We start from the raw sequence: 55429 nt of genomic DNA, 5'->3' as shown, positions 1-55429 counted from the left end.
GATCTTGCCGAGTTCGTCCATGAGGTGGGCCTTGTTTTGCAGGCGCCCCGCGGTATCGACGAGCACGACGTCGGCGCCGTCGGCCGCGCCCTGACGCACAGCCTCGAACGCGACCGAGGCCGGATCGGCGCCCTCCTTATCGCTTTTCACGACGGGCACGCCCACGCGCTCGCCCCACGTGGAGAGCTGCTGGACGGCGGCGGCGCGGAAGGTATCGGCGGCGCCGAGCACGACGTCGTGGCCCTCGGCGACGAGGACGCGCGCGATCTTGCCGACCGTCGTCGTCTTGCCGGCGCCGTTGACGCCGACGACGAGGATGCTTGCGGGGTGCTTTTCGCCGTCGTCGCCGACGACGTGTTCGATCTTCAGGGCGCGATCCATGCTGGGATCGACCAGGCGCAACAGCTCATCGCGCAGCACGCCCTGGATCGCCGCGGGATCGCTCGTGCCGAGCACCTTGGCCTGGGTGCGCAGGTGGTCCATGAGCTCCGTCGTCGGGCCAAGGCCGAGGTCCGCCATGAGGAGCGTCTCCTCGATCTCCTCCCAGTCCTCCTCGCGCAGATCGCCGCGCGACAGGATCGCGAGCAGGCGGTTGCCGAGCGCTCCGGAGCGCGACAGCCGCGCCTTCAGGCGCTGGAAACGCGTGCCGGCAGCCTCGGGACGCTCCAGCGTCGGCGCCGAGACGCCCGCGCCCGAGCCCGCGCCGGAGCCAGCACCCCCGCCACTGGCCGGATCGGTCAGCGGCGGCTGATCGCGCTCGCCGGTTTCGGCGCCGGCCCCGCCCGGGAACGGGCTGCGCTGCTCGGGCGGCAGCTGGGCGCGGCGCGATTTTCGCACCCCGGCAACGAGCGCGACAATACCGAGCAGGAGGATGACGACGAGTCCGGCAATGAGGGCGTATTCTTGGCCAGTCATGCCCCCATTGTCGCCGAGAATTGCCGCGCACCCAAACGAGATCTAGCCTTGCCGCATGGCTAACCTCGCACCCATCGCGTTTCCGCTCGTGCTCGTTGCGCTGCTGTGGGCCGGGCTCGGCGGCATGGTCGCCTACCAGCAGCATCGGCCACATTCCGCGCTGCGGGGCCTGATCGCCGTCGCGGCGCTCGTGGTGTTCGTGCTGAGCGTCGTTGCTGGGCGCTCGCTGGACCTCACCGCGGCAGCGCGCGTGTGGGGCATCGTGATCGTGCTCGCCGCCGGAGTCGCGGGTTACGTCGTGGGGTCGAGCCTTGCGCGGCGCGGCGGGCAGCGCCAGCCCTAGAGCCGCTGCGAAATAACGGCAGAAACCCCGTCGCGCATCGAGACGCCATACAGGGCGTCGGCAATTTCCATCGTGCGCTTTTGATGCGTGATGACGATGAGCTGGGAGTCGCGCTGCAGCTCGGCGAAGATGCCGAGCAGGCGGTCCAGGTTGCGGTCATCGAGCGCCGCCTCGACCTCGTCCATGACGTAAAACGGTGAGGGCCGCGCCTTAAAGATCGCGACGAGCAGCGCGATGGCCGTGAGCGAGCGCTCCCCGCCGGACAGCAGCGAGAGCCGCTTGACCTTCTTGCCCGCGGGCCGCGCCTCCACCTCGATGCCGGTGGTGAGCATGTCCTCGGGGTCCGTCAGCACGAGGCGCCCCTCACCGCCGGGAAACAGGCGGTCGAAGACGCCCGTGAACTCGCGCGCCGTATCGGCATAGGCCTCGGTGAAGACGCGCTCGACGCGCTCATCGATCTCGCGCACGATCGTCAGCAGATCGGCGCGCGACTTCTTGATATCCGCGACCTGCGTGGCAAGGAAGTTGTGGCGCTCGTTCAGCGCGGCATGCTCCTCCAGCGCGAGCGGGTTGATCTTGCCGAGGCGCGCGACGTCACGCTCCGCGCGCTTGAGGCGCTTTTCCTGCTGCTCGCGCACATACGGCTGCTCGACGCGCACCTCCTCGCCGTCGGCGTCCGTTGTGACTTCGACGAGCGGCATGTGCGGCCCGAATTCCTCGACGAGCGTGTCCGCATCGAGCGCGAGCTCCTCGCTGATGCGCGCCGCGAGCGCCTCCAGGCGCAGGGTTAGCTCCGCGCGCGCGAGTTCCTCGCGGTGGGCGGCGTCGGTGAGCTCGGTCAGGCGCGTGCTCGCCTCGTCAATGGCCGCGCGCGCGGCGGCGAGCTCCCGCTGGTGTTCGGTCTGGGCGGCTTCGGCGGCCTCGCGCTCATCCTGGGCGCGCGCCACGGACTCGGCGATGGCGGCAAGGGCGGCGTCGGCATCGGCGCGCACACCATCGGCGACGCGCGCGGCGGCCTCGCGGCGCCGGTGACGTTCCTCGGCGCGGCGCCGCGCGGTGCGCTCCGCCTCGGCTGCTTCGGCGAGCTGTTGCGCCCGGCCCGATAGCGCGCTCACGCGCTCCTGGATCGTGCGCAATTGCAAGCGCGCGTCCGTCTCCGCGCGGCGCGCGAGCGTGGCGGCTTCGGCGGCCGTATCGCGCTCGCGCTGCGCCTCGGTGAGATCCGCCTCGGCATCCTGCGGCGCTTTTTCGGCGACGACGAGCCGCTCGCGTAGCTCGGCAAGTTCCTCGGCGTGCGCCGCGAGCTCGGTATCGAGGCGGGCGATCGCGGGCCCGGTGCGCTCGACCTCCGCCTGCGCCGAACGCAGCGTCGCCGATAGGCGTGCCAACTTCTGGTTCGATTGCGCGGCGCTGGCGTCCGCGTCGCGTACGGCGCTCAGGCTGGCCGCGACGGCACGTCGGGCCTCCTCGGCGGCGACGTCCGCGGCCTCGCGCTCGCGCTGCAGCTCGCCGGCGCGCGCTTCGGCGGCGGCGCGGGCTTCGGCGGCCTCATCGTAGCGGGCTTGAAGTTCGATCAGTGAGCCGGCGGCGCTCCCTCCGCCGCTGACGCGCGCCCCATCGATGACGTCACCGGCCGCGGTGACGATCCGCAGATGCGGGTGGGCCGCGGCGATGTCGCGCGCCTCGGCGATGTCTGCTGCGAGGGCGGTGCGACTCAGCAGCGCGGTGATCGCCGCGGCGTATTCGGGCTCCTTCACCTCGACGACGTCCAGCGCCGCCGCCAGTCCCGCGGGCACCTCGCGCTCACCGGCCCGTCGTCCCTGCTCATGCGTCTCCGGTTCAGCGGCGCTTGCTGCCTGCGCCTCTTCGCCCGCGTGCGCGAGGCGCACACTGCCCGCGTCTGTCGCTCGGGCGTGATCTAGCGCCGCCAGCGCGGCCGCGAGGTCCGCGGTGAGCGCCGCCTCCGCAAAGTCGCCCAGCGCCGCCGCGATCGCGGCACGCCACGGCTCGGCGACGCTGATCGCCTGCGGTACCAGCACGGCCGCGTGCCCGTCGGCGACGAGCTGGGCGGTCCCATCGCGCCGATCGAGTGAGAGCGCGAGCGTGTCCATCTGCGCCGTCGCCACCTGGACGCGCGAGCGCTCGGCACGTTCGGCCTCCGCGAGCTGCTTGGCGCTGCGGTCGGCGGTATCGGCGGCCGCGAGCGCGCGGGCATGCGCGGCCTCCAGATCCTCGCCGACGCCGACACTCGCGGCGATGGCACGTTCCAGCTCGGTGTAGTCCGCCTCGGCGGCCCGGGCGCGTTCTTCGGCCTCGACGAGGGAGTCCGCCAGCCGGCCCCGCTCCGCGCGCGCCGCCTCGATGCGTGACTCGCGCGCCGCGACCTGGCCGGCGAGCCGCGCCAGCCCCTCGCGTCGATCCGCCACCCCGCGGTGCACAGCAGCGAGCCGATGCTCGGCAGTGCGTTCGGCCTCCTCGGCCGCGCCGCGCCGCTCGCTCGCCCCCGCAAGCGCCTGCTCGGCCGCCTCCTGCTCGCCGTGCAGTTCGGCCTCGGCGGCCCGCGCCGAGCGTGCCTGGCCCTCGAGCTCTTCGGGGTCCGGGCCGGAAAACGTCGGCGCGGGGGCGTCAAGGAAGCGGGCCCGTTCGCGCGCGAGGCTCTGGATCGATCCGAGCCGTTCGCGCAGCGTCGTCAGCGCCACGACGGTATCGGCCGCCGCGCGCACCCGCGGCCCGGCCGTCTGCGCCGCCGCCTCTAGCTCGGCGAGGACCCCGCGCAACCGCCCTAGCTCGGCCTGCGCCGCCGCCCGCTGCTCGCCCAGCTCCCGCTCGCCCTGGGACTCGCTGGCCAGTTGCGCGCTCAGCTGCGCGTAATCGTCGGCATACAGCCGCGATTTCGCATCGCGCAGGTCCGCCTGGATCACCTGGGCGCGCCGCGCCACGTCGGCCTGCCGCGCGAGCGGCCCGAGCTGCCGCCGAATCTCCGCGGTGAGGTCCTCCAGCCGGTTGAGGTTCGCGGCCATCGTCTCCAGCTTGCGCAGCGCGCGGTCCTTGCGCCGGCGATGCTTGAGGACGCCCGCGGCCTCCTCGATGAAGCCCCGCCGCTCCTCGGGCGTGGCGTGCAGCACGGCGTCGAGCTGCCCCTGCCCCACGATGACGTGCATCTGGCGCCCCATGCCGGTATCGGAGAGCAGCTCTTGGATGTCCAGCAGCCGGCAAGCCGTGCCGTTGATCGCATACTCCGAGCCGCCGGAGCGAAACAGCGTGCGCGAGATCGTCACCTCGGAGTAGTCGATCGGCAGCGCCCCGTCGGTGTTATCAATCGTGAGCGAAACTTCGGCGCGCCCGAGCGCCGGCCGCGAGCTCGTTCCCGCGAAGACGACGTCGGCCATATTCCCGCCGCGCAGCGCCTTGGCGCCCTGCTCGCCCATGACCCAGGCGAGGGCGTCGACGACGTTAGATTTGCCGGACCCGTTCGGCCCGACGACGCACGTGATGCCCGGCTCGAATTTCAGGGTCGTCGCAGACGCGAACGACTTAAAGCCGCGCAGCGTCAGCGTTTTGAGATGCACGCCTTGAGCTTACCGGCTCGGGCGGTGCGTTGCGGAAAATCGCGCCGCGCCTACACTGGCGAGGATGGCCGAGCTCGCGAACCTTTCCCCGCTTGGTCAGTTGCGCGCCGGCAAGCTCGGGCGGCCACTGACCAATCTCGTCATCGGCCAGATCCTGTTCGGCGTCTCGATGGCGATGATGATCCGCGCCGGGCTCGGCACGATGCCTTGGGACGTGCTGCACGTCGGCCTGCCGCTTCCCGCCGCGATCGCGCTGATGCTGGGCGGCGTGCTGGGCCTCGGCACGGTCGTCTACGCCCTCGCGATCGGGCCGCTGACGCAGCTGTTCTTGCCGCGCCTGACGATCGAGCTCGAATCCAATCCGCGCCGCCCCAAAGCGACAAGCCCCGTGACCCGCGCAACAATAAGGGGCATGACAACGCCATCTAGCGCCCCCTTCGAGTTTGCTGGCACCTGGCCCGCGCGCCTGATCGCCACCGCTATCCACGCCGGCCACGGCCTGCGGCCCGAGCTCACCGAGCTCATGGCCCTACCCGAGGCCGATCGCCTGCGCGAGGAGGATCCGTTCACCGATCGCCTCATCGACGGCTTCGATACGCGCGTCTACGTTGACCGTTCGCGCTTCGAGGTGGATCTCAACCGCGACGCCGACGGCGCCGTGTATCGCAGCCCCGCCGAGGCCTGGGACCTGAAGGTCTGGCACGATACGGAGCTCGACGCGGCAAACGTCGCTGCCTCCCGCGAGATCCACACCGCGTTTTACGACGAGCTGCGCGCCCGTCTGGATGAGTGCGCGAAGCATGGCCCGTTCGTGATCTACGACGTGCACTCCTATAACCATCGCCGCGACGGCGCCGATAGGCCCGCTGCCCCCGAGGCCGATAACCCCGAGGTCAACGTCGGCACCGGCTCGCTCAACTCCGAGCGCTTCGGCGGCGTCGTCACCGCATTTATGGGCGCCCTGCAGGCCCAGCGCGTGCCCTGGGGCACGCTCGATGTGCGCGAGAACGTACGCTTTTTCGGTGGCAACCTCGCGCGGTGGGTGCACGAGAACTACCCCGAGACGGGCATCGTCCTTGCGCTCGAGTTCAAAAAGACGTTCATGGACGAGTGGAGCGGCATTCCCGACGAGGAACACCTGCGGGCGCTGAACGCGGCCCTGCGCGAGACGGTGCCGGCCACGCTCGCGGCACTCGACAAGCTGGAGGCGCCGTGAGCGAGGAGTACGCGCAGATCTCCACCGATCGCCCGGGCGGCGCCGCGACAGGGCTTGCCGCCGGCGACCTCGCCGTCGATCACGCCCTCGCGCTGCTGTCCTCCTCGATGCGTTTTCTGCTCGATGTCACGCCCGATAACGCCGACGAGATCCGCGAGCCCTTCCTCGCCGGCGAGGTCGATGAGCCGGAGTTTTCCTACCGCGAGCTCGACGCCGATCCGGACGTGCTCGACGCGATGCTCGATTTCATCGCCTTTGACGCCGTCGCCGATCCATCGCTCGGTTCACTGCTGCGCGCCAAGGCCCGCGACGTGCGCCTGCAGATCGAGATGCTGCGCGCCCGCGGCACCGCGGACTTCAAGAACCTCTCACTCGAGCTCTACGGCTCGGTGACGCCCGCCCTGCGCGAGGTCGCCGAGCACCTCCTTTCCGACGTGCCGCCAGAGGCGCCGCGCGCCGATAGCGTCGACGCCGAGGAATTTCTGGAGCTCGCGCTCGCCGAGTTCGACTACTACCGCGAGCAGGACGGCGACATCGCGATGAACGCCGAAGTGCGTGACGACGTCGTCGGCGTCCTCGTCGCCGGCGATACGCTCATGATCAGCCAGTCGGCGCACATTGCTCGCGAGCGCGCGAACGCGCTGCTGCAGCATGAGGTCGGCACGCACCTCGTCACGCAGGTCAACGGCGCCCACCAGCCGATCAAGCTGCTCGGCGCGGGCCTGGCCCGCTACGACGAAACCCAGGAGGGCCTGGCCGTGCTCGCGGAGATCGCCTGCGGCGGCCTCACGCGCTCGCGGCTGCGGCAGCTCGCGGCGCGCGTGCTCACCGTCGACGCGATGCTCGCCGGCGCCAGTTTCCGCGAGGCCTTCAACGCACTGACCGCAGCCGAGTTCACGCCCGCGAGCGCCTACACCACCGTCATGCGCGTCTACCGCGGCGGCGGCTTTACCAAGGACGCCATCTACCTGCGCGGCCTCGTGGACCTGCTAGCCCATGTGCGCGAGGACGGTAACCTCGGGCACCTGTGGCTCGGCAAGTTTGCGCTGCAGGATCTGCCGCTCGTGCGTGACCTCGCCGAGCGCGGCATCCTCGCGCCCGCGCGCCTGACCCCGCGCTACGTCACCGAGCCCTTCATGGCCGAGCGCCTCACCGCGGCCGCCGACGCCGACCTCGCGAGCCTCGTCGTGACGCTCGAGAGCTAACGCCCGACCATTCTTGCCGCACCACCCCCAACCTGGAAAAGGACCCCCGCATGAAAATCGGATTTGTTGTCAACGACGTCGCGACCGAGGAGCCGTTTTATACGACGACGCGCCTGGCGATGGCGGCCACCCAGGCCGGGCACGAGACCTGGCTCATGGGCATGGGCGATTTCGGCTATGAGCCGGACTCGACGCTGTCCGCGCGGGCCTCGGCCGGCCAGCCCGGTAAGTCCTACCGCTCGCTGGAGCGCTACTTGGAGGACGTGCAAAAGCCGGATCAGGAAAAGCTCGTCTCGGTGTCCGACTTCGACGTCATCATGCTGCGGGCCGATCCGGCCGATGACGCGAGCGAAAACCCGTGGGCGAACACCGCGGGCGTCGCCTTCGGTCAGCTCATTGCATCCTCAGGCGTCCTCGTCGTCAACGACCCGACCTCGCTCGCCGGGGCGCTATCCAAGGCCTATTTCCAGCATTTCCCGGAGGCGGTGCGCCCGCGCACGCTGATCTCACGCAATGAGGAGCGCATCCGCGATTTCGTCGACGAGCTCGGCGGCCGCGCGGTGCTCAAGCCGCTGCAGGGCTCGGGAGGCTCGGGCGTCTTCCTCGTCAACACGAAGGAATCGCCCAACCTCGCCCAGATCGTGGAGGCCATTTCGCGCGACGGCTACGTCGTCGCCCAGGAATACCTTCCCGAGGCGATGGACGGCGACGTGCGCATGTTCGTTATGAACGGGGAGCCGCTGAAGGTGGGCGACGCCTACGCGGCCTTCCGACGGGTGCCCTCCAGCTCGGATGTGCGCTCGAACATGTCGAGCGGTGGTAAGGCCCAGGCCGTGAAGGTCACCGAGGAGATGCTGCACCTCGTCGAGCTCGTGCGCCCCAAACTCCAAGCCGACGGGATGTTCCTCGTCGGGCTCGACATCGTCGGCGACAAGCTCATGGAGGTCAACGTCTTCTCGCCCGGCGGGCTCGGCTCCTGCCAGCAGCTCTACGACGTCGACTTCGCCCCCGCCGTGATCGCGGACCTGGAGCGCAAGATCGCGATCCGCGACCACTACGGCAACGAGCTCACTAACGCCCGCCTCGCGAGCGTCTAGTTGTTGAGGTAAATGACCGCCGAGTAGGGCGCGATGTCCAGCTGGTTCGCGCCGCCCTCGCCAAGGCCCGGCGTTTCGTGATTGCCAAAGAGCTGGCTGTAGCGGCTCGCGTCGGAGTTAAAGACGACGCGCCAGTTGCCCGGCAGATCGATCGGCACTTGCTTGGCGTCGGCGGAGAAGTTCGCCGCGATGAGCGCCGCCGCGCCGTCGATCGTGCCGCGCGTGAAGGCCAGCACCTTCGCCTCGTTATCGGCGATGATGATGTTCGTCTGCGAGCCCTGCAGCGCCGCAGATTCGCCGTAGAGGTTGCGCCGCAGTGAGATGACGTCGCGGAACATTTGCGTCAGGTCGCGCAGCTCCCAGGCCTGCTCCCAGTCCAGCGGCACGGTGTCGCGGAACCATTCGCCCTCGAGGAACTCCTGGCCCTGGAAGAGCATCGGGATGCCGGGGGCGGTCAGCGTGAGGATCGCCCCGAGGGTCGCGCGCTTTTGCGCGGCCCAGCCCGTCGGATCGGCCTCATCGACCTCGCTTGGCACGCGCGCCGAACCGTTGGCGACCTCGTCGTGCGATTCGGTGTAGATGACGCGATCGAAGGGGTGGTGGTATTCGTGCGTGATGGCTGCCGCGAGCGCATCGATGGAGCGCGCTGCGTCGTCGGGCGTGGTGAGGGCCGCCCGCACGGGGTGGACGAACTCGCTATCCCACTGGGCGTGCATCGCGCCGCCGCCTTCGGCCGGATCGGTGACGGCGGCGTCGTTGTGCAGGTCCTCGGCGATCGCGAGCCGGCCGGGGAACTCCGAGCGCACGAGCCGCGCCACGTCGCCCATCATCGTCCAACCCTCTTCGATATCGTCGCCGAAGCCGTTGCCGGCGCGCATGTAGGGCGTCATATCGAGCCGTAGCCCGTCCATGTGGTAGTCGCGCAGCCACATGCGGGCGTTATCGAGGATGAAGTCGCGCACCTCGCGCCGGCCGTAGTCGGGCCGGGTATCGCCCCAGGGCGTGGCCGAGCGCCAGTCCTGGTAGAAGTAGATGCCGCCCTTGTCGTTTTCGCTCCAGCCGTCGAACTGCCAGATGGACAGATCCGAGGGGCCGAAGTGGTTGTAGACGACGTCGACGATGACAGCGATGCCGTTTTTGTGCGCCTCGCGCACGAAGGTCTTCAGCGCATCGGGCCCGCCGTAGCTGGATTCGACGGCGAACATGTGGGCCGGGTTGTAGCCCCAAGAGATATCGCCCGCGAACTCCATGAGCGGCATGAGCTCGATCGCGTTGACGCCGAGCTCGCGCAGGTAGCCGAGCTTGCCGGTGAGGTCGTTCAGGTCCGCGCCGGAATCGTCGGCGGGAACGAAGGAGCCGATGTGCGTTTCGTAGATGACGAGCTGGTGCGCGCGCGGGGTGTCGAACGCGTCGTCGTCCTGCCAGTCGAAGTCGGCGTGGTTATAGAGCACGCCGTTGCCGACGGAGTTCGTCACGCGCGCGGCGCGCGGGTCGATGCGGTAGAACGAGTTCTCGCCGTTGGTGATGATGAACTGGTATTCCTGACCGGTCTGCGCGCCCGGCACCTCGCCGTAGAAGTGGCCGTTGCCTTCATCGGCTAGCGCGTTCGCGGACTCATTCCAGTCGTTAAAATCGCCGACGACGTGTACGGCGTCGGCATTGGGCGCCCAGACGCGAAAGGCATAGCCACCCTCGATCGGAAAGGCGCCCATCCCCGGTTGTGCTTCACTCATCGATTATCGTCCTCACGGTTAATAGCGGGGCAGCCCGCAACGAAAAACTGCCGCGCCACCGCTCATCGGTGTCGCCACAGTGTGATCGTAGCGCGCTCGCGGCGCGCTCGCGCGGTGAGGCTTAACGCTTGGGAATATCGGGCGGGCCCGCCTCCATCCCCTCCCGAATCCACCCGCACGAAACTGCGTTGCGGTAATAGCCGTTGAGCACATCACGACGCGCTTGCTCATCCAACAGGCGATTGGGGACGACCGCGAGTTCGAGCCAATCGCTATCTTCGACGTAGGCGTCCGAAGAGCACGCCGCGATAATCGTCCAGTCCGGCGAGGCGTCGTCGGAGAGATCGCTTTCGGCTTCCGCACCCTCAGTAAGTGGCACAAACTGATAGACCCGGGACGCGTCGTTGGGAATCACCGCCGCGGCGTCCCTGAGCGTCATCCCGGTAAGGTAATGGTCTCGAACCTTGGGGTTGGTCTCGGCGCATCCGGAAAGCAGCACTGCGGAAAGACCTAAGGAAAGTCCAATAGCATGCAGACCCTTAGCCACATTGAACCCCCATTTTGTCCGGCCGGTACGACGTTAGCCAGCCCGAGAGATTGTTAGACACTGTGAAACCATCAATGCGCTTCTGGTGGCGAATCTTGTACCTGAAACGAGTGCCAGATGAGTACGCGTTGTAGTGCGCTCCCTTTGGCAAGGCAGGTGACTCGCATTGGACACTAACTGAAATCGTCCGACTAGCCTCGATCCCCAGCTGACCAGCGAGCCACCCTTTGGAAGCCCCTACCCCAACCTGGATGCTATTCGAAACGCTTCTTGACTTAACGATCGCACACTTGGAGTTTGGCACGTTGACAACACAGTAACCCAGCAAGGGGCCTCTTGCACGTCGTTGGATGCTCTTGTTCTCCACTGAATACACGTTGCGAACCGACGGCCTACGCATGACATTGCTCGACCCGTCGATTGAGTCGTCCATTCCTATTTCGTCGTTGGTTCGATTCTCACTCGCTTAGGTGGGAACGATTCCGGCAAAACCGGCCAAAAAAAACGCACCGCAGGCAATGAATTTCATCGTTGACATGATTCTTAAATTCGCTGACCAACTTCTTCGTTGGACTGTCTACATTCTAGCGCGCTCCCGTGGTCGATGTCACGCAATCGAGCTGACTCATCAGAAACCTCCGCTTGTGCGGGGTTGTTGCCTCAGGGAAGGGAAGAACCTCCGGTTGGGGGTGTCGTTGCCTCAGGTAAGGATCTCCGTGTGGGCACATCGTGGATGGAGCTGACGATGAGTCAACGTAAGGCTGTAACGAAGAAGAAGGCGCTGGCCTACCGGGCCTTTGACCGTGCCGGAAAGACCCGGATTCTAGATGAACCGGTGGAGTTGACCGGCTGGCATCGTGACTACGCCCGGGCGGCGGTGCGCGGGGCGCTGGTGGTCAAAGCGGTGCGCCCATGCTAGCCACGGCCGCGGGTCTATGGCGATGACCTGCTGGCGGCGCTGGTTCGCTGCTGGGTGCTGTTGTGGGCCCCTCCCGGGAAGATCTTTCCCCGTTCATACCGGTCCCGGTGCCGTTGCTGCGTGCCGAGAAAGAGATCATCCTCACCGATGGGCAGGCCGAGCTACTCAGCGGTATCTCAGCAGCCACGATCGACCAGATGCTGGCCGGGAAGCGGAACCGGATGCGACTGCGGGGACGCTCACGCACCAAACCGGGCTCGCTACTCAAGCACCAGATCCGGATCCGTACCTTCGCTGACTGGGACGACGCCCAGCCAGGGTTCGTTAACATCGACCTGGTCGCCCACGACGGCGGTGTCGCCGCCGGTGAGTACTGCTACACCCTGATCGTGACCGATATCGCCACCGGCTGGACGGTCAACCGGTCGGCTTCCGACAAGGCCTGCAAGTGGGTGATCGAGGCCCTCGACCACGCCGCGCGAATGTTCCCCTTCCCGATCCGCGGCATCGACAGCGACAACGGATCGGAGTTCAGCAACCATCACCTGCTGGCCTACTGCGAGCAGCGCGAGATCACCTTCACCCGTGGCAGGGCCGGGAAGAAGAACGACGGCTGCTACGTCGAGCAGAAGAACTGGGCCAGAGTGCGCAAGCTGGTCGGCTACTACCGCTACGACACCCCCCGCCGAGCTCGAGCTCCTCACCCACACCTGGGACGCCGACGATGCGTTCGCCAACTCTTCCTGCCAAGCCTGAAACTCGCTTCCAAGCACCGCGATGGAGCCAAGGTCGTCAAGAAGTACCACCAGGCCGCCACACCCCACCAGGCCAAGATCGGCTGAACCGGAGAAAACATGTGAGGCAACGACCCACCCCACCCCGAGACCCTCACTTCAGGCAACGACCAATCCATCCGGAGGTATTGACGTGAGGCATCACGGCACTTCTGACACGAACGTGGTGTCAGCGTGGTAAGGCTTAGAGCTCGGGGAACCAGATCGCGATCTCGCGCGCGGCCGATTCCGGCGCGTCGGAGCCGTGCACGACGTTTTCGATGTTGCCCGTGCCCCAGTCGCGTGCGAGGTCGCCGCGGATGGTGCCGGGCGCGGCGCTCGTGGGATCCGTCGTGCCGGCGAGCGAGCGGAAGCCCTCGACGACGCGCTCGCCCTCGGCGACGATCGCCACGACGGGCCCGTCGGACATGTAGGCGACGAGGTCAGCGTAAAACGGCTTTTCGGTGTGCTCGGCGTAGTGCTCGGCGAGCAGGTCCGCGCTGGCTTCGCGCATGTGCAGCGCGACGATGCGGTAGCCCTTGGCTTCGATGCGTCGCAGGACTTCGCCGATCTGCCCGCGCTTGACGCCGTCGGGCTTGACGAGGATGAGGGTGCGTTCAACAGTGCTCATGGGGCCTATGCTATCGAGCCGGGCGCCCCGGCGGCGGTCCCTTCGTCCCGCTCCATGTGGGCGATTTCGGCGGCATAGCGCTCGGCGCGTTCGCGATCGATTTTCGTGCCGAGGTAGACGGAGACGCCCCACAGGACGGCGAAGATCACCCCGAGGGCGAACATGTCGCCGAGCCAGAAACCGGAGGCGAGCAGCGCGACCTGCACGCCGGTGCCGACGATGAGGCCCGCGCGCGTGCGCAGCAGGCCCGCGGCGAGCAAGGCGAGGGCGGCGACGACGCCCCCGATGAGAGCGGCGCTCTGCCCGTCGACGATGCGCAGCCCGTAGAGCACGAGCGCCAAAAACAGCGCGACGAATGCCTCGAGCACGAGCAGGACGACGCAAAACAGGTAGCGCGCCGAGCGCGGCGGCGCCGGGGCGTTTCGTGGTTGGGGCGCGCCGGTGGCGGGAGGTTGATGAGCTGTCACGTCTTAAGCTTCCCATAGATAGCGCGCACCCCCGCCGCTGGTTCCAGTCGAGGCTGGATGCCAGCGGCGGGGGCGTGCGCTCCGTGGCGCCGTACGCTGCGGCGCTAGGCGCGGTGGGCCGTGGTTAGCCGGCGGCCTGCCAGATGCCGGTAAGCACGCGGCCGAAGTCCTCGCGTCCGGGGCGCTCGTCGTCGATCGTGACGCCGACCGTCGAGCCGTTGAGGAAGGCGCCCGCGCCGGACTCGGCGGCCTTGACCGTGTAGAGCTTGTTCTCGCCGCGGTCGAAGACGAAGTCCTTGTCGAGGCCCGAGCCGCCGGTGAAGACGAGCAGCTCGTCGCTCAGCCACACGTCATGCGGCTGGGCCTTGTCCCCCACGTCGATGACTTGGGCGGTGTTGTCATCCGGGTTGAACAGGATGATCTTGGAGTTTTCGCCCTCGGGCGTGATGAGGATGGCCGTCGCCATGCCGGGTGCGGCGCTGACGATCGGCGCCTGCGTCAGCTGCCCGAAGTTGCCTTGGAGGATCGGCGATAGCGCGGTGCCCTCGGCGTCGTAGGTCTGCAGCGCGAAGCCGGGCTCGGTGCTGCCTTCCTCGATGACGCTCGGCCACTGCACGAAGCCAATGCGCTCGCCATAGTTGAAGGGGTTGGCGCCCTCGGCGGCGCGGATCAGGTCCTCGCCGGCAAGGTCGGTGGAGGCGATATCGAAGACGCCTTCCTTGCCCTCGCCCTCGGCGGGCGTTTCGAAGTAGACGCGCTCGCCGATGACGCTCATGCGCGGGCCGGAGCCCCAGGTGTCGCTGCCGCCGCCGGGCACGCCGGTTTCCTCGTGGACGGCGGTGACCTTCTGCGTCTCGCGGTCGTAGACGAAGTACGTCCAGTCAACGTTCTCCCCGACCTTCGTCTCGACCCAGGCGATGTGGGATTCGGAAGCGCTCACGGGGCCGCAGGTGCGGGCCTGGCGGCCCTGGCCGCCGGGGGCCTCGATGACCTCATCCTTGCCGCCGGTGCGGATGATGAGCTGGCAGTCGTTGGGCTCCTTGGCGCCCTTCAGCGAGGGCATCGACCGCAGCAGGGCCGAGTCCTCGCCGAGCAGCGCGACGAGGTCTTCCTCGCGCTCGCCGACCTTCTCGATCGGCTCGGCGTCCTCGTTGAGCTTCAGGCGGCCTTCGGCGACGGCGTCGGGCTCGTCGCCGGTGACCTTAATGGTCTCGGTGATCTCGACGGCCTTGCCGTCGGCGGTCCACAGGTCGCCCTTTTCCTTCTTGCTATCGGGCCGCTCAGCGGCCTCGGTGGTTTCGGCGGCCTCGGTCTCATCCGTGGTGGATGCCTCGGCGACGGTGGTTCCGGTTGCCGGGCTCGCGCCGTCCGCAGGTGGGGTGGCACCGGAGCATGCGGCGAGGGTGATGGCGAGCGCGCTCGCGCCGGCCACGGTCAGGTAACGCAGGTGAGATTTCACGGTGCATCTGCCCCTTGGGTTGGTGACATCTTCTTGCGTGTACCCTCGACGCTAGCAATCTCGCTGGGAGGCGTCATCCCGAAATGTCACATTCTGGCGGGCTGCCAGGACACAGAAAATCGAAACCTCGCGCGAGCATGCGGAAAGGTCGGGCGAAATAATTTCCGAAATTGCCCCCGGTGGGCTCGCGACGGTTAAGGCAGCGCGCTTGGGGCGGCTGTGGCGGGCTGGCTAGGCGGGCGTGGGGGCGTCCCCAAAGTCGCGCTCGACGAGCGCCGTAATGGCCTCAAGCGCCGCCGGTGCGTCAGGGCCGGCAGCACTGACGTGCATCGTCGCGCCCTGGCCGAGGCCCAGCGCCATGAGGGTGAGGACGGAAGTGGCGGGCTTGTCGTTCACGGTGATCGTGGCGTTAAAGCTCGCGGCCAGGCGGGACAGGGCGGCGGCGGGGCGCGCATGCAGGCCCACGTCATTGCGCAAGACGAGGTCGGTCGTCAGGCGCTTCGCGGCGGTCTCCTCGGCTTCGGATCCAGCTGGGGTGCTAGCTGAGGCGCCGGTGCTCGCTGCGGTGGCACTAGAGCTAGTTGCGGCGCCGGCGCTGGTGGCGTTTGTGGCGGCGCTGGCGACGTCGGTGGTGCTGGCTGCGGGGGCGCTCGAGCCGGCCGGGCTGGCGCTCACCCCGGATGGCTCCGCGGACTGCAGCGAGGTCACGGCGTCCGCGACCGCGGCGATCACCTCCCGCAGGCTCCCGCCGCCGTGAGCAACGACCGCGCCCGAGACGGCACCCTCCACGAGAGGCCCTTCGGCAAGCGCCACGTGGTTCGCGCCGGAAACGAAGTCGAGCACGGCCTCGGCGGTCATCGTCGCGGAGCCGAGGTCGGTCAGCAAGGCGGCGTCATCCCCCGCGGCGATGACCTCCTCGACGGCGCTTAACACCTTGGAAAACGACGTGCCGATGCCGCCGTCGTCGGTGCCGCCGACGGCGTGAAAAGTTACGCCGGGCGCCATTTGGCTGGCGAGCTCAACGACGCCGGCGGCCAGTTGCTGGGAGTGGGAGACGATGACGAGCTGGACGGCCATTACGCGTCCTTGGCAGCGTCGACCGTAGCGTCATCGGCCGCAGTAGTGCCGGCGGCTTCGGCCGCAGTGGCGCCGGCGGCTTCGGCCGCAATAGCGCCGGCGGCTTCGGCTGCGGCTGCGGCAGCCGCGAGGATGAGGCGGGAGGATTCGGCGCCCGGGTCCAGGTGGCCGATAGAGCGCTCCCCCAGGTAGGAGGCGCGACCCTTAGTCGCCTTCATCTGCACGGTTGCCTGCGCGCCCGCTGCCGCGCCCTCAGCGGCGGCCTGCCAGACATCGGCGGCACTCGCCCCCGCCTCGGCGGCCTCACGCGCTGCGTCGGCGGCTTGGCCCCAGGCGTCCACCATCGTCTTCTCACCGCGATCGGCCTTGCCGCGCTTCTGGATGCCGGCAAGGGCCGCCGCCACGAGCTCGGCCGTCCCTGCGGCATCGAGCTCATCGCCGTCGGCCGCGCGCGAGGCATTAAGCAGGGCGGTGCCATACAGCGGGCCCGCGGCGCCACCCACCGTCGACATGAGCGTCATCGCCGCCGACTTCAGCAACTCGCTCATGGACTTCGTCGCGGCATCACCGTCGCGCAACTGCTCGCGCACGGCGGAAAAGCCGCGGTCCATATTCTCGCCGTGGTCGCCATCGCCGATGGCGCGGTCGAGCTCGATCAGATCTACGCGCGCATCACGCATCGCGTCGCACGCGCGCAGCAGCCAGTCGGTGACGAAGGGGGAAGCAAGTGTCTCGCTCATGGTCGTATTGTCTCAGGTTGTTGCTAGCAGCGGACGAGTGCCGGCGTGTGGCATGGTGCATCCCAGGCCGCGAGCAGGTCCGCGTCCAGGCGCGCGAGCGTGATGGAGACGCCCGCCATGTCCAGGCTCGTGACGTAGCTGCCGACGAGGCTGCGCGTGACGGCAATGCCGCGCGCGGTGCAGGCGTCGTAGGCGTGCGCGAAACACAGGTGCAGCTCGCTATCGGGGGTGGCGCCCATGCCGTTGACGAACAGCAGGACGTCGCCATCGGCGGCCGTCGCCTCGCCCGCCTCGAAATCGGCGAGGATCGCGTCCATGAGCGAGCCGACGATCTCCTTGGCCGGCCGCATCGCGACGCGCTCACGCCCGGGCTCACCGTGGATGCCGATGCCGAGCTCGATCTCGTCCTCGGCGAGATCGAACGTCGCCTGGCCAAGGTTCGGGTTCACGCCCGCGCGCAGCGCCACGCCCATGGAGCGCACGCTCGCGGCGGCACGCTCGGCGAGGGCAGTCACGGCCGCGAGGTCATCGCCGCGCGCGGCCGCAGCGCCCGCGATCTTTTCCACGACGAGGGTGCCCGCCACGCCGCGCCGCCCGGCGGTGAACGTCGAATCTTCGACGGCCACGTCGTCGGCGACGAGAACGCTTGCGACCTCAACGTCGTCGAATTCGCAAAGCTCGGCGGCCGTCTCAAAGTTCATGACGTCGCCCGTATAGTTCTTCACGATCATGAGCACGCCGCGGCCCTCGTCGGCGGCCATCGTCGCCGCCTGGATCTGCGGCGCGGGCGGGGAGGTAAAGACCGGGCCGGGCACTGCCGCGTGGAGCATGCCGGGGCCGACGAGCCCGCAGTGCAGCGGTTCGTGGCCGGAGCCGCCGCCGGAGATGACGGCAACCTGCGGCTCGCGCCCGCTGAGAGGCGGACGGTCGGCTCGCAGGACGAAGTTCGGATTGGTGTGGACATCGAGGAGGTCGCCATGGGCGAGGGCGAGTCCCCGCAGATAGTCTTCGACGACGGTTTCGGGGGCGGTTACAAGCTTTTTCATCGCTACCTTCCTTGGTTGCGCGCTGTCCCCTTAAACGTACGCCAAACTCCGACGCCGATAAACCATATTCCGGAAATCCAAAACGCGAGCCAGATCGCGGCGGGCCGGGCCGGGAAGCCCACCATGAGCCAGATGAGGCAGATAAACCAGATGCTGACCGCGATGAGGTTGGGCACCATGAGCGCGCGCACCCGCAGCGGGTGCAGGAACGTCAGGTTGGAAACCGTCAACGCCGCGAACAGCACCGTCACGAGGACGTTGATGACCGGCCCGGTTTGCAGCAGCCAGAAATAGGCGGCGACGATGTTCCACGCGGCCGGGAAGCCGACGAAGTACTGGTCGTGCGCCTTGACCTGGGTGTTGCAGTAGCAGAACGTGGAGGAGACGCACACGAGGATCATCATGATCATCGCGATCCACTTGGCGCCGAAGTCCACGTGCAGGTACATGAAGATGGCGGGCAGGAACGTCCAGGTGATGAAGTCGACGATGTTGTCGAGGATCGAACCGTCAAACCAGGGGACGCGGTTTTTCACGTCGGCGCGGCGCGCGAAGGTGCCGTCGAGGGCGTCGACGAGCAGCGCGATCGCGAGCCAGCCCCACATCTGCAGGATGCGGCCGTGGGCGAGCGAGATCGTCGCGAGGCACGCCCAGATGACGCCCGTCATGGTGAAACCGTGCACCGACCAGACGGCGAGGCGTTGTTTCAGGCTCAGCTGCGGATAATTGGCCGAGCGCGCGTTGCGCCACACACTGCCGTCCGCTCCCCCCGGGCTGGCTGCCGTCATCTGCTTAGACCTTTCGTTTGCCGAGAATCTCGCGCGCGGCGGCGGCGAGATAGACGGAACCGAGCACGATGACGCCCGTCGTCGCGGCCGGTCCGGATTCCGATTCTGCCAGAGTCACCGCCTGCTCCAGCGCATCGCCAAGCGAGGGCGCGAGGCGCACGCGGTCCTCGCCGAAGACCTCGATCGCGAGTTCGGTGAGCTCGGTCGCCGGCAGGGCGCGCTCGCTCATGACCTCGGTGATGACGATCGCATCGAGGCTCGGTTCGAGCTCGACGAGCATCGCCTCGACGTTTTTATCGGCAAGGACGCCAAGGACCCCGACGAGGCGCGTGAAGCCGAAGGTTTCCTCCAGCGTCGCGACGGTGGCGGCGACGCCGTGGGGGTTGTGGGCGGCGTCGACGACGACCGTCGGCGAGGAGCGCACGACCTCGAGGCGGCCCGGGCTCGCCACGGCCATCATCGCGCGCTCGACGACCTCGGCCGGCAGCGATTCGCCGTCGAACAGCGCCTCGACGGCGGCCAGCGCGAGCAGCGCATTGTGGGCCTGGTGAGCGCCGTGCAGCGAGAGCAGGATGTCGGCGTAGGTGGCGGCGGGCGTGGCGAGGGTGAGGAACTGGCCGCCGACGGCGACCTGGCGGTCAACAACGAACAGCTCGCTTCCCTCACGCAGCAGGCGCGCCCCGGCAGCGGCGGCCGCGGCGAGGATCACGCCGTCGACCTCCTCGCGCTGCGTCGCGGAGATGGCGCTCGCGCCCGGCTTGATGATGCCGGCCTTCTCGCCGGCGATCTGCGTCAGCTCGGTGCCGAGGTAACGTTCGTGATCGCGGTCGATGGGCGTGAGCACGGCGACGGCGGCGTCGATAATATTCGTCGCGTCGAAGGTGCCGCCCATGCCCACCTCGATGACCGCGACGTCGACGGGCGCGTTGGAAAACGCCACCATCGCCATGAGGGTGAAGACCTCGAAGAACGACAGGCGCGGCTCGCCGCGTTCGGTGGACTCGGCGTCGACGACGTCAAGGATCGGCTCGATTTCGCGGTAGACGTCGACAAAGTCCGCCGCCGAGATCGGCTCGCCGTCGATCGTGATGCGCTCGCGCACGTCGTGCAGGTGCGGGGAGGTGAAGCGCCCGACGCGCAGTCCGCGCTCGGCGATGAGAGCCTCGCAGATGCGGGCCGTCGAGGTTTTGCCGTTCGTGCCGGTGATGTGCACGGCGGAAAAATCGTGCTGCGGGGAGCCCAGCAGCTCGGCGGCGCGGCGCACGCGCGAAATCGTCGGCTCGAAATCGTGCTCGGGGTTGCGCGTGAGGATGTCGCGGTAGATGCGCGCCACCTCCGCTTCGGCGAGCGCGTCGACCTCGGCCTGCTCGGCGTCGTCGCTGGCCTTGACCTCCGCCACGACGGAGGGGTCCGGGCCGGCGACGAGCGCCGAGGTGAGCAGGTCGCTCAGCGCCGCGTCGTGGGCGGCCTCCGCGGCGGCGGCCTGTTCGACCTCGCGCTCCTCATCGAGATAGGCCTCGTGATCCTCAGGTGTCATGGACCTATCTTCGCTCATAGCTCGACTTTGCTGACCTCGACCCGCTGCTCGCCCTCCGCCAGGGTGAGCGAATTGGCGAGGGTCTCCGCGCACACGAGCTCGCGGTTCGCCTCGATCGCGGCGAGCTGATCGGCGGGCAGCGTCAGCGACAGCTCGATGCGATCGGAGACGTGCAAGCCGGCGTCCTTGCGCGCGGACTGCACGGCGCGAATGAGGTCACGCGCCACGCCCTCGGCGGCGAGCTCGTCGCTGATCTCGGTATCGAGCACGACGACGGTGCCGCCGGAAAGGACGGCCGCGGCCTCGCCAGCTTCCGTGTTCACGCTCTGGGTGAGCGTGAACTGGCCGGGGCTAAGGCGCACGGGCGCTTCCTCCCCGTCGACGGTCAGCAGCAGGTCCTCGCCCTCCAGGCGGAACGCGCCGGACTTCGCGGCCGCGAACAGCTTGGAGGTCAGGCGCCGCAGCTGCGGATCGAGCTCGCGCGGCTGGATGGCAACCCTCGTCGTGACATCGAGCCCGCACGTGACGACGTCTTGCAGATCGACGTGCTTGACGTTGAGCTCGCTCGCGATGAGCTCCGTAAACGGCGCAAGCCGCGAGGGATTCGTCGTGAAAACGCGCAGGGTCGCAAGCGGCTGACGCACGCGGATCTTTTCCGCCTTACGTAGGCCGTGCGCGCCCGAGATGACCTCGCGGGCCTCGTTGGTGGCGGCGACGAGATCGTCGTCGACGGGGAAGGTCTGCGCGTTGGGGAAGTCCGTCAGGTGCACGGACTCGCCGCCGGTGAGCCCCCGCCAGATCTCCTCGGTCACGGACGGCAACAGCGAGGCGGCCACCTCGCAGAGCGTCACGAGGGCCGTGTACAGCGTGTCGAATGCGGCCTCGTCATCGCCCCAGAAGCGGTCGCGCGATTCGCGGATGTAGAAGTTCGTCAGCGTATCGATGTAGCTGCGGACGGACTCCGTTGCGGCCGGGATGTCGTAGGCGTCGAGGTTTTCTCGCACTTCGCGCACGAGGTCACCGGTCTTGGCCATGAGGTAGCGGTCGAGCACCGCGCTCGAATCGGTGGAAAAGCGCGCCTCGTAGCCCTGCTGGCCGCGATAGGCCCCGGCGTAGAGCGCGAAGAAGTACCACGCGCTCCAGATCGGCAGGAGCACCTCGCGCACCGCGGCGCGGATCGCCTCTTCGGTCACGATGAGGTTGCCGCCGCGCACGACGGGCGAGGACATGAGGAACCAGCGCATCGCATCGGAGCCGTCGCGGTCGAAGACCTCATTGACGTCCGGGTAATTGCGCAGCGACTTGCTCATCTTGCGGCCATCGGAGCCGAGGACGATGCCGTGCGAGATCGCCGAGGTGAAGGCCGGGCGGTCAAACAGCGCGGTGGCAAGCACGTGCAGCGTGTAGAACCAGCCGCGAGTTTGCCCCACGTATTCGACGATGAAGTCGCCCGGATAGTGCGATTCGAACCATTCGGTGTTCTCAAACGGGTAGTGCACCTGGGCGTAGGGCATCGAGCCGGATTCGAACCAGCAGTCCAGCACGTCGGGGATGCGACGCATCATCGACTTGCCGGTCGGATCGTCCGGGTTGGGACGCACGAGCGTATCGATGAAGGGGCGGTGCAGATCGGTGACCTCGACGCCGAAGTCGGCCTCGAGGTCCGCGATCGAGCCGTAGACGTCGGTGCGCGGGTAGGCGGGATCGTCGGAGACCCACACCGGGATGGGGCTGCCCCAGTACCGGTTGCGGGAGATCGACCAGTCGCGCGCGCCTTCGAGCCACTTGCCGAACTGGCCGTCCTTAATGTGCTCGGGCACCCAGGTAATCTCCTGGTTGAGCTCGACCATGCGGTCGCGGAACTTCGTGACGGCGACGAACCAGGAGGAAACGGCGCGGTAGATCAGGGGTTCGCGGCAGCGCCAGCAGTGCGGGTAGGGGTGGACGTAGGAGGCGTCGCGCACGAGGACGGGACGCACGTCCTCGCTCCGGCGCCCGATCGGTCCGGACGCATCGCGCAGGTCGGTCATGATCGCGCGGTTGGCGTCAAAGACCTGCTGGCCTTCGTAGTCGGGCACCTCGGAGGTGAATTTGCCCGCGTCGTCGACGGGCACGACGGGCAGGATGCCGGCGTCGTGGCACGCGAGCATATCGTCTTCACCGAAGGCAGGCGCCATATGGACCAGGCCGGTGCCGTCTTCGGTTGTGACGAAGTCGCCGGCAAGGATCGTAAACGCGTTCGGGCCCGGGGCCTCATCATCGCTGCGGCCGGCGAAGTAGTCGAAGATCGGGTGGTAGCGGCGTCCAACGAGCTCGCTGCCCTTGAAACGCTCAGCGACGCGCGGCTCTTCGCCCAGTTCCTTTGCGTAGGCGGCAAGCAGCGCCTCGGCGATGATGACCCGCTCCCCTTCGAGCACTCCCTCGGCCGGTTCGACGACGACGTAGTCGACCTCGGGGCCGACGGCGATCGCCAAGTTAGAAGGCAGCGTCCATGGGGTCGTGGTCCAGATCAGCGCAAACTCGCCGGTCTCCAGTCTCACACCGACGGTCGCGGTGCGGTCCTGGCGGTCCTGGTAAACGTCGTCGTCCATCTTCAGTTCGTGATTGGACAGCGGCGTCTGATCGTTCCAGCAGTACGGCAGAACGCGGTAACCCTCGTAGGCTAGCCCCTTGTCGTACAGGGTCTTGAACGCCCAGATGACGGACTCCATGAACGTCAGGTCGAGCGTCTTATAGTCGTTGTCGAAATCGACCCAGCGAGCCTGGCGGGTGACGTAGTCCTCCCACTCCTTGGTGTAGCGCAGCACCGAGGAGCGGCACGCCTCGTTGAAGGCGCCGATGCCCATGCCGCCCTCACCCTCGATCTCGGACTTGTCCTCGATCCCTAGGATGCGCTCGGCCTCGAGCTCGGCGGGCAGGCCATGGGTGTCCCATCCGAAGCGTCGCTCGACGCGGTGGCCGAGCTGAGTTTGGTAGCGGCCGATGACGTCCTTGACGTAACCGGTCAGCAGGTGTCCGTAGTGCGGCAGGCCGTTAGCAAAGGGTGGGCCGTCATAGAAGATGAACTCGTTTTCGCCGCGCGCACCGGCATCGCGCTGTTCGACCGACTTGGTGAAGGTGTCGTCGGCCTCCCAGTAGCGCAGGATCTCTTCTTCGATCGCAGGGAAGTTCGGCGAGGGGTTAACCGCTTCGGCCCGGTGCTTCGGGTAGACGCCGTGCTTGTTTTCGCTCATCGTTTCTGCCTCATCAACGCCAATTGTTCATGAGGACGACGGCTGCTGAGCCACCGCGGTACCACCTCGGTTGCCGCAATACGATGATCGCGGCCGCTTCATCTGTCGGCTGTGTCGGGCCTACCCGTTCGGTTCTACTAAGCGCGACGCTGGCCGCATCGGCGGTTCTTCCGAAGGCTCCCCGGTGATAGCCGGATCGACGCCACTGATGATCATAACTCATGACACACCCCTAATATTCCCGCGCCTGCGCATGCGAGCATGTGACGTCGATGTCAGGGTAGATATATGAAACGCACGCACATGACCAGAATCAGCGCTGTCGCCGCGGCCGGTCTTCTCGCCGCGAGCCTGGCAGCGTGCTCCGATAACGATGGCACGACGGCGACCACCACGGCCCCTGCTCCAGCCGAGACCACCGAGCAGGCAACTCCGGATACCACCGATGAGGCAACGACCGAGGCGAGCGACGACGAAACGAGCAGCAGCGGTGATGCGAGCGTGACGGAGTCCGACGCATTGCCCGAGGCGGGGGCGAAGGCCATGGACACCGTCCTTGCGGCCCACCCGGGTGACGTCATTGAACTGGACTGGGACAACCAGCGTTCGCGCTGGAAGGTCGAGGTGCTGAGCGAAGACAAGGCGCAAAAAGTCGAGGTCTACACCAATGCGGAGGGCACCGAGATCACGGAGACGGATGACGTCGAAAAGCCCGATCAGAAGGACCTCGACCGCGTCGCAGCTATTCAGGTTTCCATCACCGAAGCCATCAACCAGGTGATGAAGGAACACCCCGGCATCTTCGATGAAGCCGAGCTGACCGACGACAACGGACGCATCGTGTGGTCCGTTGAGGTGGATAAAGAAGGCGCAAACCAGGAAGACATCGAGATGTATGTCGATGTGAAGACCGCAGAGATGTACCCCGACGACTAAACGTCCGTCTCCCCCACAAACTCGCGCCCGGGTGCCTGATCACCCGGGCGCGGCTCTATGTTCGGGACGCCTGTGAGCTCGTTATCCAGCCGGCAATCGTGCCGCTAGGTCGCCCTCGATCGAACCATCGTTCGACCGTTGGATTGTCGGAGGTCTTTCCTAAGTTCTGGTTATCACCGGTTCACCAATTCACCTAGGAGTTCACCATGAAACCCCGGCTTCCCCTCGCCTGCGCTGCGGCGCTGCTAAGCGTATCGTCATTGACCGCCTGCGGGCCGTCAAACCCAGATCCGTCGAGTGTCACCGAGGCCGCTCAGCCCGTACCCGCAAAAGAGACAACCGCTTCCATGAACGCCACCGAGGATGCGACGACCGAGCCGAGCGCGAGCCCGACGTCAATCTACGGCGAGCGCATCGTCTCGGACCGCGGAAACCTCGTGAAGAAGATCGGACAGCTGGCAGGACTTAGCGGCGAAAACCCTAACGATGTCATCGCAGAGTTCAAGATCACCTCGATCGAAACCGACGTCAAGTGCACGGAAGAGTTTGCGCAACCGTCCGAAAACGGCCACTTCATCGCGATCACCATGGAGGTGCAGACGACGCCGAAGCTCGCCGAGCAGTCATTTTCCAATGCCGTCTATTTCACCCCCGTTGACTTCAAAGTCATCGGGCCGGACGGTTCGCGTGAAAACGACTCGCTCGGCAACTCCTTCAGTTGTTTGCCAGACGCCGAGCTGCTGCCCGGCGAAATCGGCCCAAGCGAGACGGCAACCGGGAAAATAGTCCTCGACAGCGCTTATACGGAGGGCGTGTTGGTCTTTAACCCGATGTTCGATACCGGCTGGGAATGGGAATTCTAATCTGGCTATAGGAGAATCAGCGACAGCACCCACACGGTAAGCATCGCTGCCACGCCCTGGATGAGGGTCGCCGTCGTCTGGATGCGGTAGGCGGTTGCCACGCTGAAGCGCGACATGCGTGAGACGACCCAGAAGAAGGAGTCGTTCGCGTGGCTGACGACCATGCCGCCGGACCCGATCGCGAGGACGGTTAGGACGAGACCCATCGGCGAATCGAGGCCGAGCGAGGGCAGCAGCGGCGCCATCATCGCGGAGGTCGTGACGAGCGCGACCGTCGAGGACCCCTGGGCGGTCTTCAATGCGGCGGCGACGATGAACGGCACCCAGACGCCCCAGCCGAGACCGCCGAGGGCATTGGTCAGCACGTCCGTGAGCGGGGAGGCGCCAAGGACGCCGCCGAAGGCTGCGCCGGCTCCCGTGATGAGGATGATGGGGGCCGCGACCCGGATGCCCTCTTCGACCGAGCCGTTGAACTGCGCCGTGCGACCGGACGTCGAGCGGCGCAGCAGCGGGAATGCCGCCGCCAGTCCGAGTAGCAGGGCGACGGCGGGGGCGCCGAGGAAGGCGAGGATATCGAGGATCGCCCCTTCGCCAAAGGGCGCGCCCGGGAGCTTCGCGATCGAGGCGAGGCAGATGAGGACGATCGGGATGAGGATGGGCGCGAAGGAGGCGAAGGCGCCGGGAAGGTCGCGCTCATCGATGTCCTCGGCGGCGGTCTCGGCGGCTTCGTCGACCTCGTCGGGCAGCAGTGGGACGTCGCGCTTTAAAAACCGGTTCGCCCACAGTAGGCCAGCGAGCGCCGAGACCGCGGCAACGAGCAGGCCGAAGCCGATGATCTGGCCGAGCTGATCGGTCGCGCCGAGGTTACCGGCGGCGGCGATCGGGCCGGGCGTCGGAGGCACGAGCCCATGGGTGGCGAACAGGCCCGTCATGAGCGCGATCGCCATCGCGGCCGAGGAGACCTTGAGTTGGCGCGATAGGGATCGGCGCAGCGAGTTCAAGATGACGTAGCCGGAGTCGCAAAACACCGGGATCGAGACGATGTAGCCGATGAGGCTCATAGTAAGCGTCGGGAAGCGCGTGCCGAGCACCTTGATGATCGCGTGCGCCATGGAGATCGCGGCGCCGGAACGCTCCAGGATGACGCCGATGATCGTGCCGAGGACGATGACGATTCCGATGGAGCCGATGACCTTGCCGAAAGATTCGGTGGCCGTGCCGACGACGTCGGCGAGCGGAATCCGGTAGGCGATCGCGCCGATGAGGGCTGCGATGAGCAGGACGAGGAAGGGGCTGAATTTGAAGCGCGCCGTCGCGACGACGATGAAGGCGACGAGCGCGATGAGGATAAGGATCTCGACCATGGTCCACTCCGATCTATGCGAGATAACGTCAGCATAGCCGTGAGCTGCGCCACTGAAGCAGTGGCGCAGCTCCGGAGTGTCGGGGCGCGGCGGGCGCGGCGCGGCTGGTTAGGCCCCGATCCCTAGCTGGTCGAGGATGAAGGCCAGCTGCTCGGCGCGCTCATGCCAGGCGTCGTAGCGCCCCGACTTGCCGCCGTGACCGGCCACCATCTGGCAGCGCAGCAGGATGGGGCGCTCATCCTGATCGCTCGTGACCGTTTCGCGCAGGCGCTGGACCCACTTCAGCGGCTCGACGAAAAAGACGCGGGTGTCGTTCAGGCTCGTCGTCGCGAGGATCGCCGGGTAGTCGGCCTCGGCGATGTTCTCGTACGGCGAGTACGAGCGCATGAGGCGGTAGATCGTCTCATCCTCGATCGGGTTGCCCCACTCCTCCCACTCGCCGACGGTCAGCGGCAGCTCGGGGTTGAGGATCGTGGTGAGGGCGTCGACGAACGGCACGGCCGCGTGCACGACGCGCCACAGCTCCGGGGCCATGTTGGTGATCGCGCCCATGAGCAGGCCGCCGGCGCTGCCGCCCTCGGCGCCGAGCCGCGCGGGATCCACCCATCCGGATTCGACGAGATAGCGGCCGACGTCGATGAAATCGGTGAACGTATTGAGCTTGCGGTCGAGCTTGCCGTCGTCGTACCACTGCCGGCCCATCTCGCCGCCGCCGCGGATGTGGGCGATCGCAAAGACGACGCCGCGATCCAGTAGCGAGAGGCGAGAGATGACAAAGGACGGGTCGATCGAGATTTCGTAGGAGCCGTAGCCGTAGAGCAGGCCCGGGTTGCTGCCGTCGGGCGTGACGTCGGCGCGGGCGACCAGGGAGACGGGGATGCGCGTGCCGTCGCGCGCCTCGACCCAGATGCGGCGCTCGGTGTAATCGGCCGGATCGTAGCCACCGAGCACCTCGGTCTGCTTCAGCACGACGGACTCGCGGGTTTCGAGGCTGACCTCGCATACCGAGGGCGGGATGATGAGCGAGGCCAGGCTGTAGCGGATCTCGCGCGCATCTGGGCGCGGATTCGTGCCGATTTCGATCGTGCGGACCTCGCCCTCGGTGGGCACGTCCCAGGCTTCGCCGTAGCTGCCGTCCTCGGCCCGCTCAAGGATCCGCAAGGTGGTGACGCCCGCGGAGCGCATCGAGATCACCGCGACGGACTCGAAGGCGTCGGCCCCCAAAATGCGCTCGCCGGCGGCCGGCGCGAGCACGGTTTGCCACGTGTCTTCGGGCGCGACGCCGAGCGGGGCGCGCGCCACCTCGAAGCCGACGTGCTGGGCGTTGTGCGTGATGAGGAGGTGATCGGCTGCTACTTCGACGCTGTAATCGAGGCCGGCGCGCCGCGGCGCGATGCACACGGGCCGGGCGGCGGGATCGCTCGCGTCGATCAGGTGCGCTTCGCCCGTCGTGGAGGAACCGAGCTGAATGACGATGTGGCGGTTATCGCGCGAGGCGCCCATGCCCATCCAGAACCGCTCGTCGTCTTCTTGGAAGACGAGCTCATCGGTGTTCGGGTCGGCACCGATCTCGTGGCGCCAGACCTGGTGGGGGCGCCATGCCTCGTTGACGCGCACATAGTAGACGTGCGTCGGCTCCAGCGTGAAGGCGACGCCGTAGCCGATACCGCGGATTGCGTCGTCGATAATCTCGTCGGTCTGCAGGTCCTTGATGACGAGATCGAAGCGCTCATCGCCGCTCGTGTCCACGGCGTAGGCGAGCAGGTTGCCGCCGGGCGCGGTTTCGAAGGCACCAAGGCGGAAGAACTCCTCGCCCTCGGCGAGCGTCGGGCCATCGACGAGGATCTGCTCGCCGTCGATCGCTTCGCCCGCGACGAGCTCGGGGCGGGCACCGGTATCGCGCACGCGCGCATAGATGGGGTACTGCTGGCCCTCGATGGTGCGCGAGTAGTACCACCAGCCGGTATCCAGGACCGGCACGGCGAGGTCGGTTTCTTTGGTGCGGGACTTGATCTCGCCGAAGATCGTGTCCTGCAGCGGCTTCAGGTGCGCGGTGCGGGCATCGGTGTAGGCGTTCTCCTCGTCGAGTAGCGCGATGACCTCGGCGTCATCTTTGTCGCGAAGCCACTCGTAGTTATCGGTGACGTCTTCGTCGTGAAACGTGCGGGTGATGGGGCGGTGGCCGGCGCGCGGCGGCGTAGGGATGCTAGTCACGTCGCTTAGTGTAAGCGCGGCCGCCGGCGGGGTCCATCGAGTAAAATCTGAGGCATTACTAATGGCGAGATTCACTAACGCGAGGAAGCATGAGCCAGTCCAAGGCCGACCGGGTCTACGCCTATCTGCGCGGCGCCATCATCTCGGGAACGTATGCCACCGGCGACCGCCTCGTCCTGGACCGGATTGCGCGCGAGTGCGGAGTCTCCGCGGTACCCGTGCGCGAGGCCATCCGGCGCCTGGAAGCCGAAGGGCTCGTCACGTTCACCCGCAACGTCGGCGCGCACGTCGCCGCGATCGACCTGGCGCATTTCATCGAAACCGCCGAGGCACTCGCGATAATCGAAGGAATCGTCACGGCGCTCTCGGCCGAGCATCTCAGCGAGGCACAGCTCGCCGAAGCTCGCGCGATCAATGAGGAACTGCGCGCCTGCGTTCGGGGCGCGATCGACCGCGAGCGCTACTTCAGGCTCAATCGGCAGTTCCACTACAGCGTGGCGCAGGCCTGCCCGAACGCCTACCTGTTTGGGGAGTTTGAGGACCTGTGGGCGCGCGCCGAGATGATCCGCGGCTCCACGCCCGCGCTCACGGACTTTCGGATGCGCTCTTCGGCGCGCGAACACGACCGGATCTTAGAGGCCATTGAGCTCGGTAACCGTGATCGGATCGAGCGCCTCGCGCGCGTCCATAAGCTCGCGGCCGTCGGCGAGTTTCGCGAGATCTACGGTGATGGGATCGTGCCGCGACGCTAGCTGGCGCTCGCCGCGCTAGGGGGTGCGGTGAACGAGCGTGTTCGTGGCTTGGGCGACGGGACGAATGATCATCGAATCGATGTTGACATGCTCGGGCACGGTCAGGGCGAACTCGATGGTGTGCGCAATGTCGTCGGCCGTCAGTGGCGCCGCGACCCCCGCATAGACGGCATCGGCTTTGGCCTGATCGCCGAGCCGGTTAAGCGAAAACTCCTCGGTCTTCACCATGCCCGGGGCGATCTCGATAATGCGGATGTTCTCGCCGTTCAGTTCCTGACGCAGCGTGTTGGGAATGATGCGCTCGGCGTGCTTCGCCGCGACGTATCCTCCGCCGCCGGGGTAGGTGTCGTGCGCCGCCGTCGAGGTCAAGAAGACGAGATCGCCGTGGCCGCGCTCGCGCATGGCGGGCAGCACGGCCTGGGTGAGGGCGAGCGTGGCGAGGACGTTGCGGTCATACATCGTCTGCCAGCGGCCCAGGTCCGCGTCGGCGATGGTATCAACGCCCAGGGCTCCGCCCGCCACGTTGATGAGAGCATCGATCGGGCCGGCTTGCTCGGCTGCGGTCACGAGCGCGCCCACCGCGTCGGGGTCGGTGAGATCGGCGGGGTGGATATCGCAGCCGCAGTCCTCGCGCAGCGCCTGCAGGCGTTCCCGCCGGCGGGCCGTCGCGGTCACCTTCCAGCCGGCGCGGGAAAGCCGGGCCGCGGTGGCATATCCGATCCCGGTGGAGGCACCAGTGACAAGGGCGTGGCGGGTTGTTTCGCTCATGTCGCCAGTGTGTCACCATGGGGGTGCGGTCTCAACAGTGGCCCAGGACACGCACGTGCAAGGAGCAAAGACGATGACCACCTACGGTTTTATTGGCGCCGGCAATATGGCGTCGGCGATTATCTCGGGCATGCTCGACGGCGGGACGAAGAAGTCCGACGTCGTCGTCACGGATGCCGCCAAGGATGCGCGCGCGGCGATTGAGAAGAAGACGGGCGTGCGCACCGTCGATTCGAACATGTCCGTCGTGGAGTGTTCCGATGTCGTCATTTTGGCCGTCAAACCGCACATCATCCCGATCGTGCTCGACGAGATCTCCGAGGCGATCGCCGAACATGAGCCGCTCGTCGTCTCCATTGCTGCCGGACTTGGGCTGGCCGCGCTCGAAGAGCTCACGCCCAAGGGCACGAAGATCGTGCGCGTGATGCCGAACGTGAATGCGATGGTCGGCGCCGGGATGGCAGCGGTCACGGGTAATGACGCCGCGCGTAAGAAGGACGTTGCGGAGGTCGTGAAGATCTTTTCGCAGGTCGGCGAGGCAATCGAGCTGGAGGAACGCGACTTTTCCGCCTATACGGCCCTTGCCGGCTCCTCCCCCGCGTTCGTGTTTTCCTTCATCGACGCCCTGGCACGCGGCGGCGTGAAGAACGGCATCGCGAAACCGCTCGCCGTTAAGATCGCCGCGCAGGCGGTATTGGGCTCGGCAACGATGGTGCTCGACAAGGCCGACGAGGGGCTTACCCCCGCCGACCTTGTCGATATGGTGTCCTCCCCCGGTGGCACGACGGTCGCGGGGACCGTCGCCATGGAGAAGGCCGGCTTCACGCCTGCTGTCGTCGATGGCGTGGATGCCGTGGTCACGCGGGATAAGGAGCTAGGAGCCTAACTCCCGCCGCGTGGCTAACTGAGTGAGTCGCGCACCCGGCCAAAGACTCGCAACATGGTGTGGGCTTCCTCGGGTGTGAGGTCGGCGAGCATCACCTGCTCGACATCGACGCGGTGCGCTCGCGCGGCCGTGGTGAAGGCGGCGCGCCCGGCCTCGGTGATCTGCGCGCTGGCGCCGCGGCCATCCTTCTCGTCGGCGATCCGTTCGACGAGGCCGCGACGCTTGAGCTCACCGATCCGGTAGGTCAGGCGCGAAGGCGAGAACACGACGCGATGCGCCAGTTCCTTCAGCCGCAGCGCGCCCTCGTCGGACTCGACGAGCGCCAACAAGATGTTGTAGTCCGCGAGCGTCAGCCCGGCAGCGCTTTTCAGCTGAGCTTCGATTCGCGCCTGGATTAGCGCCGTCGTCTCGAAGTAGACGCGCCAGGCATCCCAGCGCAGGTCAGATACGGGCAAGGAGCGTGGCAAAATCCGTCACCTCAAGCTCGTTGTCGTACAGCGTGCCGCGCAGGCCATCGCCGCCTTCGTGTCCGGCAGGACCCATCCCCGAATCGGATTCTGCGGCGGGCTTGGTCGCAGACCCGAACTTTTTGGTGTCCAGCGGCTTGTTGGCCAGTACTCGGGCGAGCGCGCGACCGGCCGCCGAGATGCGCGTCGACAGTGCGGGAGTGCCATCGGCCTCCTCGCCCGCGATGCTGCCCCAGTCATCCGTCGCGGCGAAGACTGCCGTGGGGATCGTCGCCGCCTTGGCGTAGGCGAACAGCGGGCGCATGGCGGTGTCGATGACGAGCGAGTGACGGGCGGTGCCACCCGTCGCGCCGAGTAGCACGGGCGTATCGATCAGGTCCTCGTCGTCCAGCAGATCGAAGAAGGACTTGAAGAGGCCGGAGTAGGACGCCTTGAAGGTGGGGGTCACCGCGATCAGGGCGTGCGCGCCGGCAACAGAGTCGATCGCCTGCTGGAGTTCGTCGGAGAACGTGAAGGTCACGAGCGCCGAGGAGATCGCGCCCGCGAGGGGGCGCAGGTCGATCATGTCGACGTCGGGTTCGATGTCGAAGTGCGCAAGCTCCTTCGTCGTGGCGCGAGCGAGCCGCTCGGCGAGGCGGCGGGTCGAGGATGAGTCCGACAAGCCTGCCGAGACGACCGCGATGCGAGGTCGCGTAGGTGTCGTCGTATCAATCATGTCTGTCCTCTCAGCGGTTGGCGGGGGCGTCGGGGCCGCCGCCGGGGATCGGCTCTTCGCCGCGAGCCTTGCGCTCCACGAGGAAGGCGTGGGTGGGGGCGTCCGGCACGTCGGCCGGGCGGCCAATAGCGAATTCCTTGCGCAAGACGGGAAGGACGTATTCGCCGAACGTGTCCATCTGCTCAAGCACGACGTCCGTCGGAAGACCGGCGTGGTCGATGAGGAACATCTGGCGCTGGTAGTCGCCAACCCACTCGCGGAACTCCAGAGTGCGGTCGATGACCTGCTGCGGGCTACCGACGGTCAGCGGCGTCATCTTCATGAAGTCCTCCAGCGACGGGCCGTGGCCGTAGACCGGAGCGTTGTCGAAGTACGGGCGGAATTCGCGGATGGCGTCCTGCGAGTTCTTGCGCATGAAGGCATGGCCACCGAGGGCGACGTAGGCCTGGTGGGCCTTGCCGTGTCCGTAGTGCTCGTAGCGCTGGCGGTAGAGGTGAACCATCTGCTGGGTGTGTTCCTTGTTCCAGAAGATGTTGTTGTGGAAGAAGCCGTCACCGTAGTAGGCGGCCTGTTCGGCGATCTGCGGGGAGCGGATCGAGCCGTGCCAGACAAAGGACGCCACGCCATCGAGCGGGCGGGGCGTCGCCGTGAAGCCCTGCAGCGGAGTTCGATACTTGCCGGACCAGTCGACGTCTTCCTCGCGCCACAGGCGGTGCAGCAGCGCGTAGTTTTCGATCGCGAGCTCGATGCCCTTACGGATGTCCTTGCCGAACCACGGGTAGACCGGGCCGGTGTTGCCGCGGCCCATGGTCAAATCGACGCGACCGTCTGCCAGGTGCTGCAGGTAGGAGTAGTCCTCGGCGAGACGGACGGGGTCCATCGTCGTGATGAGCGTGGTGGCGGTCGAGAGAGTGATCTTCTCGGTTTGGGCCGCCAGGTAGGCCAGCAGGACCGGCGGGTTGCCGGGAGCTACGAACGGCGGGTTGTGGTGCTGGCCGGTGGCGAAGACATCGAAGCCCACCTCTTCGGCGTGCTTGGCGATGCGCACCGTGTCTTTGAGTCGCTGCGCGTCGGTGGGCGTCTTGCCGGTGGTCGGGTCGGTCGTGACGTCACCGATGGTGAAAATTCCGAATTCCATGTCCACCCTCTCTATTGTGCTTCAAATTTGAACTATCTACGTCAACTGGAAGCATGCCAGATCTATTCCCGGACGTCTAGCGGCGCGGTCAGCTACACACCTATCAGGCCCGCACCAGCCTCAGTAGTCAACATTGGGGGCGTAGATGGCGACGCTCCAGCCCGCCCCCGAAGGGATGCGAGTAGGGGCAAGATCCAGGTCGCCAGCGGGAAAATCTAGCCCCTGGGCCAGGACTTGCGCCTCCCCCTTTTTCTCGCAGCGCACATCGAAACTGTTGCCGCCGATATCCACGGTCGCGACACCGCCCACCCCGTGACAGGTCGCTACAACACTGACGCCCGTGAACTCAGCGGCGTCATCGAAGCGCACCGTAATGCCGTCAGCGCCCGCCCCCACAGCGAGCATTTCGCCACCGACCGTTTCCACAAACCCCTCGGTGATGGCGGCGGCCTCGCTCACACGCTCACCCGCCTCCCCCTCGCTCGAGCACGCCGCCACCAATAGAGCAACAACAGCCAGCGCACTCGCACACCATCGGCGATTTCTCGACTTTACCCCCCCCCGACCCTTCAGTTGAGCGTTTCTCACATCCCACTCTCGGAGTTTCTGTCCGGCGAGACACGAAAGAACGACGCTATATCTATTGACAATCGATAGATATCTATCGATACTCGATGCATGAATACCTCGTTTACACCGCCGAGCGCTCTGGCGGCACGGCTGCTCTTTGCCGGTCTCGCCTTGTTGTTCCTTGGCTGCCTCATCCTCCAGGCGTTGTTTCTTCCGCTGCTCGCTGCCGAGGCTGCTCGCGAAGCTCCGGAGGTGGCATACCTGCGCTACCCGATCCTCGTCGTCGCGATTCTGACTGTTTGCTGCATCGAGGTCGTTATCGCGGCTACCGCGGTCCTGCTGGTCAAAACTCGTCGGCGCGTGATCTTTCGAAGCGATGCGCTGCGGTGGGTCACCGTCATGAGCGCTGCGTCGTTCATCGCCTCCGGACTGTGCGTCGCCACCCTCGCCTACCTCGCGCTCGGCCCTCAAGTGTTGCCACCCCCGGTGATGCTCGTGCTTGTCGGGACGGCCGTCGCGGCGGCGTGCGTGGGCCTGATCCTCGTCGTGTTGAAATCACTGCTGTCTGCGGCCGTGTTCTTGACCGACGAGCTTGCGGGGGTGGTTTAGATGGCGATCACCGTTCGTCTTGATATCTTGCTCGCAGAGCGCGGGCTGAGCGTCGGAGAGGCCGCCGATCTTATTGGTATTACTCCGGCAAACCTGGCCGTGTTGAAAAATGGTCGAGCTAAGGCCATCCGGTTCTCTACGCTTGAGGCCATTTGCCGCGTGCTGCAATGCCAGCCAGGGGACGTGCTGGAATATCACGATTCGTGAGCTGCATGGAACAATGGGGGCCATGACGACACGCGACAACGATCAACCCACGACCCCTGCAACGTATCCAGCGCCCAGCGCCCCGGATCGCGTCAGTGCAGACGGGCTGGAGGCCCGGTGGGGCGAGAGCTGGGAGACGGACGGCACCTATCAATTTGACCGCAGCGCGAGCCGCAACGAGGTCTTCTCGATCGATACCCCGCCCCCGACGGTCTCCGGGTCACTGCACGTCGGCCACGTCTTTTCCTACACTCACACCGACGTCGTTGCGCGCTACCAGCGTATGCGCGGCAAGTCCGTGTTTTACCCCATGGGATGGGACGACAATGGACTGCCGACCGAACGTCGCGTCCAGAACTATTACGGGGTGCGCTGTGAACCGGCGCTACCCTACGAGCCCGATTTCACTCCCCCGCACGACGGCGGCGAGGGCAAGTCGATCAAGGCCGCAGACCAGCAACCGATTTCGCGCCGAAACTTCATCGAGCTATGCGAGCGCCTGACGGAAGAAGACGAGCGCCAGTTCGAACACCTGTGGCGTTACCTGGGGCTATCGGTTGATTGGCGCCACACGTATCAAACCATCGGGCACGATGCCCAGCAGGTCGCCCAAACGGCATTTTTGCGCAACCTTGCGCGTGGCGAGGCCTACCAGGCCGCGGCGCCCGGGCTGTGGGATGTCACGTTCCAGACGGCCGTGGCGCAAGCTGAGCTGGAGGCGCGCGAGTACCCCGGCCACTATCACCTCATCTCCTTTCACACTCCCGGCGGTGAGCGCGTCACGATCGATACGACTCGCCCCGAGCTCCTGCCGGCCTGTGTCGCACTGATTGCCCACCCCGATGACGAGCGTTACCAGCACCTCTTTGGGACAACGGTGACCTCCCCCGTCTTCGGCGTCGAACTCCCCGTCCTGGCGCACGCGGCCGCCGAAATGGACAAGGGCGAGGGCATCGCCATGTGCTGTACCTTCGGCGACCTCACCGACGTGCAGTGGTGGCGCGAGCTCGACCTGCCGATGCGCGCGATCCTCGGCCACAATGGCCGGATCCTTCCCGATACCCCCGAGTGGATCACCACCGATGCCGGCCGCGCACTGTATGAGGAGATGGCTGGAAAGACGACGTTCAGTGCACGCAAGGCCGTCGTCGAGGCACTGACCGAATCCGGCGATCTCATCGGCGAGCCGCGCCCCACCAAGCGCATGACGAACTTCTTCGAAAAGGGCGACAAGCCCCTGGAGATTGTTCCCTCTCGCCAGTGGTACATCCGCAACGGGGGGCGCGACGCCACCACCCACGGCGGCGCGGACCTGCGCGAGGCGCTCCTGAAGCGCGGCGTCGACCTCGACTTCCATCCCGCGTTCATGCGGGTGCGGTATGAGAACTGGGTCAACGGCCTGAACACCGACTGGCTCATTTCCCGCCAGCGCTTCTTCGGGGTGCCGATCCCCGTGTGGTACGCCGTCGGAGATGATGGCGAAGTCAACTACGACGAGGTCATCGCCCCGCCGGAAGGCTCGCTCCCGATCGACCCGTCGATCGATGTCCCGCCGGGCTTCCGCGAGGATCAGCGCGGCGAGCCGGGTGGCTTCGTCGGCGAGGTTGACATTATGGACACCTGGGCGACGTCCTCCCTCACCCCTCAGATCGCCGGCGGCTGGCTGCGCGATGAAGATCTGTTTGAGCGCGTCTACCCGATGGATATTCGCCCCCAGGGCCAGGACATCATTCGCACGTGGCTGTTTTCCACGATCGTGCGCGCGCATCATGAATTCGACGCGCTGCCGTGGCGTGCCGCGACGATCTCGGGCTGGATCCTGGATCCCGACCGCAAGAAGATGAGCAAGTCGAAGGGCAATGTCGTCACGCCCATGGGCCTGCTTGAACAATACGGCTCGGACGCGGTGCGCTACTGGGCGGCCTCGGCCCGCCTCGGGGCGGATGCGGCTTTCGAAGAAAAGCAGATGAAGATCGGCCGCCGCCTCGCGATCAAGATCCTGAATGCCTCGAAGTTCGCCCTCACGATGTCGGGCGGCGACATCACTGTCGACCCGGCAGCCGTGACGCAGCCGATCGATCGTGCGATGCTCGCCGAGCTGGCACGGGTCGTCGACGTTGCCTCGGAGTCCTTCGACAAGCTCGATCACACGCGCGCCCTGGAAACCACCGAGACGTTCTTCTGGACGTTCTGCGATGACTATCTCGAGCTCGTCAAGGACCGCGCCTACGACTCCGAAGGCACCGGCGATCCGGCCGCTGTCGCCTCGGCGCGCACCGCCCTCGTCATCGCCGTCGATACGTTGCTCCGCCTGTTCGCGCCCTTCGTGCCATTTGCCACCGAAGAGGTGTGGAGCTGGTGGCGCGAAGGCAGCGTGCACCTGGCCGCCTGGCCAAACGCCGAAGAGATCCGTACCGCCGCTGGTACCTCCGCCGATCCGGCGATCTTGCCGATCACGGGCGAAGTCCTCGCCCAGCTGCGAAAGACGAAGTCAGAGGCGAAGGTCTCACAGCGCACGACAATTGCACACGCGACCGTCGAGGTTCCGCGCGGTAGCGCCGACCTCGTCACGGCGGCACTCAGCGACGTGCGAGCAGCAGGCCGGATGCGCGGCGACCTCACCGTGCTCGAGGCCGATGTCGAAACCGCTCGCGTGAGCGAACACGAACTGGACGAACCCCCGGTAAAGGAGAAGAAGGCATGACCGCCACCACCCCGCGGGAGTTCACCAACCCGCTGCTCGTTGAGCTCAACGACAAAATGACGATCCCGCACCTGCTCGCCGAGCGAGTGCGCCGCTACCCGAACCACACGCTCGTCGAGCGCAAGGTGGCACTGGGGTCCAGCTGGCAGAAGGTGACATCGCGAGCATTTTCCGATCACGTCCACGAAGTCGCCAAGGGCCTGATCGGCCTCGGAGTCGAGCCCGGTGACCGGTTCGGAATCATGGCGCATACGAGTTACGACTGGATGCTGCTCGATTTCGCGATCGCCCACGCCGGTGCAGTCTCGGTGCCGATCTACGAAACGAGCTCCGGTGAGCAGATCGAGTGGATCGTGACCGACTCGGGAACGACGAACGTCGTGACCGAAACGCACGCCATGGCAGACCTGGTGCGTTCGGCCGCGCCGGACCTGCAGCACGTGTTCTCCCTGGATCGCAACGGGATCTCGGACATCATCAATGCCGGGAAGAACGTGCCCGACAGCGCGGTCGAGGAGCGGGCGCGGGGCGTCGCTGCCGATGACCTCATGACCATTATCTACACCTCGGGCACGACGGGACGTCCCAAGGGCGTGGAGCTCACTCACCAGAACATGGTGGGCCTGGCCCAAAACGGCTGCGAGTGGATGCCCGAGCTTTTGCATGGCAAGAACTCGCGTGTCCTGCTCTTCCTCCCGCTCGCCCACGTTTTTGCCCGCTTCATCCAGCTTCTTCCGGTATCCGCCGAGGGCGTCGTCGGCCACTCCCCCGACACCAAGAACCTGTTGGAGGACATCGCCTCTTTCAAACCCTGGTACGTCCTTGCAGTGCCGCGCGTCTTTGAAAAGATCTACAACGCGGCCGATGCCAAGGCGGGATCGGGCGCGAAGCTCAAGATGTTCCGGTGGGCCGCGAAGGTCGCGATCGAGTATTCCCGCGCACTGGAAACTGATGAAGGCCCGTCGGCAGCCCTAAAGGCGCAGCACAAGATTGCTGACCGGCTCGTGCACCGCAAGATTATGGATCTGTTTGGTGGCGCGAAATACGCCGTCTCTGGCGGCGGTCCGCTCGGCGAGCGCCTGGGCCATTTCTTCCGCGGCATCGGGTTGCAGATCTTGGAAGGCTACGGCCTGACGGAGACGGCAGCGCCGCTATCGGTCAACACTCCTGCCGTCAACAAGATCGGGACTGTCGGCCCGCCGATTTCCGGCGTGACGGTCCGCGTCGATGAGGAGGGTGAGATCCAGGTCAAGGGGCCGTGGGTCTTCAAGAACTACCACAACAACCCCGAGGCGACCGCAGATGCGTTTGTCGACGGCTGGTTCCACACCGGCGACGTGGGCTCGATCGATGAAGACGGTTACGTCAAGATCACGGGTCGCCGCAAGGAACTGATCGTGACTGCGGGCGGCAAGAATGTTGCCCCGACGGTGCTAGAAGACCGGTTGCGCGGACACCCCCTCGTCAGCCAGGTCGTGGTGGTTGGCGAAGGCAAACCGTTCATTGGCGCTCTTGTCACCCTCGATGCGGAGATGCTGCCCGGTTGGCTGAAGAACCACGGGATGCCGCAAATGAGCGTTGAGCAGGCTGCTCACGACCCCCAGGTCATCGCGGCCATTGACCGCGCGGTCGAACGCGCGAATAAGGCCGTTTCGCGGGCTGAATCGATCCGAAAATTCACGGTGCTCGACACGGACTTCACCGAGGCCAACGGTCTTTTGACTCCGTCGCTCAAGATCAAGCGCGGCCCCATCGCTGAAGCATTCTCCAGGGAGATCGAAGCACTCTACGGCTAAGACTCAGTGCAGCTGGGACATCAGCTCCAAACGCAAAACCTCACCTCTCGCGCCCGTGTGCGCGACGAGCGTGAGGTTTTTGCGATGTCGGGACTCTGCTGGGTGGATACTCAGCCGAGCCTGGTCACTCTCTGGCTCATCGCAGTGTAACGGTCATGTCGATGCCCGACCATATGCCCCGATCGTTCTCAAGAGGTGCTATTCACCACGGGCGATGGCGCTGTGGTGGCGGATAACCTCGCGGATAACGAAGTTCAAGAACTTCTCGGAGAAATCGGGGTCGAGACCGGACTCATCGGCAAGTGCCCGCAGCCGAGCAATCTGACGGGCTTCGCGGTCCGGATCAGCCGGCGGAAGATTCGTGCGGGCTTTGAGCTCGCCAACTTTCTTTGTGCACCGAAAACGTTCGGCGAGCATGTGAATGAGCGCCGCATCGATGTTGTCAATGGTGTGGCGGTATGCGAGCAGTTCGGCGGGAATGTCATCCGGCTCGGGGCTCGCGTGCGGCGAGAGCGAGGTGTCCTTCGTGCTCATGACTCGAGCCTAGCGGCCCGCAATGCCCTCACGGGAGCTCCTGTCCACTGACTAGGACAGGGCAGGTGCCCTTATGCGGACTTACTGCGGTCCTTCGCGCTCGTCACGAGCGTAACGGGAGCGCCATCCTCGACGGCTTCCTTCGTCACGACGACCTTGACAACGTCATCGCGGCTTGGCACATCGAACATGACATCGCGCAGCGTTTCTTCCATGATGGCGCGCAGGCCCCGCGCTCCCGTACCCTGCGCGATGGCTTTGTTCGCAACGGCGCGAATGGCGTCGTCGGTGTACTCGAGTTCAACTCCGTCGAGGTCGAGAATCTTCTTGTACTGCTTGAGCATCGCGTTCTTCGGCTCGGTGAGGATCCGCACGAGGGATTCCTCATCGAGCTCCTCCACGGCCGTGATGACGGGCAGGCGGCCGATGAACTCGGGGATCATGCCGTACTTGTGGAAGTCCTCGGGGCGGGCCTCGCGGAAGATATCGAGGCTGCGGTTGGTGTCCTGCAGCTGGGCGCCGAACCCGATTCCCCGCTTGCCGACACGCTGGCGGATGAGGTCATCCAAGCCCGCAAAGGCGCCCGCGACGATGAACAAGATATTGGAGGTATCAATGTGCAAGAACTGCTGATGGGGGTGCTTACGGCCACCCTGCGGCGGGACCGCGGCCTCGGTACCTTCGATGATCTTCAGCAGCGCCTGCTGCACGCCTTCGCCCGAGACATCGCGGGTGATCGAGGAGTTTTCTGCCTTGCGGGCAATCTTGTCGATCTCGTCGATGTAGATGATGCCGCGTTGGGCGCGTTCGATATCGTCGCCCGCGGCCTGAATGAGTTTGAGGAGGATGTTCTCAACGTCCTCGCCGACGTAGCCCGCTTCGGTCAGGGCCGTCGCATCAGCGATAGCGAAGGGGACATCGAGCATCCGGGCGAGGGTCTGCGCTAGGTAGGTCTTACCCGTTCCCGTCGGACCGATGAGAAGGATATTGGATTTGGCGATCTCGACGTCGTCGTCGGATTCGGCGGGGCTGCGCATCCGCTTGTAGTGGTTGTAGACCGCGACTGCGAGCGCGCGCTTGGCTTCGTCTTGGCCAATCACGTATTCGGATAGGAACGAGAAGATTTCGCGGGGCGTGGGAAGCTCACCGGTTGCGCTGGTTTCGGTCTCATCGACGAGTTGTTCTTCGATGATCTCGACACATAGCTCGACGCACTCATCGCAGATGTAGACACCTGGACCACCGATAAGTTTGCGAACCTGCTTTTGGCTCTTGGCACAAAACGAGCACTTCAGCATGTCTGCCCCGTCAGCCATGGGCTTCACGTCCTTTCGGCGGTCAATCTCGTCTCTCCACCTTGTCACACCCTACCGACAGAGCCGGTGTGGCGCGCCGTCATTTTCTGGCTATGACGGCGCGCCACCCGGATCTGTGGAGTTAGGAGGCCGGGAGTTCGGGCGCTTTACGGGACTCCAGGACCTGGTCCACGAGGCCGTAAGCGAGGGCCTGCTGGGCGGTGAGGATCTTGTCGCGCTCGATGTCGTGACGGATGTCCTCGGCGCTGTGTCCAGAGTGCTTGGCGAGGGTCTCCTCCAGCCAGGACCGCATCCGCTCAACTTCGTCGGCGATGATCTCGATGTCCGAGGCCTGGCCGTGCGCGCCTTCCATCGCGGGCTGGTGGATGAGCACGCGGGCGTTGGGCAGGGCAAGCCGCTTTCCGGGCGAGCCGGCAGCGAGCAGCACGGCAGCGGCGGAGGCTGCCTGGCCGAGGCAGACCGTCTGGATCTGCGGACGGATGTACTGCATCGTGTCGTAGATCGCCGTCATCGCGGTAAAGGACCCGCCCGGCGAGTTGATGTACATCGTGATGAGGCCATCGGGATCCTGGGATTCGAGGACGAGCAGCTGGGCCATCACGTCATCGGCGGATGCGTCGTCGACCTGGACACCAAGGAAGATGATGCGGTCTTCAAACAGCTTGCCGTAGGGATCCTGGCGACGGTAACCGTAGGCGGTGCGCTCTTCGAACTGCGGCAGCACGTAGCGGTTATCGGCGATGACGGGGGCGGCGCCGCCGGGCAGGCCCGCGGTGCGCTTGGCGTGGTACGAAAAATCCATGGGTATTCTCCTTACTTGCCCGTCATGCCACCGGAGCCGGTGACCGAGGCGGAATGGGCGACGACGTGGTCGATGAAGCCGTATTCGAGCGCTTCGTGCGCGGTAAACCACTTGTCGCGGTCAGCGTCGTCCAGAATCTGCTCAACGGTCTTGCCGGTTTGCTCGGCGGTGATCTGAGCGAGGGTGCGCTTCATGTGCAAGATGAGCTGGGCGTTGATCCGAATATCGGAGGCCGTGCCGCCAACCCCACCGGAGGGCTGGTGCATGAGGATACGCGCGTGCGGGGTGGCGTATCGCTTGCCCGGGGTGCCAGAGGACAGGAGGAACTGCCCCATCGAGGCGGCTAGCCCCGTGGCAACCGTAGCCACGTCGGGCTGGATGTAGGTCATCGTGTCGTAGATGGCCATACCTGCCGTAATCGAGCCGCCAGGGGAGTTGATGTAGAGGTAGATATCCGATTCTGGATCCTCGGCGGCGAGCAGCAACATCTGGGCGCAGATGGCGTTCGCGTTCTCATCGCGTACTTCGCTGCCGAGCCAAATGATGCGCTCTTTGAGTAGGCGGTTATAGATGTGATCGTTCAGGGCCGCATTGGCGAGGTCACCTTTACTCAACATTCCTCCTAGGCGGGTAGGGCCTTAGCAATGATTGGAGACTATCGCGAAGTCTTGACGCGCTCCGATTCGGTGGCGGTCTTTTCGCTGTCGGCGCAGGTTACAGGAGCGGGCGACAATTCCCGTCGCGAGATAGCAAGAGGGCGGGCCCAGACATCTTCTGGGCACGCCCTCCGTGCTATGGGTTGTCGCGACGTTACTTCTCGTCGGTCTCCTCGGCAGAGTCCGCGGAGTCCACTGACTCGGCAGACTCGGCAGATTCTTCGCTGGCGTCGTCGTTGCCAAGGAAGGCGGACAGGTCGAGCTCGTTGCCGTCCTCGTCCTTGACGGTGACCTCCTTGAGCGCGGCGATCAGCGACTTGTTACGACGAATCTCTGCCATGAACGCGGGGATCTGGCCGGATTCGGCGGCACCGGAGAAGAACTGGTTCGGGTCGATGCCGTACTGCTGCGCGGTCATCATCATGAACTCGATGAGCTCGTTCTGCTCAACGCCGACCTCATGCTTCTCGGCCAGGGCATCCAGCAGGAGCTGGTCGCGCAGCGCGTTTTCGATGTCGGGGCGGATCTCCTTGCCGTGCTCATCGTCGGCGTCCTTGCCCTCCTGGGCGAGGTGCTCGGCGATCTCGGCGTCGATGACACCTTCGGGCAGCGGGAATTCGACCGTCTCACGCAGGTGGTCGAGCAACTTATCGCGGGCCGCAAGCGCCTGCGCCGAAGCGGCATCCTTCTCGGCCTGCACGCGCAGGTCCTCGCGCAGCTCGTCGATCGTGTCGAATTCGGAGGCGAGCTCCGCAAACTCATCGTCGGCCTCGGGAAGGTCGCGCTCCTTGACCGCGGTGGCGGTAATCGTGCAGGAGGCTTCCTCGCCGGCGTGTTCGCCACCGAGCAGCTTGGTGGTGAAGGACTTCTCCTCGTTGGCTTCAGCACCGATGAGAGCCTCGTCCATACCTTCGAGCATGGAACCGGAACCGACCTCATAGGAGACGCCGGAGACCGAGTCGATCTCTTCGCCATCAATTTCGGCCTTGAGATCGATCGTGACGAAGTCGCCGTCCTCAATGGCGCGGTCGACGCCCACGAGGGAGCCGAAGCGCTGACGCAGTTCGGTCAGCTTTTCCTCCACGTCGTCATCGCTAACGGACGCGTTGTCGACGCTGAGTTCGACGTTGGACAGATCCGGGAAGACGATTTCGGGACGGACATCAACTTCAGCTGTGAAGATCAGGTTTCCGCCGAGTTCGCCAGTGGCGTTCGGAATCTCGGTCACGTCGATCGTGGGCTGAGAAAGCACTGCGAGGTTCTGTTCGGTGACAGCGTCGCGGTAGAGCTGAGGCAGGACCTCGTTAACGGCCTGCTCCAGGACGATGCCGCGGCCAACGCGCTGATCGATGATCTGCTTGGGCGCCTTGCCCTTGCGGAAGCCCGGGATGTTGATCTGGCTGGCGACCTCACGGTAAGCCTTGTCGATGGCCGGCGCGATTTCCTCATACGGGGTTTCCACTGTCAGCTTCACGCGGGTGGGTTCAAGATTCTCGACTTCGGTCTTCACAGCCTTTGGGCTCCAATGTTGGGGATCGGGACTAAACGAAATTGGAGCGGATGACGGGAATCGAACCCGCACCATCTGCTTGGAAGGCAGAGGCTCTACCATTGAGCTACATCCGCACGCCGCTATATCCGAAGGTGAAACAGCGGTGCGGAAATACTCTACCGGTAACGCCCGCCTTCCGTCGAACCGCACTCGTCATCGGCGCTGTGGCGCTGCACACCTCTGTGCTGACGGTTAGCGCACGCCGCTCGCCTACTGATAATGTGGCGAATCGAGTCACGGGGTGTGGCGCAGCTTGGTAGCGCACCTGCTTTGGGAGCAGGGGGTCGCAGGTTCAAATCCTGTCACCCCGACTTTTTTCTTTCACCATTGGGCGCCAGTTCCACGGTAAGCAGTGCCGCGCCAGGCAAGTACGAGAAGTTCGGGGTAGCATCCATACACAGCAGCGCGGGTAAGCCACACTGCTAGATTCCGGATTCTTGCGGGACGCGAGATTGGGGTGCCGATGACGACTCAGAAGCGAATCAGGTTACTACTTGCAGGTAGCGCAGTGGGCCTGTCGGCGTGCCTTATTGGTTGCGGTAACTCCCCCTCCGGAACGGCTCAAGACGTGTTAGGCGCGGCGGAGGGAATTGAAACGACTCCCCCTCCGCCAGAGCCCGAATACACCGTCGTCGACAGCGGATTCTCCCAGTTTGATTGGTTCGCAGACGCCTTTGTCGTTGTCGAGGCATCAGATTCGCCCGCCACGGTCGGCCCGATTGTGAGCGTCATGGTCGCTTTCGATGGTGCCGATGGCAATGAGCTCGCTCGCGATACTTCGCAGGACTTGTTCGATTGGCCTGGGCAACGCAGGGTGCTTACGCACTCTGCCATCATTGACAGCGAAGAAGCCGTCGTCGCTATTCGCAGCGCCATTGGGATGGTCACGTTTCCGAGCGGGGAAACCAGCACCCCAATCGAGCCGTTCACCGTTGACGATGTCAGCGTGGACGATGGCTATGTTACGTTCGGCGACCTCAGCTTCACGAGCCCCCTCGAAGAAACGACGAACCTAACGTTCGGATTCGTCTGCCGCAATGCCGACGGCAAGATTGTGGGCGGGAAATCGAGCGGACTGACCGGAGGTGAGTTTGCCCCGAATGTCGCCACTAAGATCGAAACCCCACGTATCCGGGTCCCCGAACCCGTGACGTCCTGCGACGTCTTCCCCGCTTATTGAGGTCTCCGCACAGCCACGCACCGCCGCACGCGTCCCTATCAGGGGTAACTGACGCGCTCCCATGACAAAGCGGCGGGCCAGATCCTTTAATGGGTCCGGCCCGCCACTTGTCATGAGGTCTATTCGTCGATGAGAATGCCCTGCTTGTATGCCTTCGCGAGGCGACGCGGCACCTTCATCTCACGGCCCTGGACGCGGATGGTCACGAGCTCGGTGAGCTGAGCCTTCCACTGGGACCGGCGAGAGCGGGTGTTGCTGCGGGACATCTTGCGCTTCGGAACTGCCATGTGCCCTGCCGCTCCTTTCCATTTCGTTGATCAAAAGCCGTTGAATAGCTTGCCACGGATCCGGGGGTAAATGCTACCTCGGACGCCGCAAACTGCTGCGAGATCGGCCACAGGCCGTCGGGCAACCTGTCAAGGTTACCACGTCAGCCCTGCCGGGCCTTGAAGTTGGGGTGGCGCTTGTTGATGACGTAGACCTTGCCCCGTCGCTTCACGACGATGGCGCCATCCTTCTTCTTCAGCGCCTTCAAGGATGCTCGAACCTTCATCGCGGCCTACTTCTTGCCGTAGCGACGGTTGAACTTCTCCACGCGGCCGGCGGTATCCAGCACGCGCTGCTTGCCGGTGTAGAACGGGTGGGACGCTGAGGAGACGTCGACGTCGATAACCGGGTAGGTAGCCCCGTCTTCCCATTCGATCGTCTTCTCGCTGGTCATCGTCGAGCGGGTGAGGAAGGCGAAGTTTGCGCTGTTATCGCGGAAGACGACGCTGCGGTAGGTGGGGTGAATATCGGGTTTCATTGCGGTCTCCTTACCAGCTTGATTTCGTGACGCCGGGCAGCTCGCCGCGCAGCGCCATCTCGCGGAAGCGCACGCGCGACAGGCCAAAGCGGCGCAGGTGGCCGCGGGGCCGGCCATCGGCTACGTCGCGGTTGCGCACGCGCGTCGGCGAGGCATCGCGCGGCAGCTTGTGTAACGCGGCCATGGCGGCCTCGCGCTCTGCAGCGCTCAGGTGGGGGTTGACCGAGGCCTTCTTCAGCTCGGCACGCCGCGCGGCGTAGCGCGCGACTATCTTGCGGCGCTGCTCGTTCTTCGCAATCTTGGAGGTCTTTGCCATCAGCGCTCCTCGCGGAAGTCGACGTGACGGCGCACGCGCGGGTCGTACTTTTTCACCACGAGGCGATCGGGGGTGTTGCGCCGCGACTTCGTCGTGATGTAGGTAAAGCCCGTTCCGGCGGTGGACTTCAGCTTGATCTTGGGGCGGAGGTCGGTTTTCTTTGCCATGTCTCTCCTTTAGAGTTTCTCGCCGCGCGCGATGAGCTCGGCAACGACGGCGTCGATCCCGCGCTTGTCGATCGTCTTAATGCCCGCCGTCGAGACGCGCAGCGTGACGCGGCGACCGAGCGAGGGAACGAGGTAGGTCTTTTTCTGGATGTTGGGGTTGAAGCGGCGCGAGGTGCGGCGGTGGGAGTGGGAGACTCGCTTGCCGAAGGCGGGTCGCTTGCCGGTGACTTGGCAGTGTGCAGACATGCGCTCCAGATTAGATGTTGAGAATCGTTATCGTCAAGCATAGGATGCACAACATGCCTCACACTCCCCTGTCGCTGCTCGCGACCATCGACCCCGTGCTGCGCGACTGCGCGGCCTTTGACCTCGTCGTGAGTGAGCCGGCGACCTACGCGCTCATTCACTCCATCTCCGATGACCTCACCCAGGCTCGGCACCTGGTGCTCGGCGAGCAGGGCGTCGTCGAGGACTATTGGACAGAGCTCAATCCGGGGTGTTTTGGCTGCGCGGTGGCGGCCGACGCGATTGAGGCGCTGGCGGCGTTGCTCGCCACGGGCATGGGGCGGCAAGTTGCCTACTTCGCGCCGCTGGGCTTTGACCCGATGCCGCTCGCGCGCACGATTGGCCAAGCCGTGGGCGAGGGCGCGCTCGCGGCCCGGCTGGCGAGCGTCGGCGCGATCGTCGACACCCGGGCGAGCGTGGCGGAGCTACTGGAGCCGCTCACCCTTTCCGAGCGCAACATCGCGAGCGATGCGCCCGAGCGCAGCGTCGGCGAGGCACTGCTCGCCCAGCTGTCCTACGCCGACCTCATCATCGCGCACGGTGGCGACGGAGCGGGCGGCGAGCTCGTCGAACACCTGCGGGCGCACGACACACTGCTGACCGAGGACCTGCATGGCGGGGCCGTTCACCCGCTCGTCTTTGGCGGCGAGCACGACGCGCTCGCGGCGTTTGCGCGCGTCGATCCGATCGCCATTCAGCCGTGGGGCGGGCCGAGCGAGCACGGCACGTGGACGCTCGATCTGCATTCGCCGCGCCCCTTCCACCCCGCGCGCCTGCTCGAGAACATCGAGCTGCTGGGTACCGGCGAGCTCGTGCACCGCGGGCGGTTTTGGGTGCCGAGCCGGCCCGATGCGGTGTGCAGCTGGGACGGCGCCGGCGGCCAGGTCAGCGTCGGGATCGCGGGCATGCGCGGCGGCCACGGGCAGGGAAGCACCCGCCTCGTGGTGACCGGGCGCGGCAGCGAACGCGAGCGGCTGACGCGCGCTTTTGCCGACAGCCTGCTGACCGAGGCGGAGCTGGCGCGCGAGCCGGAAAGCTGGCTCGGCGAGGATGCGCTGGAGCCCTGGCTCGGCGCCGCAAGCTAACGTTTCGCTACCCTGGGGGCATGGCTGACCTCACGCTCGCGCGCGGCACGACCGCCCACGCTGAGCTCGAGATCTCGCGCTCGCGGTTCTTGGGTTACGCGCGCCGGATCGATTCGGAGGCGGCCGCCCGCGCCTTTTTCAGCGAGATTCGTGGGGAGTTTCCCGACGCCCGCCACCACTGCACGGCGTTGACGGTGCGCGCGGGGGTCAATCCGATCGAACGCTCCTCCGATGATGGCGAACCGTCGGGCACGGCCGGGATGCCGATGCTCGCCGCGCTGCGGGGCTCGGGGTTGATCGATACGGCGCTCGTCGTCGTGCGCTATTTCGGCGGCATCAAGCTCGGCACCGGTGGACTGGTGCGCGCCTATACCGATGCGGCGCTCGTGACGCTGCAGGCCGCAACAATCGTGGAGCTGAAAGCGATCCCGGCCTGGGAGCTGAGCGTCGACGCGGCGGACGCCGGGCGGCTGCACGCCGGCTTCGAAGGGCACGGGATCACCGTCGCCGACGTCGCCTACGGCAGCGATCCGCAGCGTCCCGCCGACGCCCTGTTCACGCTCACGCACCCCGATGAAGACGCCTTTGCCGCCCAGCTCGCCGCGCTCACGCTCGGCGAAGGTAAGCCGCGGCGCATTTCCGACCGCATTGTGGAGGTTGCCCAATGATCTGGCTCACGAACGTGCTGCTGTTGCCGGCTATTTTTGTCACGACGACGATCGCGTGGGCAACAACGCAGAAGGATCGTGCGGCTGGCGACTATCGGGCGGTGATTGCCCTCGTCGTCGGCGCCCTGGTGTGGGTCGGCGGGATCGCGTTCACCGTCATCGCAGAAAACCCCAACGCCGTCCTGCCGGGCGGATTCGTCCTCGCGGGGGTGGCGCTCGCCTGCCTCACCTACCTCGCGCTGCCGCGGCCCCAGCTCGCGGTGCGCGAGGCACCGGCGACGTCCTCGCCGGGGGTGCTAGCCGAGGGCCTGGCCCAGGCGGGGCGGCCCGCGCTCATCCTTGGGTGGGCGTCGGTCGCGCTCTTGGCGGCGGTGATCATCATGCTCGTCGTCGTCGATTCGTCGATGTGGTGGTTCGCGCTGCTGCTGGCGCTCTTTGCGCTCCTCATCCCGCTGTTTTTGCAGCCGTGGCGGATCCTTGTGACGGGACGTGACGTTCAGCTGCGCACGCAGATCCCGTTCATTCAGCGGCAATACCCGCTGACCGAGATCGTGCGTGCCGAGGTTAGTCAGGTCGATCCATTTGGCGAATTCGGTGGCTTTGGCTACCGCGCGAACCTGTCCGGCGAGCGCGGCGTCGTGCTGAAAAAGGGCCCGGCGCTGCGATTGCACCTTGCGGGTGAGCGCACGTTCGTGGCGACGACGGATGACGCCGCGCCGCTCGCGCACGCCGTCAATGAGGCAATCAATTCCTCGCAGAGCGGACCGGATGCGCCATTGACCTCGCACTAGCGCTACACTGGCGACAGTTACGCCCACCGAGTCGATAAGGAGCAGCCATGGCCCATCTGCCACGTATCGCTGCTCGCTCGGGGTGGGTTCGGGAAGCTTGCGGGCGCCCCTGTTGTTGCTGTCTGTAGGGCGTTGGACCCTGCCTTGCGTCACCGCGCGCCGCACGTGGTTGACGTGTCCAGCGTTCCCTCGATGACCGGCACTGTTCGTTACCACCGCACACTTCTTGGAGTTCCCATGGCTATTGCCGCAAATGTTTCTGATCTCGCCGGCCGCACCCCGCTCGTGCGCATTAACCGGCTCACTCCTGGCGACGCCGAGGTCGTTGCCAAACTCGAATACTTCAACCCCGCCAACTCGGTCAAGGACCGCATTGGCGTCGCGATCGTCGATGCTGCCGAGGCCTCGGGCGAACTGCCTGCGGGTGGCACCATCGTCGAGGCGACGAGCGGCAACACCGGCATCGCGCTCGCGATGGTCGGCGCGGCGCGCGGTTATCACGTCGTGCTCACGATGCCGGAATCGATGAGCAAGGAGCGGCGCGTGCTGCTCCGGGCCTACGGCGCCGAGCTCGTCCTCACCCCCGCCGCGGAGGGGATGCGCGGCGCCGTTGAGGCCGCCGAGAAGATCGTCGCCGAACGCGATGGCGCCGTCTTGGCCCGCCAGTTCGCTAATGCCGCAAACCCGGCGATCCACCGCGCGACGACCGCCGAGGAAATCTGGGCGGACACCGATGGGCAGGTCGACGTTTTCGTTGCGGGCATTGGCACCGGCGGCACGCTCACGGGCGCCGGCGGACGCCTGAAAGAGCTCAACCCGAACCTGCACCTCGTCGGCGTGGAGCCGGCGGAATCGCCGCTGCTGACCGAGGGGAGCGCCGGCCCGCATAAGATCCAGGGCATCGGCGCGAACTTCGTGCCCGAGGTGCTCGATACCGACCTGTATGACGAGGTCATCGCGATCACCGGCGAGGAGGCGCTTGCCACGGCCCGTAAGGCCGCGAGCGAGGAGGGCCTGCTCGTCGGGATCTCGGCTGGTGCCGCGCTCGCGGCGGCCGCGAAGCTCGCCACGCGCGAGGAGTTCGCGGGCAAGCGCATCGTCGTCATCCTGCCGGACCTCGGCGAACGCTACCTGTCGACCGCCCTGTTTGAGGGGCTGGTCGACTAGCCATGACTCACGAGCCGGTGAGCCTGACAACGCTCATGAAGGAGGACCTGCAGGCGGCCCGCAATTCCGATCCGGCCGCCCGCACCATGGTCGAGGTCGCGCTCGCCTACCCGGGTGTCCACGCGGTGTGGGGCCACCGCGTCGCGCACCACCTGTGGGGGCGCGGCCACAAACTCATTGCGCGGCTGTTCTCCCAGCTGATGCGCGCGCTCACCGGGATTGAAATCCATCCCGGTGCGCGCATCGGCCGGCGTTTTTTCATCGACCACGGCATGGGGGTCGTCATCGGCCAAACGGCCGAGGTCGGTGACGACTGCGTGCTGTTTCACGGCGTGACGCTCGGCGGGGTCTCGATGCGCAAGGGCAAGCGCCACCCCACCCTCGGAAACGGTGTCATGGTGGGCGCGGGCGCGAAGGTACTCGGTCCGATCTACATCGGTGATGGCGCCAAGATTGGTGCCAACGCCGTCGTCGTGAAAGATGTCCCGCCAGCAACTGCGGCGATCGGCGTGCCAGCCAAGGTTCGCCAGCCGAATCCGGAGTCCAAGGGCGCGGAGCAGATCGTCGATCCCACGCTGTTTATCTAGTCTCTCCGGGCTACGTCGCTTACGAGGCTTCAGTAGTACAGTGGCAATATGACTAGCGCCACATACAGCTCACACGTCAGTTCGTTGACGAGTGTGCCGCGTGCGCAAGGCATCGAGATTCGGCCGCTACGCCTGAACGACCTGGACGAGCTCGCACGGCTGTATTTCCGCTCCTATCCCCCGGGCGTCGCGGCCGAGAGCTTCGATGACGCCTACGACGAGATGGAGATGAGCTTTGCGGGCGCCTTCGGCAAGAAGGCCCCGGGCGGCTTTTTGGGCGCGGAGCGCGACGGTCGGCTCATCGGCGTCATCATGACCGTCCTCGACCCGCCGTGGGACGACGTGCCCGACGGCCCGTTCGTCATCGAGCTGTTTGTTCACCCCGATCACCGGGGCCAGGGCGTCGCCTCCAGCCTGCTCGCGGCCGTCGCGCAAAAGCAGGAGGCGGACGGGCACGAAACCATCGCACTGCGGGTGGATCTCGTCGACGCTGCGGATGCTGCGCGACTGTACCGTACGCTCGGCTTCACCGAGCACGAGGAGTTCAACTAGCGCTGGCAGCGCGGGCAGCGGTAGAGCTTTCGCGCCGCCATCTCCTCCATCACGATGGGGGTTGCGCACACCAGGCAGGGCAGTCCGGCTCGCTGATAGACGTAGAACCGTTCCTGCTCGCCCTCACTCGTCGTCACGATGGAGCCGGTTTCCACCCCATTTTTCATGTGCTCGGCGAGAACGTCCCACAGGGTGCGCAGGCGGGCTATCGAGACTCGATTACCGGGACGCCACGGGTGGATGCCGGCGATGAAGAGCGCCTCGGCTCGGTAGATATTGCCCGGACCGGAGATGACGGCCTGGTCCATGACGAGTTCGCCGATGGGACGGCGCAGCTGGCGGGCACGCGTGATGAAGCGCTCAGGGTCGGCGTCCGCCCGTAGTGGATCCGGCCCGAGCCGCGAGGTGACGGCGAGGATCTCGGGCGCGTTTAGGACGCGGCATTGGTTCGGCCCGGTGAGGTCGGCAATCCCGTGGTTTGTGGCGAGCCGTACCCGGACCTGGCCGCGCGGCTCTGGCGGGGCCCACGCCTCGGTCGATGTAATTTCGCCCGCGAGCTCTTCGCTTTCGCCGATCCGGCGGCGCGGCGCTCCGATCGCGTGCGGCGCGACGAAGGACTCATCGCCATCGAAGGTCCACGAGCCGTACAGGCCCAGGTGGGTGTGCAAGACGAGATCGTCGAAATGCTGGAAGAGGTGCTTGCCGTAGGCCTCGGAGCCTTCGTAGCGTCGTCCGCTCAGGAGTCGGGCGCCGTCAGCAAACCTGCCTTGGGGCGAGCTGACGTCGATTCTCTGACCGGCCAGGAGTTCGTCGAACGCGGCGGCGAGCCGGTGGATGGAATGGCCCTCAGGCATCGGCGAGCGGGTCCCACAGCGCGCGGGTGAGGTCGACTTTGGTGGGGTGACGCCAGACGAGCGCGGTGGCTTCGTCGTCGTAATGTGCCAGCGCATCGGTGCGAAGCTGGCGTGGCAGTGTCCCGTCGGCGCGCACGACGCGCCACCAGGGACCGATCCCGCCATAGCGGCTCATGACCTGTCCGACGAGGCGCGCGGAGCCGGTGCCGTAGCGGTCCTTGAGGCACTCGGCGATCAGCCCATAGGTACATACACGTCCGGCGGGGATCTGATTGACGATGTCTAGGACGCGCTCAGCATGCCCGGGAAGCTCTGGGAAATCCTCGATACTACTCATAACTCTCGCCATCAACGGTATCGGTCGGCACTGGGGCCTGCCAGGGGTGGGGCGTGTGAGAATGGAGCCATGTCTTGCGAACACTGCGATTCCTCCATTCCGCACGATCATGACGCGGTCCCCGATGCGATGGCGCGGGCGAAGGCCAACACCAAGATGCTGCTGATGGTGCAAGCTGCGGTGGCCGCCGTGGCGCTCATTGCTTCGGTGATCTTCCTGCCGCTGTCCTCCTGGCCCATTCCCTTTGGCTGGGGTTTGGCAACGTGGGCCGCGGCGACGGGACTCGGCGCGATTGCCGGGACATGGGCTCGCGGCGGCAAAGACATCTCCCGCAATTCCGTGGCGATGCGGGTGCGCCTCGTGGCCGGAATCGCGGCTGCGCTCGTGTTAGTTCTGGGAGCGTTGGTTGCAGCGGCACGCTCGGAAGACGGCCGCTACGTTGGTGGGACTTCCGCGAGCGGCCTTGAAGCCTGGCAGGTTGCCCTCGCGGTTCTTGCGGGCTGGCTGGTAGGGGCAGCGGTGGCGGCGGCGGTCCAGACCTATGGCTGGCTGCGCGTCGTGGATTCGCCCGGAGATGCGGGAGAACTCGTGCGCGCCGGCATCATGCATTCACGCAGCGCGGGCATCGCTCGCCCGCTCCTCGCATTCCTTGTTCCCGCACTCATGGTCGCGGTGTGGACGCTGGTGTTTGCCTGGCTTCCGCTGGTAGTCCTGGTTGCGCTACCCGCGCAGGCACTGATCGCGATTGCGATGACGCGGCGCTAGTTGCGCTCGTCGTCGTAGGCCTGAATCTGATCGATGCGGCGCTGGTGGCGCTCATCGCCGCTGAAGGGTTCCGCGATGAAGGCCTCAATGAGCGAGAAGATCTCCTCGGTGGAGTGCTGGCGAGCGCCGACCGAAATCACGTTCGCATTGTTGTGCTGGCGAGCCAGCACGGCGGTGTCGTGATTCCACACGAGGGCCGCGCGAACGCCATTAACCTTGTTGGCCGCGATCTGTTCACCATTGCCGGACCCGCCGATGACGACGCCGAGGGAACCCGGGTCGGCGACGACACCGAGACCCGCCTCGATACAAAACGCCGGATAGTCATCCTGCGCATCGTAAGTGTGCGCACCATGGTCGATAACCTCGTGCCCCAGCGAACGTAAGTGTTCGGCAAGCTCATTTTTCAAGTCGAATCCGGCATGATCGGTTCCCAGATGAATTCGCATGTCTCCCATTGTGCCCCACGCCGATTCTCGGCGGTGCCACTCCGCGTGCTCCGTTAGTCTGAGCTCATGACTTCTACCGTGAGAATTCAAGACGACCTTTTTGCCGCCCTCAACGGAGACTGGCTGGCTGACCATGTGATTCCCGCAGACCGTGCACGCGACGGAGCATTCCACCATCTTCGCGACCAGTCCGAAAAGCAGGTGCGAGCAATCATCGAACGCTGCGCCGATGAGAATGTTGGTGACGGCAGCGAGGAAGCCGCGAAGATCGGCCGGCTCTACCGCGCGTTCATGGACACCGAGGCGATCGAGGCCGCTGGAATGAGCCCGCTGGCCGATGTTCTGGAGGTCATCACGGCCGCATCGACGAAGGATGAGCTCGCCGCAGCCCTCGGACAGCTCTACCCTAGCGGCGGTCCCGCGCTCTTCGATATTGGTGTCTTTTCTGACCTGAACAACCCCGAACGTTACGCCCTGTACTTCGCCCAGGCGGGCCTCGGGCTGCCGGATGAGTCCTACTATCGCGAAGACGCCCATGCTCAGACGCGTGAGGCCTACGTGCGGCACGTGGAAAAGATGGTCAAGCTCGGCAAACTCGCCGATGACCCGGCGGCTGCGGCGACGCGCATCATGGCACTGGAGACCGAGATCGCGCGCGGCCACCGCGACCGCGTCGCCTCACGCGATATCCAGAAAATGAACAACCCCACGAGCGTTGAAGAGCTTGCCACGATGCTGGACGGTTTCGACTTCGAGGGGTGGCGCCGCGCCGCGGGCATTTCCGACGCTCAGCTCGAGGTCGTCATCGTTCAGGTCCCGGAATTCTTGGAGCACGCCGGCAAGCTCTGGCAGAGCGCGGACCTTGCGGACCTGAAGCTGTGGGCCGCCTGGCATGTCCTGCACGCCGCGGCCCCCTACCTCACCTCGGACATCGTCGAGGAGAACTTCGACATGTACGGCCGCACCCTGACGGGGGCGGAAGAACTGCGCGAGCGGTGGAAGCGCGGGGTCGGCGTGGTCGAAGCCAATCTCGGTGAAGCAGTCGGCAAGCTTTACGTCGCCGAGCACTTCCCGCCGAGCCACAAGAACGCGATGGATGAACTGGTAGCGAACCTCATCGAGGCCTACCGCCGCTCGATCACCACGCTTGAGTGGATGACGGAGGAAACCAAGGACAAGGCCCTCGTCAAGCTCGACGCGTTCACGCCCAAGGTGGGCTACCCGGATCGGTGGCGCGACTATTCTGCGCTGGAGATCCCCGAAGGTGACCTCGTCAC

57 protein-coding genes and 2 tRNA genes (2 of these 59 only partly in view) are annotated in these 55429 nt (G+C 65.9%); 24 read left to right on the top strand and 35 right to left on the bottom strand.

The features are described 5' to 3' along the window. A protein-coding gene (gene ftsY, locus MUN85_RS09600) for a signal recognition particle-docking protein FtsY (RefSeq protein ID WP_250506504.1) crosses the window boundary here: on the bottom strand, positions 1 to 915 show its 5' portion. Its footprint begins 282 nt before the window's first position; the window shows 915 of its 1197 coding nt (coding positions 1-915); it begins with the start codon at positions 913 to 915; its stop codon lies beyond the left edge, outside the window. A 55-nt stretch (positions 916 to 970) separates the two neighbouring features. On the opposite strand from ftsY, the gene MUN85_RS09595 reads away from it, so the two are divergent. Beyond that, positions 971 to 1258 (top strand): hypothetical protein, encoded by a 288-nt coding sequence (locus tag MUN85_RS09595; protein WP_250506503.1) that lies wholly within the window; start codon positions 971 to 973, stop codon positions 1256 to 1258. On the opposite strand, the gene smc is transcribed toward MUN85_RS09595, so the two are convergent. Then, positions 1255 to 4827, bottom strand: a complete 3573-nt coding sequence (gene smc, locus MUN85_RS09590; protein WP_250506502.1) for a chromosome segregation protein SMC — start codon at positions 4825 to 4827, stop codon at positions 1255 to 1257. The genes MUN85_RS09595 and smc overlap by 4 nt on opposite strands. 64 nt (positions 4828 to 4891) lie before the next feature. Here smc and MUN85_RS09585 point away from each other — a divergent pair, with 64 nt between their 5' ends. The 3 genes from MUN85_RS09585 to MUN85_RS09575 are packed head-to-tail and all read left to right on the top strand — an operon-like array spanning position 4892 to position 8345. Continuing rightward, entirely contained in the window at positions 4892 to 6043 is a 1152-nt protein-coding gene (locus MUN85_RS09585; RefSeq protein ID WP_250506501.1) for an N-formylglutamate amidohydrolase, read from the top strand. Next, entirely contained in the window at positions 6040 to 7248 is a 1209-nt protein-coding gene (locus tag MUN85_RS09580) for a peptidase MATCAP family protein (RefSeq protein ID WP_250506500.1), read from the top strand. The genes MUN85_RS09585 and MUN85_RS09580 overlap by 4 nt, the downstream gene beginning before the upstream one ends. Before the next feature lie 50 nt (positions 7249 to 7298). Further along, entirely contained in the window at positions 7299 to 8345 is a 1047-nt protein-coding gene (locus MUN85_RS09575; RefSeq protein ID WP_250506499.1) for a glutathione synthetase, read from the top strand. Here MUN85_RS09575 and MUN85_RS09570 read toward each other — a convergent pair. Continuing rightward, positions 8342 to 10078, bottom strand: coding sequence for an alpha-amylase family glycosyl hydrolase (locus MUN85_RS09570; RefSeq protein ID WP_250506498.1), 1737 nt, complete (start codon positions 10076 to 10078; stop codon positions 8342 to 8344). The genes MUN85_RS09575 and MUN85_RS09570 overlap by 4 nt on opposite strands. Positions 10079 to 10199: 121 nt before the next feature. Beyond that, positions 10200 to 10625 (bottom strand): hypothetical protein, encoded by a 426-nt coding sequence (locus tag MUN85_RS09565; protein ID WP_250506497.1) that lies wholly within the window; start codon positions 10623 to 10625, stop codon positions 10200 to 10202. Positions 10626 to 11370: 745 nt separating this feature from the next. On the opposite strand from MUN85_RS09565, the gene MUN85_RS09560 reads away from it, so the two are divergent. Together MUN85_RS09560 and MUN85_RS09555 are read left to right on the top strand one after the other, a co-directional pair. Further along, complete coding sequence (locus MUN85_RS09560; protein ID WP_250506496.1) at positions 11371 to 11544, top strand: hypothetical protein; 174 nt, start codon at positions 11371 to 11373, stop codon at positions 11542 to 11544. A gap of 107 nt (positions 11545 to 11651) precedes the next feature. Beyond that, the gene (locus MUN85_RS09555; protein WP_250506495.1) at positions 11652 to 12386 is read left to right on the top strand and encodes an integrase catalytic domain-containing protein; all 735 of its coding nucleotides are present in this window, start codon (positions 11652 to 11654) and stop codon (positions 12384 to 12386) included. A gap of 136 nt (positions 12387 to 12522) precedes the next feature. On the opposite strand, the gene ndk is transcribed toward MUN85_RS09555, so the two are convergent. The 9 genes from ndk to ileS form a co-directional block, all read right to left on the bottom strand. Beyond that, entirely contained in the window at positions 12523 to 12948 is a 426-nt protein-coding gene (ndk, locus tag MUN85_RS09550) for a nucleoside-diphosphate kinase (protein WP_092565290.1), read from the bottom strand. A gap of 5 nt (positions 12949 to 12953) precedes the next feature. Then, the gene (locus MUN85_RS09545) at positions 12954 to 13415 is read right to left on the bottom strand and encodes a DUF4233 domain-containing protein (protein ID WP_250506494.1); all 462 of its coding nucleotides are present in this window, start codon (positions 13413 to 13415) and stop codon (positions 12954 to 12956) included. A gap of 124 nt (positions 13416 to 13539) precedes the next feature. Further along, positions 13540 to 14874 carry a hypothetical protein gene (locus MUN85_RS09540; RefSeq protein ID WP_250506493.1) on the bottom strand — a complete coding sequence of 445 codons (1335 nt, stop codon included), beginning with the start codon at positions 14872 to 14874 and terminating at the stop codon, positions 13540 to 13542. Positions 14875 to 15105: 231 nt separating this feature from the next. Further along, positions 15106 to 15951, bottom strand: coding sequence for a dihydroxyacetone kinase phosphoryl donor subunit DhaM (gene dhaM, locus MUN85_RS09535; RefSeq protein ID WP_250506492.1), 846 nt, complete (start codon positions 15949 to 15951; stop codon positions 15106 to 15108). After that, positions 15951 to 16691 carry a dihydroxyacetone kinase subunit DhaL gene (dhaL, locus tag MUN85_RS09530; protein WP_284501078.1) on the bottom strand — a complete coding sequence of 247 codons (741 nt, stop codon included), beginning with the start codon at positions 16689 to 16691 and terminating at the stop codon, positions 15951 to 15953. The genes dhaM and dhaL overlap by 1 nt, the downstream gene beginning before the upstream one ends. Positions 16692 to 16714: 23 nt before the next feature. After that, a complete protein-coding gene (gene dhaK / locus MUN85_RS09525; protein ID WP_250506491.1) occupies positions 16715 to 17737 on the bottom strand; it encodes a dihydroxyacetone kinase subunit DhaK in 1023 nt (340 codons plus the stop codon). A 2-nt stretch (positions 17738 to 17739) separates the two neighbouring features. Beyond that, positions 17740 to 18525: a CDP-alcohol phosphatidyltransferase family protein gene (locus tag MUN85_RS09520; RefSeq protein ID WP_250506490.1), complete on the bottom strand. Its 786-nt coding sequence runs from the start codon at positions 18523 to 18525 to the stop codon at positions 17740 to 17742. A gap of 4 nt (positions 18526 to 18529) precedes the next feature. Next, entirely contained in the window at positions 18530 to 20062 is a 1533-nt protein-coding gene (locus tag MUN85_RS09515) for a bifunctional folylpolyglutamate synthase/dihydrofolate synthase (RefSeq protein WP_250506489.1), read from the bottom strand. Between the two features lie 14 nt (positions 20063 to 20076). Then, on the bottom strand, positions 20077 to 23295 hold the full coding sequence (ileS, locus tag MUN85_RS09510) for an isoleucine--tRNA ligase (protein WP_250506488.1): 3219 nt from the start codon (positions 23293 to 23295) through the stop codon (positions 20077 to 20079). 303 nt (positions 23296 to 23598) lie between these two features. Here ileS and MUN85_RS09505 point away from each other — a divergent pair, with 303 nt between their 5' ends. After that, positions 23599 to 24231, top strand: coding sequence for a PepSY domain-containing protein (locus MUN85_RS09505; protein WP_250506487.1), 633 nt, complete (start codon positions 23599 to 23601; stop codon positions 24229 to 24231). 347 nt (positions 24232 to 24578) lie between these two features. After that, positions 24579 to 25094 (top strand): hypothetical protein, encoded by a 516-nt coding sequence (locus MUN85_RS09500; protein ID WP_250506486.1) that lies wholly within the window; start codon positions 24579 to 24581, stop codon positions 25092 to 25094. Between the two features lie 5 nt (positions 25095 to 25099). Here MUN85_RS09500 and MUN85_RS09495 read toward each other — a convergent pair whose 3' ends face one another. Continuing rightward, positions 25100 to 26458: a GntP family permease gene (locus tag MUN85_RS09495; protein ID WP_250506485.1), complete on the bottom strand. Its 1359-nt coding sequence runs from the start codon at positions 26456 to 26458 to the stop codon at positions 25100 to 25102. Between the two features lie 108 nt (positions 26459 to 26566). Next, a complete protein-coding gene (locus tag MUN85_RS12955) occupies positions 26567 to 28672 on the bottom strand; it encodes a S9 family peptidase (RefSeq protein WP_250506484.1) in 2106 nt (701 codons plus the stop codon). An 89-nt stretch (positions 28673 to 28761) separates the two neighbouring features. Between MUN85_RS12955 and MUN85_RS09485 the strand changes: the two genes are divergently transcribed. Further along, positions 28762 to 29424, top strand: coding sequence for a GntR family transcriptional regulator (locus tag MUN85_RS09485; protein WP_250506483.1), 663 nt, complete (start codon positions 28762 to 28764; stop codon positions 29422 to 29424). A gap of 15 nt (positions 29425 to 29439) precedes the next feature. Here the strand turns inward: MUN85_RS09485 and MUN85_RS09480 are convergent, their stop codons facing one another. Next, complete coding sequence (locus tag MUN85_RS09480) at positions 29440 to 30192, bottom strand: SDR family NAD(P)-dependent oxidoreductase (RefSeq protein WP_250506482.1); 753 nt, start codon at positions 30190 to 30192, stop codon at positions 29440 to 29442. A 73-nt stretch (positions 30193 to 30265) separates the two neighbouring features. On the opposite strand from MUN85_RS09480, the gene proC reads away from it, so the two are divergent. Further along, positions 30266 to 31078, top strand: a complete 813-nt coding sequence (gene proC / locus MUN85_RS09475) for a pyrroline-5-carboxylate reductase (protein WP_250506481.1) — start codon at positions 30266 to 30268, stop codon at positions 31076 to 31078. Between the two features lie 14 nt (positions 31079 to 31092). Here proC and MUN85_RS09470 read toward each other — a convergent pair whose 3' ends face one another. The 4 genes from MUN85_RS09470 to MUN85_RS09455 all read right to left on the bottom strand — a co-directional run bounded on the left by MUN85_RS09470 (position 31093) and on the right by MUN85_RS09455 (position 33857). Continuing rightward, on the bottom strand, positions 31093 to 31533 hold the full coding sequence (locus MUN85_RS09470; protein ID WP_250506480.1) for a MarR family winged helix-turn-helix transcriptional regulator: 441 nt from the start codon (positions 31531 to 31533) through the stop codon (positions 31093 to 31095). Next, positions 31520 to 32260, bottom strand: coding sequence for a CE1759 family FMN reductase (locus tag MUN85_RS09465; RefSeq protein ID WP_250506479.1), 741 nt, complete (start codon positions 32258 to 32260; stop codon positions 31520 to 31522). The genes MUN85_RS09470 and MUN85_RS09465 overlap by 14 nt, the downstream gene beginning before the upstream one ends. A gap of 10 nt (positions 32261 to 32270) precedes the next feature. After that, complete coding sequence (locus MUN85_RS09460) at positions 32271 to 33398, bottom strand: LLM class flavin-dependent oxidoreductase (protein ID WP_250506478.1); 1128 nt, start codon at positions 33396 to 33398, stop codon at positions 32271 to 32273. A gap of 120 nt (positions 33399 to 33518) precedes the next feature. Continuing rightward, complete coding sequence (locus tag MUN85_RS09455; RefSeq protein ID WP_250506477.1) at positions 33519 to 33857, bottom strand: hypothetical protein; 339 nt, start codon at positions 33855 to 33857, stop codon at positions 33519 to 33521. A gap of 219 nt (positions 33858 to 34076) precedes the next feature. On the opposite strand from MUN85_RS09455, the gene MUN85_RS09450 reads away from it, so the two are divergent. Genes MUN85_RS09450 through MUN85_RS09435 form a run of 4 tightly spaced genes read left to right on the top strand, consistent with a single transcriptional unit; the run spans position 34077 to position 39284 of the window. Further along, on the top strand, positions 34077 to 34577 hold the full coding sequence (locus MUN85_RS09450; RefSeq protein WP_250506476.1) for a DUF2975 domain-containing protein: 501 nt from the start codon (positions 34077 to 34079) through the stop codon (positions 34575 to 34577). Then, positions 34578 to 34784 (top strand): helix-turn-helix domain-containing protein, encoded by a 207-nt coding sequence (locus MUN85_RS09445; protein ID WP_092565326.1) that lies wholly within the window; start codon positions 34578 to 34580, stop codon positions 34782 to 34784. It abuts the gene before it with no gap. Between the two features lie 13 nt (positions 34785 to 34797). Beyond that, entirely contained in the window at positions 34798 to 37488 is a 2691-nt protein-coding gene (gene valS / locus MUN85_RS09440) for a valine--tRNA ligase (protein ID WP_431603559.1), read from the top strand. Continuing rightward, positions 37485 to 39284 (top strand): AMP-dependent synthetase/ligase, encoded by a 1800-nt coding sequence (locus MUN85_RS09435; protein WP_431603558.1) that lies wholly within the window; start codon positions 37485 to 37487, stop codon positions 39282 to 39284. Before valS ends, MUN85_RS09435 begins: the two co-directional genes overlap by 4 nt. Before the next feature lie 198 nt (positions 39285 to 39482). Here the strand turns inward: MUN85_RS09435 and MUN85_RS09430 are convergent, their stop codons facing one another. The 6 genes from MUN85_RS09430 to MUN85_RS09405 all read right to left on the bottom strand — a co-directional run bounded on the left by MUN85_RS09430 (position 39483) and on the right by MUN85_RS09405 (position 44218). Then, positions 39483 to 39818: a chorismate mutase gene (locus MUN85_RS09430; RefSeq protein WP_092565332.1), complete on the bottom strand. Its 336-nt coding sequence runs from the start codon at positions 39816 to 39818 to the stop codon at positions 39483 to 39485. A gap of 71 nt (positions 39819 to 39889) precedes the next feature. Then, positions 39890 to 41134 carry an ATP-dependent Clp protease ATP-binding subunit ClpX gene (clpX, locus tag MUN85_RS09425; RefSeq protein WP_250506474.1) on the bottom strand — a complete coding sequence of 415 codons (1245 nt, stop codon included), beginning with the start codon at positions 41132 to 41134 and terminating at the stop codon, positions 39890 to 39892. Positions 41135 to 41255: 121 nt separating this feature from the next. Continuing rightward, on the bottom strand, positions 41256 to 41936 hold the full coding sequence (locus MUN85_RS09420) for an ATP-dependent Clp protease proteolytic subunit (RefSeq protein ID WP_250506473.1): 681 nt from the start codon (positions 41934 to 41936) through the stop codon (positions 41256 to 41258). A gap of 11 nt (positions 41937 to 41947) precedes the next feature. After that, the gene (locus MUN85_RS09415; protein ID WP_092565338.1) at positions 41948 to 42553 is read right to left on the bottom strand and encodes an ATP-dependent Clp protease proteolytic subunit; all 606 of its coding nucleotides are present in this window, start codon (positions 42551 to 42553) and stop codon (positions 41948 to 41950) included. A 193-nt stretch (positions 42554 to 42746) separates the two neighbouring features. Further along, positions 42747 to 44102, bottom strand: a complete 1356-nt coding sequence (tig, locus tag MUN85_RS09410; RefSeq protein ID WP_250506472.1) for a trigger factor — start codon at positions 44100 to 44102, stop codon at positions 42747 to 42749. A gap of 42 nt (positions 44103 to 44144) precedes the next feature. After that, a tRNA-Gly gene (locus MUN85_RS09405) sits at positions 44145 to 44218 on the bottom strand. Between the two features lie 163 nt (positions 44219 to 44381). Between MUN85_RS09405 and MUN85_RS09400 the strand changes: the two genes are divergently transcribed. Continuing rightward, positions 44382 to 44455: transfer RNA gene (locus tag MUN85_RS09400), tRNA-Pro, on the top strand. A 152-nt stretch (positions 44456 to 44607) separates the two neighbouring features. After that, positions 44608 to 45324 (top strand): hypothetical protein, encoded by a 717-nt coding sequence (locus MUN85_RS09395; protein ID WP_250506471.1) that lies wholly within the window; start codon positions 44608 to 44610, stop codon positions 45322 to 45324. 119 nt (positions 45325 to 45443) lie between these two features. Here MUN85_RS09395 and rpmF read toward each other — a convergent pair whose 3' ends face one another. The 6 genes from rpmF to rpmB all read right to left on the bottom strand — a co-directional run bounded on the left by rpmF (position 45444) and on the right by rpmB (position 46858). Continuing rightward, positions 45444 to 45611 (bottom strand): 50S ribosomal protein L32, encoded by a 168-nt coding sequence (gene rpmF, locus MUN85_RS09390; protein WP_092565346.1) that lies wholly within the window; start codon positions 45609 to 45611, stop codon positions 45444 to 45446. Between the two features lie 143 nt (positions 45612 to 45754). Next, the gene (gene ykgO, locus MUN85_RS09385; protein WP_092565347.1) at positions 45755 to 45877 is read right to left on the bottom strand and encodes a type B 50S ribosomal protein L36; all 123 of its coding nucleotides are present in this window, start codon (positions 45875 to 45877) and stop codon (positions 45755 to 45757) included. 6 nt (positions 45878 to 45883) lie between these two features. Beyond that, positions 45884 to 46129, bottom strand: coding sequence for a type B 50S ribosomal protein L31 (locus MUN85_RS09380; RefSeq protein WP_250506470.1), 246 nt, complete (start codon positions 46127 to 46129; stop codon positions 45884 to 45886). 10 nt (positions 46130 to 46139) lie between these two features. Beyond that, positions 46140 to 46445, bottom strand: a complete 306-nt coding sequence (gene rpsN / locus MUN85_RS09375) for a 30S ribosomal protein S14 (RefSeq protein WP_250506469.1) — start codon at positions 46443 to 46445, stop codon at positions 46140 to 46142. Next, positions 46445 to 46612 (bottom strand): 50S ribosomal protein L33, encoded by a 168-nt coding sequence (gene rpmG, locus MUN85_RS09370; protein WP_092565353.1) that lies wholly within the window; start codon positions 46610 to 46612, stop codon positions 46445 to 46447. Before rpmG ends, rpsN begins: the two co-directional genes overlap by 1 nt. Before the next feature lie 9 nt (positions 46613 to 46621). Further along, positions 46622 to 46858 (bottom strand): 50S ribosomal protein L28, encoded by a 237-nt coding sequence (gene rpmB / locus MUN85_RS09365; RefSeq protein WP_250506468.1) that lies wholly within the window; start codon positions 46856 to 46858, stop codon positions 46622 to 46624. 53 nt (positions 46859 to 46911) lie between these two features. Here rpmB and MUN85_RS09360 point away from each other — a divergent pair, with 53 nt between their 5' ends. The 6 genes from MUN85_RS09360 (at position 46912) to MUN85_RS09335 (ending at position 51747) form a co-directional block, all read left to right on the top strand. Then, positions 46912 to 47982 (top strand): GTP-binding protein, encoded by a 1071-nt coding sequence (locus MUN85_RS09360; RefSeq protein WP_250506467.1) that lies wholly within the window; start codon positions 46912 to 46914, stop codon positions 47980 to 47982. Positions 47983 to 48002: 20 nt separating this feature from the next. Continuing rightward, positions 48003 to 48650 (top strand): IMPACT family protein, encoded by a 648-nt coding sequence (locus tag MUN85_RS09355; RefSeq protein ID WP_250506466.1) that lies wholly within the window; start codon positions 48003 to 48005, stop codon positions 48648 to 48650. Continuing rightward, positions 48647 to 49441: a hypothetical protein gene (locus MUN85_RS09350; protein ID WP_250506465.1), complete on the top strand. Its 795-nt coding sequence runs from the start codon at positions 48647 to 48649 to the stop codon at positions 49439 to 49441. Before MUN85_RS09355 ends, MUN85_RS09350 begins: the two co-directional genes overlap by 4 nt. A 237-nt stretch (positions 49442 to 49678) precedes the next feature. After that, on the top strand, positions 49679 to 50608 hold the full coding sequence (gene cysK / locus MUN85_RS09345) for a cysteine synthase A (protein WP_250506464.1): 930 nt from the start codon (positions 49679 to 49681) through the stop codon (positions 50606 to 50608). 2 nt (positions 50609 to 50610) lie between these two features. Then, positions 50611 to 51195 (top strand): serine O-acetyltransferase, encoded by a 585-nt coding sequence (gene epsC / locus MUN85_RS09340; protein WP_250506463.1) that lies wholly within the window; start codon positions 50611 to 50613, stop codon positions 51193 to 51195. 48 nt (positions 51196 to 51243) lie between these two features. Further along, positions 51244 to 51747 carry a GNAT family N-acetyltransferase gene (locus tag MUN85_RS09335; RefSeq protein ID WP_250506462.1) on the top strand — a complete coding sequence of 168 codons (504 nt, stop codon included), beginning with the start codon at positions 51244 to 51246 and terminating at the stop codon, positions 51745 to 51747. Here MUN85_RS09335 and MUN85_RS09330 read toward each other — a convergent pair. Both MUN85_RS09330 and MUN85_RS09325 read right to left on the bottom strand, forming a co-directional pair. After that, complete coding sequence (locus MUN85_RS09330; RefSeq protein WP_250506461.1) at positions 51744 to 52601, bottom strand: Fpg/Nei family DNA glycosylase; 858 nt, start codon at positions 52599 to 52601, stop codon at positions 51744 to 51746. The two genes, MUN85_RS09335 and MUN85_RS09330, sit on opposite strands and share 4 nt — an antisense overlap. After that, positions 52594 to 52938: an MGMT family protein gene (locus tag MUN85_RS09325; protein ID WP_250506460.1), complete on the bottom strand. Its 345-nt coding sequence runs from the start codon at positions 52936 to 52938 to the stop codon at positions 52594 to 52596. The genes MUN85_RS09330 and MUN85_RS09325 overlap by 8 nt, the downstream gene beginning before the upstream one ends. A gap of 69 nt (positions 52939 to 53007) precedes the next feature. Here MUN85_RS09325 and MUN85_RS09320 point away from each other — a divergent pair, with 69 nt between their 5' ends. Further along, on the top strand, positions 53008 to 53703 hold the full coding sequence (locus MUN85_RS09320; protein ID WP_250506459.1) for a hypothetical protein: 696 nt from the start codon (positions 53008 to 53010) through the stop codon (positions 53701 to 53703). Here the strand turns inward: MUN85_RS09320 and MUN85_RS09315 are convergent. After that, positions 53700 to 54152, bottom strand: coding sequence for a ribose-5-phosphate isomerase (locus tag MUN85_RS09315; protein ID WP_250506458.1), 453 nt, complete (start codon positions 54150 to 54152; stop codon positions 53700 to 53702). The two genes, MUN85_RS09320 and MUN85_RS09315, sit on opposite strands and share 4 nt — an antisense overlap. Before the next feature lie 66 nt (positions 54153 to 54218). Between MUN85_RS09315 and MUN85_RS09310 the strand changes: the two genes are divergently transcribed. Continuing rightward, on the top strand, positions 54219 to 55429 hold the 5' portion of the coding sequence (locus MUN85_RS09310) for a M13 family metallopeptidase (RefSeq protein WP_250506457.1). Its footprint extends 748 nt past the window's final position; 1211 of the gene's 1959 nt are visible here — the first part of the coding sequence; the start codon lies at positions 54219 to 54221; the stop codon falls past the right edge of the window.

The organism is Bowdeniella massiliensis (assembly GCF_023634005.1).
Classification (GTDB): domain Bacteria; phylum Actinomycetota; class Actinomycetes; order Actinomycetales; family Actinomycetaceae; genus Bowdeniella; species Bowdeniella massiliensis.
The sequence above is the reverse complement of the archived record's forward strand: the minus strand, read 5'-3'. Positions and strand labels throughout refer to the sequence as shown.

Coding starts and splice junctions, on each gene's coding strand:
- MUN85_RS09595 (WP_250506503.1), top strand. CDS start 971: ATGGCTAACCTCGCACCCATCGCGTTTCCGCTCGTGCTCGTTGCGCTG.
- MUN85_RS09585 (WP_250506501.1), top strand. CDS start 4,892: ATGGCCGAGCTCGCGAACCTTTCCCCGCTTGGTCAGTTGCGCGCCGGC.
- MUN85_RS09575 (WP_250506499.1), top strand. CDS start 7,299: ATGAAAATCGGATTTGTTGTCAACGACGTCGCGACCGAGGAGCCGTTT.
- MUN85_RS09570 (WP_250506498.1), bottom strand. CDS start 10,078: ATGAGTGAAGCACAACCGGGGATGGGCGCCTTTCCGATCGAGGGTGGC.
- MUN85_RS09560 (WP_250506496.1), top strand. CDS start 11,371: ATGAGTCAACGTAAGGCTGTAACGAAGAAGAAGGCGCTGGCCTACCGG.
- ndk (WP_092565290.1), bottom strand. CDS start 12,948: ATGAGCACTGTTGAACGCACCCTCATCCTCGTCAAGCCCGACGGCGTC.
- dhaM (WP_250506492.1), bottom strand. CDS start 15,951: ATGGCCGTCCAGCTCGTCATCGTCTCCCACTCCCAGCAACTGGCCGCC.
- dhaL (WP_284501078.1), bottom strand. CDS start 16,691: ATGAGCGAGACACTTGCTTCCCCCTTCGTCACCGACTGGCTGCTGCGC.
- dhaK (WP_250506491.1), bottom strand. CDS start 17,737: ATGAAAAAGCTTGTAACCGCCCCCGAAACCGTCGTCGAAGACTATCTG.
- MUN85_RS09520 (WP_250506490.1), bottom strand. CDS start 18,525: ATGACGGCAGCCAGCCCGGGGGGAGCGGACGGCAGTGTGTGGCGCAAC.
- MUN85_RS09515 (WP_250506489.1), bottom strand. CDS start 20,062: ATGACACCTGAGGATCACGAGGCCTATCTCGATGAGGAGCGCGAGGTC.
- ileS (WP_250506488.1), bottom strand. CDS start 23,295: ATGAGCGAAAACAAGCACGGCGTCTACCCGAAGCACCGGGCCGAAGCG.
- MUN85_RS09505 (WP_250506487.1), top strand. CDS start 23,599: ATGACCAGAATCAGCGCTGTCGCCGCGGCCGGTCTTCTCGCCGCGAGC.
- MUN85_RS09500 (WP_250506486.1), top strand. CDS start 24,579: ATGAACGCCACCGAGGATGCGACGACCGAGCCGAGCGCGAGCCCGACG.
- MUN85_RS09495 (WP_250506485.1), bottom strand. CDS start 26,458: ATGGTCGAGATCCTTATCCTCATCGCGCTCGTCGCCTTCATCGTCGTC.
- MUN85_RS09485 (WP_250506483.1), top strand. CDS start 28,762: ATGAGCCAGTCCAAGGCCGACCGGGTCTACGCCTATCTGCGCGGCGCC.
- MUN85_RS09480 (WP_250506482.1), bottom strand. CDS start 30,192: ATGAGCGAAACAACCCGCCACGCCCTTGTCACTGGTGCCTCCACCGGG.
- proC (WP_250506481.1), top strand. CDS start 30,266: ATGACCACCTACGGTTTTATTGGCGCCGGCAATATGGCGTCGGCGATT.
- MUN85_RS09465 (WP_250506479.1), bottom strand. CDS start 32,260: ATGATTGATACGACGACACCTACGCGACCTCGCATCGCGGTCGTCTCG.
- MUN85_RS09460 (WP_250506478.1), bottom strand. CDS start 33,398: ATGGAATTCGGAATTTTCACCATCGGTGACGTCACGACCGACCCGACC.
- MUN85_RS09450 (WP_250506476.1), top strand. CDS start 34,077: ATGAATACCTCGTTTACACCGCCGAGCGCTCTGGCGGCACGGCTGCTC.
- MUN85_RS09445 (WP_092565326.1), top strand. CDS start 34,578: ATGGCGATCACCGTTCGTCTTGATATCTTGCTCGCAGAGCGCGGGCTG.
- valS (WP_431603559.1), top strand. CDS start 34,798: ATGGGGGCCATGACGACACGCGACAACGATCAACCCACGACCCCTGCA.
- MUN85_RS09435 (WP_431603558.1), top strand. CDS start 37,485: ATGACCGCCACCACCCCGCGGGAGTTCACCAACCCGCTGCTCGTTGAG.
- MUN85_RS09430 (WP_092565332.1), bottom strand. CDS start 39,818: ATGAGCACGAAGGACACCTCGCTCTCGCCGCACGCGAGCCCCGAGCCG.
- clpX (WP_250506474.1), bottom strand. CDS start 41,134: ATGGCTGACGGGGCAGACATGCTGAAGTGCTCGTTTTGTGCCAAGAGC.
- MUN85_RS09420 (WP_250506473.1), bottom strand. CDS start 41,936: ATGGATTTTTCGTACCACGCCAAGCGCACCGCGGGCCTGCCCGGCGGC.
- MUN85_RS09415 (WP_092565338.1), bottom strand. CDS start 42,553: ATGTTGAGTAAAGGTGACCTCGCCAATGCGGCCCTGAACGATCACATC.
- MUN85_RS09395 (WP_250506471.1), top strand. CDS start 44,608: ATGACGACTCAGAAGCGAATCAGGTTACTACTTGCAGGTAGCGCAGTG.
- rpmF (WP_092565346.1), bottom strand. CDS start 45,611: ATGGCAGTTCCGAAGCGCAAGATGTCCCGCAGCAACACCCGCTCTCGC.
- ykgO (WP_092565347.1), bottom strand. CDS start 45,877: ATGAAGGTTCGAGCATCCTTGAAGGCGCTGAAGAAGAAGGATGGCGCC.
- MUN85_RS09380 (WP_250506470.1), bottom strand. CDS start 46,129: ATGAAACCCGATATTCACCCCACCTACCGCAGCGTCGTCTTCCGCGAT.
- rpsN (WP_250506469.1), bottom strand. CDS start 46,445: ATGGCAAAGACCTCCAAGATTGCGAAGAACGAGCAGCGCCGCAAGATA.
- rpmG (WP_092565353.1), bottom strand. CDS start 46,612: ATGGCAAAGAAAACCGACCTCCGCCCCAAGATCAAGCTGAAGTCCACC.
- rpmB (WP_250506468.1), bottom strand. CDS start 46,858: ATGTCTGCACACTGCCAAGTCACCGGCAAGCGACCCGCCTTCGGCAAG.
- MUN85_RS09360 (WP_250506467.1), top strand. CDS start 46,912: ATGCCTCACACTCCCCTGTCGCTGCTCGCGACCATCGACCCCGTGCTG.
- MUN85_RS09355 (WP_250506466.1), top strand. CDS start 48,003: ATGGCTGACCTCACGCTCGCGCGCGGCACGACCGCCCACGCTGAGCTC.
- MUN85_RS09350 (WP_250506465.1), top strand. CDS start 48,647: ATGATCTGGCTCACGAACGTGCTGCTGTTGCCGGCTATTTTTGTCACG.
- cysK (WP_250506464.1), top strand. CDS start 49,679: ATGGCTATTGCCGCAAATGTTTCTGATCTCGCCGGCCGCACCCCGCTC.
- epsC (WP_250506463.1), top strand. CDS start 50,611: ATGACTCACGAGCCGGTGAGCCTGACAACGCTCATGAAGGAGGACCTG.
- MUN85_RS09335 (WP_250506462.1), top strand. CDS start 51,244: ATGACTAGCGCCACATACAGCTCACACGTCAGTTCGTTGACGAGTGTG.
- MUN85_RS09330 (WP_250506461.1), bottom strand. CDS start 52,601: ATGCCTGAGGGCCATTCCATCCACCGGCTCGCCGCCGCGTTCGACGAA.
- MUN85_RS09325 (WP_250506460.1), bottom strand. CDS start 52,938: ATGAGTAGTATCGAGGATTTCCCAGAGCTTCCCGGGCATGCTGAGCGC.
- MUN85_RS09320 (WP_250506459.1), top strand. CDS start 53,008: ATGTCTTGCGAACACTGCGATTCCTCCATTCCGCACGATCATGACGCG.
- MUN85_RS09315 (WP_250506458.1), bottom strand. CDS start 54,152: ATGCGAATTCATCTGGGAACCGATCATGCCGGATTCGACTTGAAAAAT.